Origin of the sequence: Mycobacterium sp. DBP42 (assembly GCF_005924235.1) — a bacterium.
In the GTDB taxonomy this organism is placed as follows: Bacteria; Actinomycetota; Actinomycetes; order Mycobacteriales; family Mycobacteriaceae; genus Mycobacterium; species Mycobacterium syngnathidarum.
This window is the reverse complement of sequence record NZ_VCMY01000039.1, coordinates 1-56,695: the sequence shown is the minus strand read 5'-3', so window position 1 is coordinate 56,695 and position 56,695 is coordinate 1. Positions and strand designations below refer to the sequence as shown.

50 protein-coding genes and 1 tRNA gene are annotated in these 56,695 nt (G+C 67.5%); 35 read left to right on the top strand and 16 right to left on the bottom strand.

Annotation, left to right across the window (positions count from 1 at the left end; genetic code table 11):
• Positions 1-152 precede the first annotated feature (152 nt).
• Together coaE and E0T84_RS25495 are read left to right on the top strand one after the other, a co-directional pair.
• Positions 153-1,316 (top strand): dephospho-CoA kinase, encoded by a 1,164-nt coding sequence (gene coaE, locus E0T84_RS25500; protein WP_070946445.1) that lies wholly within the window; start codon positions 153-155, stop codon positions 1,314-1,316.
• Between the two features lie 106 nt (positions 1,317-1,422).
• The gene (locus E0T84_RS25495) at positions 1,423-2,157 is read left to right on the top strand and encodes a FadR/GntR family transcriptional regulator (protein ID WP_070187140.1); all 735 of its coding nucleotides are present in this window, start codon (positions 1,423-1,425) and stop codon (positions 2,155-2,157) included.
• A 1-nt stretch (position 2,158) separates the two neighbouring features.
• Here E0T84_RS25495 and E0T84_RS25490 read toward each other — a convergent pair whose 3' ends face one another.
• Positions 2,159-2,734, bottom strand: a complete 576-nt coding sequence (locus tag E0T84_RS25490; RefSeq protein ID WP_138745875.1) for a hypothetical protein — start codon at positions 2,732-2,734, stop codon at positions 2,159-2,161.
• An 11-nt stretch (positions 2,735-2,745) separates the two neighbouring features.
• A complete protein-coding gene (locus E0T84_RS25485) occupies positions 2,746-3,252 on the bottom strand; it encodes a DUF402 domain-containing protein (RefSeq protein ID WP_171055172.1) in 507 nt (168 codons plus the stop codon).
• Positions 3,253-3,319: 67 nt separating this feature from the next.
• Here E0T84_RS25485 and uvrB point away from each other — a divergent pair, with 67 nt between their 5' ends.
• The 5 genes from uvrB to E0T84_RS25460 all read left to right on the top strand — a co-directional run bounded on the left by uvrB (position 3,320) and on the right by E0T84_RS25460 (position 8,802).
• The gene (uvrB, locus tag E0T84_RS25480) at positions 3,320-5,479 is read left to right on the top strand and encodes an excinuclease ABC subunit UvrB (RefSeq protein WP_138745873.1); all 2,160 of its coding nucleotides are present in this window, start codon (positions 3,320-3,322) and stop codon (positions 5,477-5,479) included.
• 46 nt (positions 5,480-5,525) lie between these two features.
• A complete protein-coding gene (locus tag E0T84_RS25475) occupies positions 5,526-6,917 on the top strand; it encodes an MFS transporter (protein WP_138745872.1) in 1,392 nt (463 codons plus the stop codon).
• A 79-nt stretch (positions 6,918-6,996) separates the two neighbouring features.
• Entirely contained in the window at positions 6,997-7,764 is a 768-nt protein-coding gene (locus tag E0T84_RS25470) for a DUF899 domain-containing protein (protein ID WP_138745871.1), read from the top strand.
• A 61-nt stretch (positions 7,765-7,825) separates the two neighbouring features.
• Positions 7,826-7,896, top strand: a tRNA-Cys gene (locus E0T84_RS25465).
• Between the two features lie 57 nt (positions 7,897-7,953).
• Entirely contained in the window at positions 7,954-8,802 is an 849-nt protein-coding gene (locus E0T84_RS25460; RefSeq protein ID WP_138745882.1) for an acyl-CoA thioesterase II, read from the top strand.
• A 1-nt stretch (position 8,803) separates the two neighbouring features.
• Here the strand turns inward: E0T84_RS25460 and E0T84_RS25455 are convergent, their stop codons facing one another.
• The gene (locus tag E0T84_RS25455; protein ID WP_138745870.1) at positions 8,804-10,342 is read right to left on the bottom strand and encodes a glycosyltransferase family 39 protein; all 1,539 of its coding nucleotides are present in this window, start codon (positions 10,340-10,342) and stop codon (positions 8,804-8,806) included.
• Positions 10,343-10,691: 349 nt separating this feature from the next.
• Between E0T84_RS25455 and E0T84_RS25450 the strand changes: the two genes are divergently transcribed.
• Complete coding sequence (locus E0T84_RS25450; protein ID WP_138745869.1) at positions 10,692-11,135, top strand: universal stress protein; 444 nt, start codon at positions 10,692-10,694, stop codon at positions 11,133-11,135.
• Positions 11,136-11,153: 18 nt separating this feature from the next.
• Here the strand turns inward: E0T84_RS25450 and E0T84_RS25445 are convergent, their stop codons facing one another.
• Entirely contained in the window at positions 11,154-11,837 is a 684-nt protein-coding gene (locus E0T84_RS25445) for an MBL fold metallo-hydrolase (protein ID WP_110765052.1), read from the bottom strand.
• A gap of 73 nt (positions 11,838-11,910) precedes the next feature.
• On the opposite strand from E0T84_RS25445, the gene uvrA reads away from it, so the two are divergent.
• Positions 11,911-14,805, top strand: a complete 2,895-nt coding sequence (gene uvrA, locus E0T84_RS25440) for an excinuclease ABC subunit UvrA (RefSeq protein ID WP_070187159.1) — start codon at positions 11,911-11,913, stop codon at positions 14,803-14,805.
• A 2-nt stretch (positions 14,806-14,807) separates the two neighbouring features.
• On the opposite strand, the gene E0T84_RS25435 is transcribed toward uvrA, so the two are convergent.
• Entirely contained in the window at positions 14,808-15,968 is a 1,161-nt protein-coding gene (locus tag E0T84_RS25435; RefSeq protein ID WP_138745868.1) for a winged helix DNA-binding domain-containing protein, read from the bottom strand.
• A 3-nt stretch (positions 15,969-15,971) separates the two neighbouring features.
• Positions 15,972-16,331 (bottom strand): hypothetical protein, encoded by a 360-nt coding sequence (locus tag E0T84_RS25430; RefSeq protein WP_138745867.1) that lies wholly within the window; start codon positions 16,329-16,331, stop codon positions 15,972-15,974.
• Positions 16,332-16,422: 91 nt separating this feature from the next.
• Between E0T84_RS25430 and E0T84_RS25425 the strand changes: the two genes are divergently transcribed.
• The 3 genes from E0T84_RS25425 to E0T84_RS25415 all read left to right on the top strand — a co-directional run bounded on the left by E0T84_RS25425 (position 16,423) and on the right by E0T84_RS25415 (position 19,939).
• Positions 16,423-16,926: a lipoprotein LpqH gene (locus E0T84_RS25425; protein ID WP_171055169.1), complete on the top strand. Its 504-nt coding sequence runs from the start codon at positions 16,423-16,425 to the stop codon at positions 16,924-16,926.
• A gap of 71 nt (positions 16,927-16,997) precedes the next feature.
• Complete coding sequence (locus E0T84_RS25420; RefSeq protein WP_070187161.1) at positions 16,998-18,746, top strand: tetratricopeptide repeat protein; 1,749 nt, start codon at positions 16,998-17,000, stop codon at positions 18,744-18,746.
• The gene (locus E0T84_RS25415; protein ID WP_138745866.1) at positions 18,728-19,939 is read left to right on the top strand and encodes a CHAT domain-containing protein; all 1,212 of its coding nucleotides are present in this window, start codon (positions 18,728-18,730) and stop codon (positions 19,937-19,939) included. The genes E0T84_RS25420 and E0T84_RS25415 overlap by 19 nt, the downstream gene beginning before the upstream one ends.
• Position 19,940: 1 nt before the next feature.
• Here E0T84_RS25415 and E0T84_RS25410 read toward each other — a convergent pair whose 3' ends face one another.
• Positions 19,941-20,384 carry a hypothetical protein gene (locus E0T84_RS25410; RefSeq protein WP_070187163.1) on the bottom strand — a complete coding sequence of 148 codons (444 nt, stop codon included), beginning with the start codon at positions 20,382-20,384 and terminating at the stop codon, positions 19,941-19,943.
• Positions 20,385-20,536: 152 nt separating this feature from the next.
• Between E0T84_RS25410 and E0T84_RS25405 the strand changes: the two genes are divergently transcribed.
• Both E0T84_RS25405 and E0T84_RS25400 read left to right on the top strand, forming a co-directional pair.
• A complete protein-coding gene (locus E0T84_RS25405; RefSeq protein ID WP_138745880.1) occupies positions 20,537-21,799 on the top strand; it encodes a hypothetical protein in 1,263 nt (420 codons plus the stop codon).
• Positions 21,796-22,887, top strand: coding sequence for a hypothetical protein (locus E0T84_RS25400; protein ID WP_138745865.1), 1,092 nt, complete (start codon positions 21,796-21,798; stop codon positions 22,885-22,887). The genes E0T84_RS25405 and E0T84_RS25400 overlap by 4 nt, the downstream gene beginning before the upstream one ends.
• 3 nt (positions 22,888-22,890) lie before the next feature.
• Here E0T84_RS25400 and E0T84_RS25395 read toward each other — a convergent pair whose 3' ends face one another.
• The 3 genes from E0T84_RS25395 to E0T84_RS25385 all read right to left on the bottom strand — a co-directional run bounded on the left by E0T84_RS25395 (position 22,891) and on the right by E0T84_RS25385 (position 28,077).
• Positions 22,891-24,225 (bottom strand): alpha/beta hydrolase family protein, encoded by a 1,335-nt coding sequence (locus tag E0T84_RS25395; RefSeq protein ID WP_171055168.1) that lies wholly within the window; start codon positions 24,223-24,225, stop codon positions 22,891-22,893.
• 74 nt (positions 24,226-24,299) lie between these two features.
• Complete coding sequence (gene lysX / locus E0T84_RS25390) at positions 24,300-27,623, bottom strand: bifunctional lysylphosphatidylglycerol synthetase/lysine--tRNA ligase LysX (protein WP_171055165.1); 3,324 nt, start codon at positions 27,621-27,623, stop codon at positions 24,300-24,302.
• 67 nt (positions 27,624-27,690) lie between these two features.
• Positions 27,691-28,077 (bottom strand): DUF1844 domain-containing protein, encoded by a 387-nt coding sequence (locus E0T84_RS25385; RefSeq protein ID WP_138745863.1) that lies wholly within the window; start codon positions 28,075-28,077, stop codon positions 27,691-27,693.
• A gap of 263 nt (positions 28,078-28,340) precedes the next feature.
• Here E0T84_RS25385 and infC point away from each other — a divergent pair, with 263 nt between their 5' ends.
• From infC to E0T84_RS25360, 5 genes are all read left to right on the top strand, one after another.
• Complete coding sequence (gene infC, locus E0T84_RS25380) at positions 28,341-28,940, top strand: translation initiation factor IF-3 (RefSeq protein WP_171055167.1); 600 nt, start codon at positions 28,341-28,343, stop codon at positions 28,938-28,940.
• Positions 28,941-28,963: 23 nt separating this feature from the next.
• Positions 28,964-29,158, top strand: coding sequence for a 50S ribosomal protein L35 (gene rpmI / locus E0T84_RS25375; RefSeq protein WP_070187168.1), 195 nt, complete (start codon positions 28,964-28,966; stop codon positions 29,156-29,158).
• Between the two features lie 40 nt (positions 29,159-29,198).
• Positions 29,199-29,588, top strand: a complete 390-nt coding sequence (rplT, locus tag E0T84_RS25370) for a 50S ribosomal protein L20 (protein WP_070187169.1) — start codon at positions 29,199-29,201, stop codon at positions 29,586-29,588.
• A gap of 23 nt (positions 29,589-29,611) precedes the next feature.
• Complete coding sequence (locus E0T84_RS25365; RefSeq protein ID WP_138745861.1) at positions 29,612-30,358, top strand: RNA methyltransferase; 747 nt, start codon at positions 29,612-29,614, stop codon at positions 30,356-30,358.
• Positions 30,359-30,479: 121 nt separating this feature from the next.
• On the top strand, positions 30,480-30,929 hold the full coding sequence (locus E0T84_RS25360; RefSeq protein WP_138745860.1) for a hemerythrin domain-containing protein: 450 nt from the start codon (positions 30,480-30,482) through the stop codon (positions 30,927-30,929).
• Here E0T84_RS25360 and E0T84_RS25355 read toward each other — a convergent pair.
• Both E0T84_RS25355 and E0T84_RS25350 read right to left on the bottom strand, forming a co-directional pair.
• Positions 30,926-32,176, bottom strand: coding sequence for an acyl-CoA dehydrogenase family protein (locus tag E0T84_RS25355; RefSeq protein WP_138745859.1), 1,251 nt, complete (start codon positions 32,174-32,176; stop codon positions 30,926-30,928). The genes E0T84_RS25360 and E0T84_RS25355 overlap by 4 nt on opposite strands.
• Positions 32,177-32,203: 27 nt before the next feature.
• Complete coding sequence (locus E0T84_RS25350) at positions 32,204-33,226, bottom strand: oxygenase MpaB family protein (RefSeq protein ID WP_138745858.1); 1,023 nt, start codon at positions 33,224-33,226, stop codon at positions 32,204-32,206.
• Positions 33,227-33,454: 228 nt separating this feature from the next.
• Here E0T84_RS25350 and E0T84_RS25345 point away from each other — a divergent pair, with 228 nt between their 5' ends.
• The 11 genes from E0T84_RS25345 to argH all read left to right on the top strand — a co-directional run bounded on the left by E0T84_RS25345 (position 33,455) and on the right by argH (position 46,426).
• On the top strand, positions 33,455-34,342 hold the full coding sequence (locus tag E0T84_RS25345) for an adenylate/guanylate cyclase domain-containing protein (RefSeq protein WP_171055164.1): 888 nt from the start codon (positions 33,455-33,457) through the stop codon (positions 34,340-34,342).
• A gap of 48 nt (positions 34,343-34,390) precedes the next feature.
• Positions 34,391-35,434 carry a phenylalanine--tRNA ligase subunit alpha gene (gene pheS / locus E0T84_RS25340; protein WP_138745857.1) on the top strand — a complete coding sequence of 348 codons (1,044 nt, stop codon included), beginning with the start codon at positions 34,391-34,393 and terminating at the stop codon, positions 35,432-35,434.
• The gene (pheT, locus tag E0T84_RS25335) at positions 35,434-37,923 is read left to right on the top strand and encodes a phenylalanine--tRNA ligase subunit beta (RefSeq protein ID WP_138745856.1); all 2,490 of its coding nucleotides are present in this window, start codon (positions 35,434-35,436) and stop codon (positions 37,921-37,923) included. Before pheS ends, pheT begins: the two co-directional genes overlap by 1 nt.
• 132 nt (positions 37,924-38,055) lie before the next feature.
• Positions 38,056-39,090 carry an N-acetyl-gamma-glutamyl-phosphate reductase gene (gene argC / locus E0T84_RS25330; protein ID WP_138745855.1) on the top strand — a complete coding sequence of 345 codons (1,035 nt, stop codon included), beginning with the start codon at positions 38,056-38,058 and terminating at the stop codon, positions 39,088-39,090.
• Complete coding sequence (argJ, locus tag E0T84_RS25325) at positions 39,087-40,313, top strand: bifunctional glutamate N-acetyltransferase/amino-acid acetyltransferase ArgJ (RefSeq protein WP_138745854.1); 1,227 nt, start codon at positions 39,087-39,089, stop codon at positions 40,311-40,313. The genes argC and argJ overlap by 4 nt, the downstream gene beginning before the upstream one ends.
• The gene (argB, locus tag E0T84_RS25320; RefSeq protein WP_138745853.1) at positions 40,310-41,188 is read left to right on the top strand and encodes an acetylglutamate kinase; all 879 of its coding nucleotides are present in this window, start codon (positions 40,310-40,312) and stop codon (positions 41,186-41,188) included. The genes argJ and argB overlap by 4 nt, the downstream gene beginning before the upstream one ends.
• 26 nt (positions 41,189-41,214) lie before the next feature.
• Positions 41,215-42,360, top strand: a complete 1,146-nt coding sequence (locus E0T84_RS25315; protein WP_249383751.1) for an acetylornithine transaminase — start codon at positions 41,215-41,217, stop codon at positions 42,358-42,360.
• The gene (argF, locus tag E0T84_RS25310) at positions 42,357-43,283 is read left to right on the top strand and encodes an ornithine carbamoyltransferase (protein ID WP_138745851.1); all 927 of its coding nucleotides are present in this window, start codon (positions 42,357-42,359) and stop codon (positions 43,281-43,283) included. Before E0T84_RS25315 ends, argF begins: the two co-directional genes overlap by 4 nt.
• 1 nt (position 43,284) lies before the next feature.
• A complete protein-coding gene (locus tag E0T84_RS25305; RefSeq protein ID WP_070185664.1) occupies positions 43,285-43,761 on the top strand; it encodes an arginine repressor in 477 nt (158 codons plus the stop codon).
• A 23-nt stretch (positions 43,762-43,784) separates the two neighbouring features.
• A complete protein-coding gene (locus E0T84_RS25300; RefSeq protein WP_070185665.1) occupies positions 43,785-44,984 on the top strand; it encodes an argininosuccinate synthase in 1,200 nt (399 codons plus the stop codon).
• A 5-nt stretch (positions 44,985-44,989) separates the two neighbouring features.
• Complete coding sequence (gene argH, locus E0T84_RS25295) at positions 44,990-46,426, top strand: argininosuccinate lyase (protein WP_138745850.1); 1,437 nt, start codon at positions 44,990-44,992, stop codon at positions 46,424-46,426.
• 2 nt (positions 46,427-46,428) lie between these two features.
• Here argH and E0T84_RS25290 read toward each other — a convergent pair whose 3' ends face one another.
• Complete coding sequence (locus tag E0T84_RS25290; RefSeq protein ID WP_138745849.1) at positions 46,429-48,219, bottom strand: ABC-F family ATP-binding cassette domain-containing protein; 1,791 nt, start codon at positions 48,217-48,219, stop codon at positions 46,429-46,431.
• Positions 48,220-48,370: 151 nt separating this feature from the next.
• Here E0T84_RS25290 and E0T84_RS25285 point away from each other — a divergent pair, with 151 nt between their 5' ends.
• From E0T84_RS25285 to E0T84_RS25275, 3 genes are all read left to right on the top strand, one after another.
• Positions 48,371-51,367 (top strand): acyl-CoA synthetase, encoded by a 2,997-nt coding sequence (locus E0T84_RS25285; RefSeq protein WP_171055166.1) that lies wholly within the window; start codon positions 48,371-48,373, stop codon positions 51,365-51,367.
• A 75-nt stretch (positions 51,368-51,442) separates the two neighbouring features.
• Entirely contained in the window at positions 51,443-51,955 is a 513-nt protein-coding gene (locus E0T84_RS25280) for a hypothetical protein (RefSeq protein ID WP_138745847.1), read from the top strand.
• A gap of 9 nt (positions 51,956-51,964) precedes the next feature.
• Positions 51,965-52,183 (top strand): Trm112 family protein, encoded by a 219-nt coding sequence (locus E0T84_RS25275; protein ID WP_138745846.1) that lies wholly within the window; start codon positions 51,965-51,967, stop codon positions 52,181-52,183.
• On the opposite strand, the gene E0T84_RS25270 is transcribed toward E0T84_RS25275, so the two are convergent.
• Genes E0T84_RS25270 through E0T84_RS25260 form a run of 3 tightly spaced genes read right to left on the bottom strand, consistent with a single transcriptional unit; the run spans position 52,166 to position 54,336 of the window.
• A complete protein-coding gene (locus E0T84_RS25270; protein WP_070185669.1) occupies positions 52,166-52,792 on the bottom strand; it encodes a TetR/AcrR family transcriptional regulator in 627 nt (208 codons plus the stop codon). The genes E0T84_RS25275 and E0T84_RS25270 overlap by 18 nt on opposite strands.
• A 6-nt stretch (positions 52,793-52,798) precedes the next feature.
• Positions 52,799-53,626, bottom strand: a complete 828-nt coding sequence (locus E0T84_RS25265) for an ABC transporter permease (RefSeq protein ID WP_249383750.1) — start codon at positions 53,624-53,626, stop codon at positions 52,799-52,801.
• Positions 53,551-54,336 carry an ABC transporter ATP-binding protein gene (locus E0T84_RS25260; protein WP_138745845.1) on the bottom strand — a complete coding sequence of 262 codons (786 nt, stop codon included), beginning with the start codon at positions 54,334-54,336 and terminating at the stop codon, positions 53,551-53,553. The genes E0T84_RS25265 and E0T84_RS25260 overlap by 76 nt, the downstream gene beginning before the upstream one ends.
• An 81-nt stretch (positions 54,337-54,417) precedes the next feature.
• Here E0T84_RS25260 and E0T84_RS25255 point away from each other — a divergent pair, with 81 nt between their 5' ends.
• Together E0T84_RS25255 and tyrS are read left to right on the top strand one after the other, a co-directional pair.
• The gene (locus E0T84_RS25255; protein ID WP_138745876.1) at positions 54,418-55,029 is read left to right on the top strand and encodes a DNA-3-methyladenine glycosylase; all 612 of its coding nucleotides are present in this window, start codon (positions 54,418-54,420) and stop codon (positions 55,027-55,029) included.
• Positions 55,030-55,056: 27 nt separating this feature from the next.
• The gene (gene tyrS / locus E0T84_RS25250; RefSeq protein ID WP_171055162.1) at positions 55,057-56,343 is read left to right on the top strand and encodes a tyrosine--tRNA ligase; all 1,287 of its coding nucleotides are present in this window, start codon (positions 55,057-55,059) and stop codon (positions 56,341-56,343) included.
• The last annotated feature ends 352 nt before the right edge of the window (positions 56,344-56,695 follow it).

Sequence of the window (56,695 nt, the reverse complement as noted above, 5' to 3'; positions counted from 1 at the left end):
AACTGGGCCTGATCTTCTTTCACCACGCCTGGACTCGATTCCAAGCGACCTAACGAACCGCCGGATGCGAGGCCCGCACGTCCGGTGGTGTGAGAGGGGGCCGGTCAACCCGGCCCCCTACTCGATTCCGGGGGCCTGACACACTGTGGGGCGTGCTTCGCATCGGGTTAACCGGCGGTATCGGCGCCGGGAAGTCAACAGTGTCGGCCACATTCAGCGATCTCGGCGGCATCGTCGTCGACGGCGACGTCATCGCCCGTGAGGTGGTCGAGCCCGGAACCGAGGGGCTGGCCAGGCTGGTCGAGGCATTCGGGGATGGCATCCTGCTGCCCGAGGGGGCGTTGAACCGTCCGGCTCTGGCGGCGGTCGCCTTCAGTGACGACGAGAAGCGCGCCACACTGAACGGCATCGTGCATCCGCTGGTGGCACATCGGCGGTCGGAGCTCATTGCCGCGGCCCACGAAGATGCCGTCATCGTCGAGGACATTCCGCTTTTGGTGGAATCGCAGATGGCGCCGATGTTCCCGTTGGTCATCATCGTCAACGCCGACGCCGAACTGCGCGTCAGGCGACTCATCGAGTATCGCGGATTCACCGAGGAGGACGCCCGCGCCCGCATCGCTGCGCAGGCCACCGAGGAGCAACGCCGGGCTGTCGCCGATGTGTGGCTGGACAATTCGGGCAGTCCGGGCGCCGTCGTGGAGCAGGCTCGCGCACTCTGGCACGAGCGGATCCTGCCCTTCGCGCACAACCTCAAGGTTCGCCGCCCGGCCCGTCGCGATCCCGCCGTGGTGCCCTACGACGCGGCTTGGCCGGATCAGGCGCGCCGGATCTTGGCCCGGCTGAACACCGCTTGCGGGCACCGTGCGGTGCGTATCGACCACATCGGTTCGACCGCGGTGCCCGGGATGGACGCCAAGGACGTCATCGATGTGCAGGTGACGGTCGAGTCGCTGGACGTTGCCGACGAGCTCGCCGAGGCGTTGCTGACGGCCGGATATCCGGTGGTGCCGGGAATCACCGCAGACAACCCGCACGATGACGATCCGGCGCTCTGGCACAAGCGTTTCCACGCCTCGGCTGATCCGGGCCGGCCAACGAATGTGCACATCAGGGTGGACGGTTGGCCCAATCAGCGGTTCGCGCTGATGTTCGTCGATTGGCTGCGGGCCAACCCCGGTGTGCAGGCCGACTACCTGGCCGCCAAGCGTGCCGCTTTGGCCACACCCGACTACGCCGTGGCCAAAGAGCCGTGGTTCCTGGATGCCTACCGCCGCGCCCAGCAGTGGGCTGACGCCACAGACTGGCAGCCCTAGGCCGCTGGCCTGCACCAGGTTTCGCGCACAACCACCGGACGGCCAGATGTCTGGACCGCGGGGGTCGGCCGTGCGGTAGCGTTTGGGGCGTCCGAAGGGGGGACGCGTGTCAACAGCCAAGCCGACACTGGTACCGGTCCGCCAGATCGCGGCGCATGAGCTGGTGGTCGACCAAATGCGGCGGGCACTTGAACTCGGTCAGTTCCGGCCCGGTGACCGGCTGCCCACCGAACGCGAATTGTCCGACATGCTCGACGTTTCCCGGACCACGGTGCGCGCTGCCGTGGGAGTTCTGGAAGGCGAGGGACTGATCACGGTGCGACGCGGCCGTGGCGGTGGATTCACCGTGCAGGCGCCTCAGTACGACCCGGCCGAGATGCGCCGGGAGTTGCGCCGCAACAAACGGGCGATCCGCGATGCCTTCGACTACCGCGTCATCGTCGAAACCGGAGCTACCCGGCTGGCCGCGGAGCGACGCCGTGCCGGCGATGTGACCGAACTGCGCAGGCTGCTCAGAGGCATGGACGCGGCGCTGCAGGTCGGGATGGATGAGCCTTCGGCTCGGCACACCACGGATTTCCAGACCCTGGACTCGGCGTTCCACCTGGGCATCGCCCAGGCCGCGCAGAACGACCGGTTACTGGAGGCAGTGGCTGACGCCCGACGGCGGATGTGGTTACCGGTGGGCGCGATCTTCGGACATCTGGAGCCCAACGCCAATGACTATCACGAGGCGATCCTCGAAGCGATCGAGAGTCGTGATCCCGAGTTGGCCGCCGCGCAGATGGCTGCGCACATCGACGACACCCGGCACACGGTCGAGTCCTGGATGAAGCGCTGAGCTAGGTGGCCGGAGGCTCGGGTTCCGCGGGCGCCGGGGCCGCGGCGTCGACCGGCGCGGGCGCCGCGGGATCGGCGACCGACGGAACGGCGTCGGTGATGGTGCCCGGCACCGGATTGTTCAGCGTCGCCCCGCAGGGCAGGCTTCCGTAGTTCGGATCATCCTTGGGCCGGGTCAGCCGAGGACCGACGAAGGTGTCGGCCTGGGCGACGATCTGGTCGTCCACGAGGATCTCGCAGTGCAGGTTGGCCGAGTACGGCCAGTCGATGCGAACCGTCATCCCGGCCGCCTCCGGATTCGACACCACGCCGGTGGCTTCGAACACCCGTCCGGGCAGCATGGAGGGGTCGGCGGTGTTGATGTTGTCGTCGTCGATCTTGTAGGCGATCGTTGCATTGCGTGATACGCCGTCGATCCTCGCGCGGTAGGTGACGTTGTGGAGTTTCTGCTCGGGTAACGGCTCGACCTGAGGCGGTGCCTCCGGGTCAGCCTGTGCGGTGGCGGGTAGCAACAGTGCGCCGGTGAGCAATCCTGCCAGCGCGGGGAGGGCTCCCCAGGCGTACTTAGCTGAGCTCATGAATCCTGACCTTACGCGTCACGCCACGTGAGGGCCATTCCGTTGTCGGACATCCACTGGTCCAGCTGATAGCCGCAGCCGGCCAGACCCTCGATCGCGCCGGCGGCGGTCTGCACCGCCTGCTCGCCGACCTCTGGGCTCAGCAGACCGTGCCGCACCGCGGTCAGCAGTTCGTCGACATCGCACAACTCGACGCCGCGACCGGTGCGGATCACCAGGTCCAGGTAGTGATCTTCGGAATGCCAGGTGGTCGGGCCTGCGCTATAGCGGCCGATGTCGAGGTAGAAGTCCTGATCACGCTCGTGGCCGGGGTTGAAATGGAACACGCTGGCCCGCAGCCCGAGCGAAGGCAGGAGCCAGGATTCCAGGTAGTGGAACTGGGCCCGGCCCGGCGTCGGCCGGGCCATGTAGAGGCCCCAGGGCTCGACGGTATAGACGTCGACCGCCCGCACGATGCCTTTTGGATCGGTGTTCGTGCGGGCGACCAGGTCGAATGTCTCGTGTTTGGGCGGGTGGATGGGCCAAGCCTACGCGTGCAGCGAACGCGGGCGGAAGTTGTCGGTATGCAGTTCTACGCTGGTGAGCATGGCCTTCGCGACCGAACACCCCGTGCTGGCGCATTCGGAGTACCGGGCTGTCGATGAGATCGTCCGTACCGGCGCCCGGTTCGAGGTGGTCAGTGAGTATGACCCTGCCGGTGACCAGCCGGCCGCCATCGACGAACTGGAGCGCCGGATCAAAGCCGGCGAGCGCGACGTCGTGCTGTTGGGTGCCACCGGTACCGGTAAGTCGGCCACCACGGCGTGGCTGATCGAGCGGTTGCAGCGGCCCACCCTGGTCATGGCGCCGAACAAGACCCTGGCCGCACAGCTCGCCAACGAGTTGCGGGAGATGTTGCCGCACAACGCCGTCGAGTATTTCGTCTCGTACTACGACTATTACCAGCCCGAGGCGTACATCGCCCAGACTGACACCTACATCGAGAAGGACAGCTCGATCAACGACGATGTCGAGCGGTTGCGGCACTCGGCGACCTCGAGCCTGCTGTCGCGGCGTGACGTGGTCGTGGTGGCCTCGGTGTCGTGCATCTACGGTCTGGGCACGCCGCAGTCCTATCTCGATCGCTCGGTGGAGCTGGCCGTCGGCCAGGAGGTGCCGCGCGACGGCCTGCTGCGGTTGTTGGTGGATGTCCAGTACAACCGCAACGACATGGCGTTCACCCGGGGCACGTTCCGGGTGCGCGGTGACACCGTCGAGATCATCCCGTCCTACGAGGAGCTCGCGGTGCGGATCGAGTTCTTCGGCGACGAGATCGAGGCGTTGTACTACCTGCACCCGCTGACCGGTGACATCGTGCGGCAGGTCGACTCGCTGCGGATCTTCCCGGCCACCCACTATGTGGCAGGCCCGGAGCGGATGGCGCACGCCATTTCGACCATCGAGCAGGAACTCGAAGCGCGGCTGACCGAGCTGGAGGGGCAGGGCAAGCTGTTGGAGGCCCAGCGGCTGAGGATGCGCACCAACTACGACGTCGAGATGATGAAGCAGGTCGGGTTCTGTTCGGGCATCGAGAACTACTCGCGCCACATCGACGGCCGGCCTGCGGGTTCGGCACCGGCGACACTGCTGGACTACTTCCCCGAGGACTTCCTGCTCGTCATCGACGAGTCCCACGTCACGGTGCCGCAGATCGGCGGCATGTACGAGGGGGACATGTCCCGCAAGCGCAATCTGGTGGATTTCGGCTTCCGGCTGCCCTCGGCCGTGGACAACCGGCCGCTGACCTGGGAGGAGTTCGCCGACCGCATCGGGCAGACGGTGTACCTCTCGGCCACCCCGGGGGCCTACGAGATCAGCCAGGCCGGTGGCGAGTTCGTCGAGCAGGTCATCCGCCCGACCGGTCTGGTCGACCCGAAGGTGGTGGTGAAGCCGACGAAGGGTCAGATCGACGATCTGATCGGCGAGATCCGCTCCCGCACCGAGCGCGACGAGCGTGTCTTGGTCACCACGCTGACCAAGAAGATGGCCGAGGATCTCACCGACTACCTGCTGGAACTCGGCATCAAGGTCCGGTACCTGCACTCCGAGGTCGATACGTTGCGCCGCGTCGAGCTTCTGCGACAGCTGCGCCTCGGCGAGTACGACGTGCTGGTCGGTATCAACCTGCTCCGGGAGGGGCTGGACCTTCCCGAGGTGTCGCTGGTCGCGATTCTCGACGCCGACAAGGAGGGCTTCCTGCGCTCCACCCGCAGCCTCATCCAGACCATCGGTCGCGCGGCCCGCAACGTGTCCGGCGAAGTGCACATGTACGCCGACAAGATCACCGACTCGATGCGGGAGGCGATCGACGAGACCGAGCGTCGCCGGGCCAAGCAGATCGCCTTCAACGAGGCCAACGGGATCGATCCCAAGCCGCTGCGGAAGAAGATCGCCGACATTCTCGACCAGGTGTATCGCGAGGCCGACGACTCGGAGTCGGTCGAGGTGGGTGGCTCGGGACGCAACGCCTCCCGCGGCCGGCGGGCCCAGGGCGAGCCGGGCCGGGCGGTCAGCGCCGGGATCGTGGAAGGCCGCGATACCACGAACATGCCGCGCGCCGAATTGGCCGATCTCATCAAGGATCTGACCGAGCAGATGATGACGGCCGCCCGCGATCTGCAGTTCGAATTGGCGGCCCGGATCCGCGACGAGATCCAGGACCTCAAGAAGGAGTTGCGGGGGATGGATGCGGCCGGTCTGAAGTAAGCCGGTCGTTGACCTCAACAGCGGTTCAGCTTCTAGCGTCGTCGGTGTGACCGACACCGTGACGCCCGATACCGGGACCTGGCGGCAATTGTTGGGTGCCCGGTATCTGGGTGCGTCCACTGTCCTGGCCGGTGGCGTGCTGCTGTATGCCACCAACGAATTCCTCACCATCAGCCTGCTGCCTGACGCGGTGTCCGACATCGGCGGCCGGCGGTTCTACGCCTGGGTGACGACGGTGTACCTGGTTGCCTCGGTGATCGCGGCCACCACAGTCCATGCGTTGCTGATGAGGCTGGGGCCGCGGCGGGCGTATCTGTTGGGGCTCACGGTATTCGGTGCCGGAAGCCTGGGTTGTGCGCTTGCCCCGAGCATGGAGGTGCTGCTCGCCGGCCGGACCGTGCAGGGTTTCGCCGGGGGGATACTCGCCGGCCTGGGATACGCCGTGATCAACACCGCGTTGCCGAATGCGTTGTGGACCAAGGCTTCTGCGCTGGTATCGGCGATGTGGGGGGTCGGCACGGTGATCGGCCCGGCCTCGGGCGGCCTGTTCGCACAGTTCGGTCACTGGCGATGGGCCTTTGGTGTGCTGGTGGTACTGACGGGTGCGATGGCCGTGCTGGTTCCGGTCGCACTGCCGGCCCGCGGGAGGGTATCGGCACCGGCCCCCGGCATTCCGGTGCGGTCGCTGGCCGTGCTCGGTGCGGCGGCCATGGCAGTCAGTGTGGCCGGTATCCCGCACGATTGGCGGGCCACGGCCGCCCTCCTCGGCCTCGCGGTGGCGCTGGTGGTCGCGTTCCTGATCCTCGACCGCCGCGCCGGCGCATCGGTGTTGCCGCCCAGTACATTCGGACCCGGGCCCCTCAAATGGATCTACCTGAGTTTGGGCGTGCTGATGGCCGCCACCATGGTCGACATGTACGTGCCGCTGTTCGGCCAGCGGCTGGCACACCTGACACCGGTCATGGCCGGGTTCTTCGCGGCCGTGTTGTCGGTCGGCTGGACCGCCGGGGAGATCGTCAGTGCGTCCCTGCAGAACGGGCGCGTCATCGTGCGCACGGTCGCGTGCGCGCCGATTGTCATGGCGGCCGGGCTCGCGGCCGGTGCGGTGTTGATCCGGGATGGAATGGCGCCGTGGCTGGTCGTGGTGTGGGCGCTCGCGCTCGCGGTCACCGGGGCCGGTATCGGTGTCGCCTGGCCGCATTTGTCCGCATGGGCAATGCGAAGCGTGGACGATCCAGTCGAGGGGCCGGCCGCCGCGGCGGCGATCAACACCGTGCAACTGATCTGCGGCGCGTTCGGAGCGGGTTTGGCCGGCGTCGTGGTCAACCTTCGCGACACCGGGGATGCGGGTGCGGCACGCTGGCTGTTCGGAGTTTTCGCGGTCATGGCAGTGCTCGGAGCCTTCGCCTCGTTCCGGTCCGGCCGGCGGGCCGGGTAGCCCGGTCGCCTATGCGCACGATGAGTTTCGCCGACGGCGTGAGTCTCACCCGTATAAGACCACTACGAGGAGTGATTCGATGCCCCTGACACTGAATGCCTACCCAGATGTCGTCGATCGGGACGAGTGGCTGGAGGCGCGCAAGAAACTGCTGGCCGCCGAACGTGAGGTGACGCACCTGCGCGACGAGGTCAACGCCCAACGACGGCGGCTACCCATGGTGAGAGTGGAGAAGGACTACGCGTTCGAAGGGCCTGATGGTCAAGTGCGACTCGTCGACCTGTTCGAGGGTCGTAGCCAGCTCTACATCCATCACTTCATGTGGATCGACGCGATCGATCGGGGTTGCCCCAGCTGCACCGCCGCAGCCGACTTGACTTTCACCGCGCAGGACCGAGAGTTGTTGCACTGCAAGGACGTCACGTTCGCCTGCGTGTCCCGGGCGCCGTACGCCAGCATCGCCGCGTACCGGGACGAGCACGGTTGGACGTTCCCGTGGTACTCGTCGCGCGACAGCGACTTCACCTACGACTATCACGTGACGCTCGACCCGGCCCGCGCGCCGATCGAATACAACTACAAGTCCGCCGATGAACTGCGTGCCGACGGGTTCAGCGACGACGATCTACGGGGAGACTGGCCAGGGGCAAGCGTCTTCCTGCGCCGCGGTGACGAGGTTTTCCACACCTACTCGACCTTCGCGCGCGGGCTCGACCACTCCGCGGTCGGGTACCCGTTCCTCGATCTCACCCCCTACGGACGTCAGGAGCCGTGGGAGGACTCGCCGGCCGGCTGGCCCCAGGGTGGGGCAGCGGTCGGCAGGCCGGTGGGGGACGACGAGGGTTAGCGATCATCGCGATCGAAACCATTGGCGGGCACCTGCGCGGCGGGCACAGTAGCCAGTCGATGCGGGTGTGGCTGAGTGGTTAGGCACCGGCCTGCAAAGCCGTTTACACGGGTTCGAGTCCCGTCACTCGCTCGGAGGTGAGCCCCCGCCCGGTTGCGGGCGGGGGCCACGGATAATGCTGCGGTGCCCATGTTGCCCCTCGCCGAAGTCCTGTCCACGCTCGAGCTGACGGAGTCGGGTGACGGCACGTTCGTCGCCGAACAGCGGGACAACGCCAGCCATCACATCGTGGGTGGCCATATCGCCGCGCAGGCCCTGATGGCCGCCAGCCGCACCGTTCCGGGCCGGCTGCCGCACAGCCTGCACGTCTACCTGCTGCGGGCCGGTGACGCCCGGTATCCGGTGCAGATGGAGGTGACCAACCTGCGCGACGGCGGATCGCTGTCCACCCGCCGGGTGATCGGGCGCCAGGGCGGTGAAGTGTTGCTGGAAGCCCTCGTCTCATTCAGCGTCGCGATGGAGGCCGCGGATTATCAGCAACCCCGCCCCGAGGTGCCTGACCCCGAAACGCTGCCGCCGGTCGAGGAACAGCTGCAGGCGTTCGCCGACGAGGCCCACGGGTACTGGGTGCGCCCGCAGTGGATCGAGCGGCGTTACATCGATCCGCCGCCACGGCTGGCGATCGATCTGCCCGAACCGCCGGCGCGTACCCGGATGTGGTGGCGCCCTGCCGAACCTGTCACCGACGATCCCGTCGTCAACAGCGCTCTGCTGACGTACTTTGCCGGAACCTCGTCGCTGGACTCCACGGTGTCGATGCGGCGAGCCACCCAGGTGACTGTGTTCTCCGCGTTGATCGACCTCGCGGTCTGGTTTCACCGGCCTGCGGATCTGACGGATTGGGTGTTGTCCGACCAGGTTTCACCCAGCGGCATCAACGGTCGCGGACTGACCAACGCCACCGTCTACAACCGGGCCGGACAGCTTGTGTGCTCGACGACTCAGGAGATGTACTTCGGCCGGGCGCGGCGCGACTGATTCACCGAGTCGACTTCACCACCTGGGCGAAGTTGAACTGCCAGCGTTCGACGATACGGAAGCCCATGCTCTCGGGCACCTGGTAAGCCGGCGCACGGTCGAGTCGCGGCCCTGGCGGAAGCCCTGAACCGCTCTGCCGGCTGGGCACCTTGGCGTCGCGTTCGGAGACGGTCCACAACACGGTGCACTTCCGTATCTCGTCGGCAACACCCCAGATCCCCAGGTGTGCATCCCACAACCGATTCCGCTGCCAGGCCGGCCTGCCCCGGCCGGGGTCGATGAGGTGCGCGTACGCGGCGGGACGGGCCGCGGTGATGGGGCGGATCGGGCCCGGCTTCCACGACGTGGTGTTGTCGAGGACGATGCAGTCACCGGGGGACGAGTGCGCCGTGATGACGTCTGCGACCTGGCTGAAGTCCATGCCCTCTTTGGCGTACGGGCCGCGCTGCCCCGTGATGTAGTTCGGTGTCGCGGCCAGGGCGAGCACCGCCAGGGCCGCGGTGATCCGTTCCCGGCTCCGGGCCAGGGCCACCACACACACGGCGAGCAGCAGCGCCATCGCCGGCGTGGTGAAACAGAGGTAGCGCGGGTAGTAAAGCGGTTGGGCGACAGCTGAATACACCACCAGCACTGCGGTGGGGCCCAGAACCCATACCCCGGCTATGGCCACGAGGCGCCGGGTGCTGTCATCGGTGGGCCGTAACCGGCGAACCAGCAACGGAGCACTCAGTGCCGCGCCTGCCAGTACCGCGAAGGCCACGCTGTGGTCGAAGTACTGCTCCAGCAGGATTTCCACGACCGTGTGCAGACCCGGCGGCGAGATCCAGCCGACCTGAAAGCTCTGCGAACGACACCACAAGACGAAGGGAACCACGATCAACACGGCAGCCGCGGTGGCTGCGGCCCATCTGGTTCGAGTACTCCGGCGGTCGCTGAGCAGCGCAACGGCAACGGCGTGCGGAACCACCATCAGTACCACGAAGACGTTCAGTACCGTCGAAAACATCAGCAGCGCACCGTATGCGGCCCACTGCGCGGCGCGGCCGCGCCGGATCGCCACCACGAGCAGAACCGTCAGCCACACCGCCGCCAGCGTCGACCACGCATAGGAACGGGCTTCGATGCCGGCCCAGGTGATCCTGGGTAGCATGGCGAAAATAATTGCGGCACAGACCGATAGCGTCCGGTTGCCGAACTGTCGGCCGAGTATCGCGACTCCACCGGCGGCGCCACCGACTGCCAGGCAGCTGGAGAAGCGGGACCAGAACTCGGTTGCCGGTAACACAGCGAACCAGCCGTGCATGCCGAGGTAGTAAAGCCCGTGTACGGCGTCGATATGACCGATCAGGTCCCACAGCTGAGGAACCGTGCGGGTCGCCGCCGATATGGTGGCCGCCTCGTCGAACCACAGCGACGGCCGGGCCGCCCCCAAGGCACACAGCACCATGGCGAATGCGGCCACCGCCAAGGCGTCGAATCGGGTTTCTCGATCGACCCGGCGGTCCGTGCCATCGGCACGGTCATTCAGCGATAGATCCACGTCAGCGACCGTGTCACCCCCCCCTCAACCGAGGCAAAGGTTAGCCTGGAGCGCTCGACTCGCTCTCTCCGACAGGGCGATTGCCGACCGTGGCAGGTAGATGAGCTGGATCACTACCGGTGGCGAATCGTCCTGACGGCAACCCTGATTCGGTGGACGTCGACTACGTCACGCTCGGCACCGAATTTGCGGTACCGAGAGTTAACATCAGTGCCGAATCGCCGTTTCGGGACGCCAGTATCGGGTCCAGTTGTCGGTTGTCCGTGTGGGTGTGGTGATTTGCGCCCCTGGCCAGCGACGACGGGTTACTGTCTCGGGTGGCGTTGCAACTGACAGTGGGAGGGTATTGATGAGCGCGTATCGAACCGTGGTGGTCGGCACGGACGGATCTGATTCGTCGTTGCGTGCGGTCGACCGCGCCGGTCAGATTGCCGCCGGCTCGAATGCCAAGCTGATCGTGGCAACCGCGTATTTCTCCCAGAGCGAAGACCAGCGCGCCGCCGATGTGCTCAAGGACGAGGGCTACAAGATGGCCGGCAATGCGCCGATCTACGCCATCCTGCGCGAGGCGACCGACCGGGCGAAGGCCGCCGGTGCGACCGACATCGAGGAGCGGCCGGTCGTGGGCGCCCCGGTCGATGCACTCGTGGAACTGGCCGAGGACGTCAAGGCGGATCTGCTGGTGGTCGGCAACGTGGGCCTGAGCACGATTGCCGGCCGGCTGCTGGGCTCGGTGCCCGCGAACGTGGCACGCCGGTCCAAGACCGACGTGCTCATCGTCCACACCAGCTGAGCCCGAGGGGCTGACCGACTACCAACCGCGCTCGCGCCACTCTCCGAGGTGGGGACGTTCGGCGCCGAGCGTGGTGTCGTCCCCGTGCCCGGGGTACACCACGGTGCGGTCGTCGTAGACGTCGAACACCTTGGCGCTCACGTCGCCCAATAGCCGCTCGAAGTCACCCGGCTGCCAGGTTTTGCCGACGCCGCCGGGAAACAGGCAGTCGCCGGTGAACAGGTGGGTCACCCCGTCGTCTGCTTTGAGCGCGAGCGCGACCGAACCCTCGGTGTGCCCTTGCAGGTGGATCACGTCGAAGGTGAGGTCCCCGACTCGTACGGTGTCGCCGTCGGCCAGGATCTGGTCCGGGGTGACCGGCAAAGGTTCGGCGTCCAGGGCGTGCGCGGCCGTCGGTGCACCGGTGGCCTCCGCCACAGTTTTCAGTGCCTGCCAGTGGTCGAAATGCTGGTGACTGGTGACGATCAGCGACAGTTTGGGTGTCTGCTGTCTGATGACGTCGAGGAGGACTTCGGCGTCGTTGGCGGCGTCGATGAGCAACGTTTCACCGGTGGAATTGCAGGTCACCAGGTAGGCGTTGTTGTCCATGGGGCCGACCGAGATCTTGATGACCGAGGCGTTGGGCAGGGTTCGGCGGGCGGCTGTGCCCGGCTCCTGGTGCCCGGTGTAGGTGTCGGTAACCGCGATGTTGGGGCTGGTCATAGCGCCACCGTAGCGGGCTTGTCGGTGGCCGCACATAGCATGGGCGTGAAGTCTGTCGTCGGAAAGGAAACGCGTGGCTGACCGCCTGATCGTGAAGGGTGCGCGCGAGCACAATCTGCGAGGAGTCGACCTCGATCTACCCCGTGATGCGCTGATTGTGTTCACCGGCCTGTCCGGGTCCGGCAAATCCTCGCTGGCCTTCGACACCATCTTCGCCGAGGGACAGCGCCGCTATGTCGAGTCGCTGTCGGCATACGCGCGCCAATTCCTGGGGCAGATGGACAAACCCGATGTCGACTTCATCGAGGGCCTGTCGCCCGCGGTGTCGATCGACCAGAAATCGACCAACCGCAACCCGAGGTCAACCGTCGGCACCATCACCGAGGTCTACGACTATCTGCGTCTGCTGTACGCCCGCGCAGGCACCCCGCACTGCCCGGTGTGTGGTGAGCGCATCGCCCGGCAGACTCCGCAGCAGATCGTGGACCAGGTGCTGGCCATGGACGAGGGGCTGCGTTTCCAGGTGCTGGCCCCGGTGGTCCGCACCCGTAAGGGTGAGTTCGTCGACTTGTTCGAGAAGCTCAACACCCAGGGGTACAGCCGGGTGCGGGTGGACGGCGTGGTGCATCCGCTGACCGATCCGCCCAAGCTCAAGAAGCAGGAAAAACACGACATCGAGGTGGTGGTCGACCGGCTGACGGTCAAGGCCAGTTCCAAGCAGCGGCTCACCGACTCGATCGAGACCGCGCTGAACCTGGCCGACGGCATCGTGGTGCTGGAGTTCGTGGACCGTGAGGACGACCATCCGCACCGCGAGCAACGCTTCTCCGAGAAGCTGGCCTGCCCCAACGGCCACCCGCTGGCCGTGGATGATCTTGAACCCCGGTCGTTCTCGTTCAACTCGCCGTATGGCGCCTGTCCGGAGTGCACCGGTCTGGGCATCCGCAAAGAGGTCGACCCCGAACTGGTGGTGCCGGACCCGGAACTGACCCTGGCCGGCGGGGCGATCGCGCCGTGGGCCGTGGGGCAGAGCGCCGAGTACTTCACCCGGATGTTGTCCGGGCTGGGCGATGCGCTCGGGTTCGACATCGATACCCCCTGGAAGAAGCTGCCCGCCAAGGCGCGCAAGGCGATCCTGGAAGGCTCTGATCACCAGGTCCACGTCCGGTACAAGAACCGTTACGGCCGCACCCGCTCCTACTACGCCGATTTCGAAGGCGTGATGGCGTTCCTGCAGCGCCGCATGGAGCAGACCGACTCGGAGCAGATGAAAGAACGCTACGAGGGTTTCATGCGCGACATCCCGTGCCCCGAATGCAACGGCACGCGGCTCAAGCCCGAGATTCTCGCGGTGACGATGTCCGCGGGGGAGTTCGGCGCGAAGTCCATCGCCGAGGTCGCCGAGCTGTCGATTGCCGACTGCGCGGAGTTCTTGAATGCGCTGACCCTGGGGATGCGCGAGCAGGCGATCGCCGGGCAGGTGCTCAAGGAGATCCAGTCGCGGTTGGGGTTCCTGCTCGATGTCGGGCTCGACTATCTGTCGCTGTCCCGGGCGGCCGCCACCCTGTCCGGCGGCGAGGCGCAACGCATCCGGCTGGCCACCCAGATCGGCTCCGGGCTGGTCGGCGTGCTCTACGTGCTCGACGAGCCGTCCATCGGTCTGCACCAGCGCGACAACCGCAGGCTGATCGACACCCTGGTGCGCCTGCGCGACCTGGGCAACACGCTGATCGTCGTCGAACACGACCTGGACACCATCGCTCACGCCGACTGGGTCGTCGACATCGGCCCGGCCGCCGGTGAGCACGGCGGCCGCATCGTGCACAGCGGCACGTACCAGGATCTGCTGACCAACCCCGAATCCATCACCGGCGCTTACCTTTCCGGCAAGGAGAGTATCGAGGTCCCGGCCATCCGGCGGCCCACCGACAAGCGCCGTCAGGTCACCGTGGTCGGCGCACGGGAGAACAATCTCAAGGAGATCGACGTCGCCTTCCCGCTCGGCGTGCTCACCTCGGTCACCGGTGTGTCCGGCTCGGGCAAATCGACTCTGGTCAACGACATCCTGGCCTCGGTGATGGCCAACAAGCTCAACGGCGCCCGTCAGGTGCCAGGCAGGCACACTCGGGTCAACGGGCTCGACCAGCTGGACAAGCTGGTGCGCGTCGACCAGTCACCCATCGGCCGCACGCCGCGGTCGAACCCGGCCACCTACACCGGGGTGTTCGACAAGATCCGGTCGTTGTTCGCCGCCACCACCGAGGCCAAGGTCCGGGGCTATCAGCCCGGCCGGTTCTCCTTCAACGTCAAGGGCGGTCGGTGTGAGGCCTGCTCGGGTGACGGCACCATCAAGATCGAGATGAACTTCCTGCCCGACGTGTATGTGCCCTGTGAGGTGTGCCAAGGCGCCCGGTACAACCGGGAAACCCTTGAGGTGCACTACAAGGGCAAGACCATCGCCGAGGTGCTGGATATGTCCATCGAGGAGGCCGCCGAGTTCTTCGAGCCGATCAGCTCGATCCACCGGTACCTCAAGACCCTGGTGGATGTCGGCCTGGGCTACGTGCGCCTCGGTCAGCCGGCACCGACTCTGTCCGGCGGCGAGGCCCAGCGCGTGAAGCTGGCCGCCGAGCTGCAGAAGCGATCCACCGGGCGCACCGTCTATATCCTCGACGAGCCCACCACCGGTCTGCACTTCGAGGACATCCGCAAGCTGCTCAAGGTGATCAACGGCCTTGTCGACAAGGGCAATACGGTGATCGTCATCGAACACAACCTCGACGTGATCAAGACCTCGGACTGGATCGTGGACATGGGTCCCGAAGGGGGAGCCGGCGGCGGCACCGTTGTCGCACAGGGCACGCCCGAGGATGTGGCGGCCAACCCGGACAGCTATACCGGGCAGTTCCTGGCCGAGCTGGTGGAGGCGCCTGCACCGAAACCCAAGCGGCGCAAGGTCAGCGCCTAGGCTCAGCGCTTGGACAGCGGCGAGGGGAACCTCGGGTTGGCGCGGCCGCCGGCCAGCCAGCCGGTGAGGGCGTCCGCGCGCTGCTGCAGCGCGCGGGTGCCGTGGCGACCGATCTCTTCGAGCAGATGCAGCTGGACGCGGCCGTCGGCGTCCTGACCCCAGCCGCCCACGATTCGGCCGTTCCACCAGGCCGTCGGCCCGCCGTTGCCGTTGGTGTCGAACACCTGGGGACGATGGTCGCCGAGATACCAGTCGCGGTCGAACCACCCCATCGTGGTGACGTCCAGGCCGGGCAGGAGCGCCGCCCATGGTTCAGGTTCCGGCTCGATTTCAAGATCGTCGGCCAGCGCGTAGCCGGCCGTGCCGTGCAGATCGACCTCGACCGCACCGATGTCGCGCAATGCCTGACGTGCCCAGGTCAAGGTGTTGCCGAACCACCATTTGATGTCGGTGACCGTGGCCGGGCCGAACGTGCGCAACCAGGTGCGCACCAGCTCGGCGCGGGCATGGTCCGGTTCGGCCGTCGGCACCGGCGCCCCCAGCCAGTCGGAGGTGACCGTCCACCGCGGTCGTGAGTTGGTCCAGCCGCTGTCGTTGGGGCCGCGGATGATCTCGCCGCGCACCCCGAGCACTGTCAAAACCCTTGGGGCCAGCGGAGTCTGACCGCCCCAGGTCTTTCCGGGCGCCGGGTCGTAACTGCCGGCGAGTTCGGGCAGCGCGGTGCGCAGCTGCGCCGCAGGCGTTGGTCCGTGCTCGCGCAGGTGCGCCAGCACCGCCCGGCATGCGGTCGCCAGCCACTGGGCTCCGTCCCCGGCCACACCGGCTTTCTCCACATCGCCGATGAGTTTGCGCTGCTCGGCGCCGGCCACCCGGTCACTTGCCCCGGCCTGCACCAGCGGAAGGTCTTGCGCGCGCACGATCCACAGCGTGCGACGCATCGCGAGGTGTTTGAGCAGGGTGCGCCGCGCGTACAGCTCGCTGTCCAGATCGTCGACGGTGAAGCCCGGCAGGCGCGCCCACAGGGACAAGTAGGGAGTCGAGGGATCAGTGGCGTGCAGGCCCACCACGGCGCCCGTGGCGTCGGCGACAGAGGTCGCCGGTTGGCTCAGGAAGTGACGACGGGCCAGCCGAGCGCGACGCTCGGCCACGGTGAAAGAGCGCATGGATCAGGTGTCGTCCTTGTGCATGGACTCCCGGATCTGCTGCAAGCGCTCGGCAGCCGCCTGCTGGCGCTTCTCGTACTCCTCCTCGATGGATCGACCCTCGGGTGTCTCGGCGGCCAGTTCGGACGCCCCGAGCGCGGTGCCGTACCGGGTCTCGATCTTCTCCCGGACCGCGTCGAATGTCGGCACCCCGGCCGCGGTGTAGCCGGCGTCAGGCGTTTCGACCGGCCCGGGCGAGCCGGTGGCCGAAGCCGGGGGGACGATCTCGCCCTCCACGGCAGCGGGCTCCTGGGCTTCCTCGGGTTGATCCGGCTGCTCTGGGTCCTTCGTCACCAGGCCCACGTTACCTGCGGGAACCGACATTTCTTGGGATCGGTAGCGGTTGGGTCCGCCTTGACTTGGGGCACGACGGAGCCATCGGGGCAACGCGGAACGAAGGGAAGACGCAATGACCATCAATCGAGTTATCGCGGGTGCCATGGGACTGCTCGCAACCGGCGCGGTGGTGGTGGGCTGCTCGAACGACACCTCCGCAGACAAGCCGGCGGACAAGCCCGCCGCGTCGGCGGCCGATACCGCCGATGCCAAGGTCAGCTCGGGCACCAACGCCCAGGTCAAAGTCGACGGATCCGATCTGGCCGGGCTGGACCTGAACTCGGTCACCTGCGTCAAGCAGGGCGGCAAGATCAACGTCGGCAGCGCCGCGATCGGAGGCCAGCAGGGCCTCGGCGTGGTGATGACCGACGAGGCCACCCCGAAGGTCGAGTCCCTCGGCCTGGTCTACGACGGCAGCGCTCTGGCGGTCAGCGAAGCGATGGGCGTCAAGGTCGGTTCGGCCGAGGTCAAGGTCGACGGGGACACCTACACCATCACCGGTGAAGCATCGGGCGCCGACATGAAGAACCCGATGGCCGGGATGATCAACAAGCCGTTCACCATCACGGTGTCCTGCAGCTGATCTCCCGACATGGCGGGCGTGCCTGGCAGACCCATTGCCGGGCACGCCCGCCCCTTTTATATGGTGCGAAGGTGACCATCGCCGGCGATCTCGACCGCGCTCGTCACCTGGCGCTGGCCGCCGACGAAGAGGCCGCCCATGATCTGCTGGTCTCGTTGCTACCGCGGATCGAGCAGGCCGACCGCGACGACTATGCGTTTGAGGTGTTCGCCCAGCTCGGGGAGATCTTCCTGGTTCGCACCGCGTACGACGGTGTGGTGGAGAGCATTTCCCGGACGCGTGACACCCTGGCGATCTATGCTGCGATCCGCTCGGGACAGCGGCCCGACCTCGCCGCGGAGACCACGATGCCCGACGCCGAGATCGATCACATGATCTGTCGCTACACCAGGCGAGTGGAGTTCCTCGAAGCCGGGTTGGCCGCCGCCCGTGGCGATCATGACGGCGCCGCAGCGCATCTGAAGGCCCTGATCGAAACCTCGGGCGAATTCGACGATCTGGCCGCCGAACATCGTAACCTGATCTGCCGCACCAGAATTCTGATCGCGACCGCCCTGTGCGACGACGATCTGTACGCCGCATCGGTACCGGTGTGGGCCGAGGCGCTCGACGACCTGCAGAATACGGGGCCCGGCGCTGACGCCGAGACCGATCACCTGTTCGTCACCGGGGCGCTCGGCTACGGCCGGTTCTGCGTCGAGTCCGGCCGCCTCGACGAGGCCGAACCGTGGCTCCGCCGGGCCGGTGCCCGCGCCGAGGCGCGGGGCTGGAAACTTGCCACTGCCCGCGCCCAACTGGAGCGCGCCGCGGCATCCTGGTCGGGCGCGCAGTACGCCGAGACCCAGGATTTGGTGACCGAAGCCTATCCGGTGATCGCCGAGCATGCCCGGGCCCACGACGTCTCGCGAAGCTGGCTGTATTTCGGTTTGATTCGGTTGGGGCTCGGCAGACTGCGCGAGGCCGATGAATGCTGGGCGCACGCCGAGCGGCATTGGCGTGAGATAGAGCGACCCCTGCATGTTCACCGGATCCTTTTGCAGCGCAGTTGGATAGCTCTCTTTCGCGGCATGTTCGACGAGGCGATCGCGATGGTGGAAGAGGCCAGGGCGCTGCTGGATGCCTCGCCGCGGCACAGTTGGCTGCAGTACGCCCGCCTGGATGCCCACCTCGGCAACATCTGGCGCGCTGACGCACTTGCGGGGATGGGCTTCGACGGCCTGGGCAAACCGGGCCAGAGCTGGGAGCAGGTCGAGGCGCGACATGCGGCCGGGACCGGTTGGTACAACTGCCGACCGGGGAGCCGCAAATACCGCCGTGGCATGGTGAAGATGCAACGGGCGGTGGATCTGAAGGTGCCCGCAGCTCTGGCCGTGGATTCGGTGCGCTACACGATCCCCGACGCCGGAGCCCGGGCCCGGTGGGCGGCTACGGTTTCCGCGCCGCTGTTGGCGGGTGCGTTTGCGGTGGCGTGGGAATCGGACAACACTGAGTTGCTCTGCGAACTCGTCGAATATCACAGTGCACGAGGAACTTTCAGCACTGATCCCATCGATGACCCCGGCTCCTTGGCGGCCGCCGACTGGGCGGAGACGGCCACAGCCGCGATGCCGATCGAAGCGGAACTCGCGCCACAACTGGCCGTCGCCGCTGCGGCCGGGCCGGTGGAGGGTCACGGCGGGCTGACCCGGCTCGGACCGCTGCCGCCGCTGCGGATGGACCCAACCGCCGGACCGATCATGAGCCGTTATCGCGAAATGGCACTTCAGCGGTACGGCCGCGACGTCACTGCGCCCGGCGGGGAATGGACGACCTGGCCGTGACCGAGACCCTGGTAATGCGATTCGCCGACGTCGGCATCGCCACCTACGCGAGCCTGCGGGTGGTCGGTGCGCCGGAGCGTTCGGTCACCTGGGTGCTGGAGGAACCGCACCTGGACGCGATCGCGTCCGCGCTCGCTCCGTCGCTGCCGGACCCCGTCGGCACCGAGTCGCCTGCGCAGGCGATCGAAAGGGCCATGACAACAGGAGGATTCGCCTCCACGAAGGCCGAGCTGGAGCTTGCCCGACTGCTGGGTTCACATCTGATCGGAATCGACGGCTGGCAGCTGCTGGCCGACTGCGTGGCGGCACCGCGACCGGTGCTGTTCATCACGCCGAGCCCCCGCCTGGGCCGGGTCCCGTGGGGACAACTGGCCATGCAGGGCCGAGACGGGTTCCGGTTGATGGAGCTGGCCGACGTGTTGATGGCGGTGCCGCCCAACATCGTTCACGCGCCACGCCGCCACAGTTCATGGCAGGACCGGGCCGATCGGCCTTCGGTGTTGCTGCTCGATCCACGTATCCCGGGACAGCGGCCCGATTCGGCCCTGGGTTCAGTGCTGGGCCGACCTTCGGCGGAGACGACGCTGTCGCGTCACTTCGGTGGTCTGGTCGCCGAAGGCGCTGTGCTTCCCACCGTCACCGAGCCCGTCGAACTGTTCCGGCGCACCGAAACCGACCGGCGCTGGCTGGCCGACGCGTGTGCGCAGGGCCCGAGCCGCCTCGTTTACGTCGGGCATGCCAGCGCCGCCGACGGTGATGCCGGGTACGCCGACCGGGCTGCACTGCACCTCGCCGAGGAACGACCGCTGACCGCGGGGGAGATGATCGCGGCGCAGCTTCCGATCCCACCGCGGGTGGCGCTGCTGGCCTGCGCGTCCGGCGGTGACTACCGGTTCGACGAGGCCGCCGGTCTGGTGGCCGCGATGATTCTCGGTGGTGCGCAACTGGTCACCGCGACCTTGTGGTCACTACCGACGACCGCGGGCTTCCGGCAGTTCGGCGGTGCCCCCGCCGCCGATCCCATGGCCGACACCATCGTCGGGGTCGATCTCGCCCACCGGGAAGACGAGGCGGGCCTGGCGGTGAATCGCTGGCAGCGCGCCACGATGCGCCGCTGGCGCGACGGTGACACCACGGCCAGCCCGCTGTACTGGGCCGCGATGGCCACGTTCACCGTCGATGGCGCCCGCTGAATCAGCCCGGGGCCACACACACCGCGACGGTGCTCTCGTCACCCGGCCGGTAATAGGTGTCGATCACATTGCCCGGTGACACTTTCGCCAGTGCCGTGGCAGGGATCATCGCGCGCTGGCACACCGGGAACTGACCTCCGCCATACCGGCTGACCATCAGATCGAGTTCGACCTCGCGGTAGTCCTCGCGGATCGCCCCGGTGGCCCGCACCCCGGTGACGATCCCACGCGAGCGGGTTCCGGTACGGATCAGCGCAACCTGCGCTCCGGTCAGCAATCCCTTGCGGACCAGCATGTGATCGAACTCGGCCACCAGCTCGCGCAGCGTGACCAGCCGCTCGTCGGCCTCGTCGTTCGGGCGGGCACACCGCGCGCGACGCGCCGCGGCGAGTGCGGCGCCGGTGCCCAGCAGGCACAGGACGGTGAGGAGTGCGGCGTCGGTCATGATGCCAAGGGTCCGGCCGGGGGAGTGCTACCGAACCCAACTTCGGCTTTATCCTGGTGCCGGTGAGCATCGGGTCCGATACAGCTGGGGCGCAGGCCGGCCCCACGCCGGGCGCGAATTCGGCGCCGCATTCGGCACAGCCGCGCCGCGCCGTGATCGATCGGGCCTGGCGTGCACTCGGCCCGGGCGTCGAGGTGTTCAGCGGCGCCGACGGCGGCCCACTGCGGCGGACCGTCAAACGCATCATTGATCCCCTGGTGCTCAGGCTGCGCAGCAACACCCACTTCTCGGCGCCCGTCCTGGCTCCCGAGGTGGCGGCCGAACTGCACGAGCAGATGGTGCGCAGCGGGCCACATCTGCGTGCCGCCGCGGCTTGGTTCGCCGAGCTCAAACAGCAGCGCCGGCGGCTGCGTATCACCACCGGCAATGCCCAGGAGCTGTACTTCCCGGCTTGTTTCGAACTGGCGGTGACCCGGGGCGCCCCGGCCTCCGACCGTGCGCAGGTGGCGACCGAGGTGCTGGCCGAGCTGCACGAGGGCCGGGATCGTACGGCGATCGAGGCGCTCAACACCTACGTGGCCGAGCCACAGGTCGTCGACCGGTTGCATCGCCAGCTCGAACGCAGCTGGGACGACGTCGTCGCCTCCGACGCCATCACCGGTCCGTTCTTTGCCGGGCTCGCCACCGTGCTCGGCCCGGCCGACAGTCATCGCGGTGAGGCGGCTCGACAGCGAGTCTGGTCGGCGTTGGTGGCCGATGCCACGCCCTACAACCTGGGTGCCGGGGCCCGCTGTGCCGAGGCAGAACTACCGTGGTCGATCGTCGACATCGGACTGAGTTCATCCTTGCCGCAACGGCTTCCGCCGATCATCGAGCCGGGGGCGGGGGACCGCCCGCTGGACCGCAGCGTGGTGGACCGGGTGCGGGCGACCTTGCGCCGCGCCCTGGACCGCGACGAGTTGCCCGATCTCCCGCTGCTGTGCGCCGAGGAGGTGGACCGGGCGTGCGCGCCGTGGGGTCTGCTCGCCGAGGACAGGCAGGCCGCGCTTCTCGCCGGCATCGAGGTGGCCACCGACCTGCGCCCGCTCGATGGTTCGGCGCAGGCGCGGCACCAGCTGTCGGCCCGTATTCAGGCCCGGCTGGCCAAGGAGGCCTACGTGCTGCGGGCTCGGCGCTACCTGGCGGCCGGTACGGCGGTCCACCCGCGGCAGCGGCAGGTCATCGACGAACTCGCCGTCTTCGCCCGCCCCTACCTGAGCCGGCTGTGGGCGCGTCTGCACGGCCGCGACGTGTGGCAGGAGTCCTGCGCAGATGTCGACGACCTTCGGTCCCTGCTCGAAGGAGTGGCCCGGTCGGTCAGTCTCGACCATCGGCAGCGGATCAAGGCGATGCTGGAAGTGCAGGTGGCAGAGTGAGATTGGACGCTGACGCCAGCCTGTGGAGTACCGGCAGGCTGGACGACGCTGTGCCGCTGGTCGCGGTCCTCGAGGTCAGCGGTGCGGTGCTGTCGTGGGCCGTGGATGGAGGAGCCGGCGAACCACCTTCCATCACGTTCACCGACCCCGAGCGCGCGGATTGGCTGTGGCGCGTGCTCGGAGAGTCCGGCCACGTCGCAGTCCTGGATATGGTGCGCCACCGGGAGCCGGGGCAATCGTTCAATCTGCCCGGCGTGCAGATCCGGCCTGGCCCGGTGGACGCATTGCGGCGTTTGGCAATCGGACACTGGTTGCGGCGGTGGTGGCCCGCCAGCGATCGCGACGGTATCGCGGCACTCGAACGTCCCGTCCTCGACGCCGAGCTCGCGCTGCTGACGGTGGCCGCCGAGGACTTCTTCACCGACGAAACCCTCGATTCAGACGTGGTGGAACTGCTCGAGCCACACACGTCCACACTGAATTTCCTGACCGGACAAGGTGATCTGAGGATTGACGAGCTGGTCGGGAAATGTCGTGAGCTGGCCGGCGACGTCGGGCTGGATTGGTCTGACACCGTCACGGCGGCCAATTCGCGCGAGGACTACGCGCTGGCGGCAGGAGCCGGCGACGGGCCGGGACGGACGGGCGTGATCGCGCGAGGGCTGGCGACCGTGGTCTGGTCGGTGGTGCCGCCCGGGGTGTTCGATGCCGCCGAGGACACCATCGAGTGGTCGGTGACCGCAGCTGGTGAGCGGGCCGACGCGACAGTGCAGGTAGCGGTCACGGGCCCGGACTCGGCGGCGGGCATCAGCGTGCAGCTCCGTGGTAGCGGCTGCGTCGGGTCCGGTGTTCTCGACGCCGCCGGTCGTGCCGTACTGGCGCTACGTGGCCCAGATGGTCAGCGGCTCAGCGAAACCCAGGCCTGGAACCTGGACTGGTCGCACACATCGGTCCGGGTCGGGGTTGCCGGCGTCGACGAATCGCCGTCCGACCGCGAGCGCGTGCGGGCGTTCGCACGCTCCCGGCTGGCTCGGCCGGGTTTCGATGCCTTCCTGGCCGAGTTGCGCGCGGCCGAATCGGATTACTGACTCCTATTTGGCGGCGGTCTGGATGAACGCCGGTGAGGTCGAGGACTGCGGCAGCCCGATCGCGGGCACCTGAGGGGTGCCGATGGCACCGGCAAGCCAGGGCAGGGCAGCGGAGAACGCGTGGCTGGCGAACGGCCAGTCGTGCGTGCCCTGCTGAGTCACCACCGCGCACGCGATGCCGTGCTTGGAGCCGAGCGCGCACAGGGCGCTGGCCGCCTTGGCCTGATCGTTGGCACGGCCCGCGGGCCTGCCCGCCGTGGATGCGTCGTTGACGTCGAACCAACCGGCCATCTGCTGGTACTGGCCGTGCCGGTTGATCGCTGTGCTCGGGTCGAACGTGTCCCAGGCCGCGACGTTCCCGCCGAACAGCCGGTCGATGGTCTGAGCCTTGGTGCCCGAATTCGGACCGATGTCGCCTGCGATGTCGACGAACGCACTGAACAACTCGGGGTGCATGACGGCCAGGTCCACCGCGCAGGTGCCGCCCATCGACCAGCCGACGATACCCCAGCCGGCCGCGCCCGGATTGACCCCGTAGTGGTTGTTCAGGTACGGCACAACGTCTTTGGTGAGATGGTCGGCAGAGTTTCCGCGCTTGCCGTTGACACATTCTGTGTCGTTGTTGAAGGTGCCGCCAGGGTCGGCGAACACCAGCACCGGCGCGTACCCGTGGTGGGCGGCGGCGAACTCGTCCATCGTCTTGATCACGTTGCCGGCCCGCATCCAGTCGGCGGGGGTGTTGAACTCACCGCCGATCATCATCACCGTCGGCAACTGCGGTGCGGGATTGGCGGCGAACCAGGCCGGCGGAAGATACACGTATTCACCGCGGTGCCGGAAACCCGATGCGGTGTTGGGGATCTCGACCGGGATCACGCTGCCCTTCGCCGGAATCGTGCCTTGACGTTGCATCGCGGCCACCGTGACCTGATCGGTCTGATCGGGCAGGGGGCCGGCCGTCAGTTGGTTCCAGGCGGTCTGCACCCAGGGGAAGTAGCCCACCCAGAGGTTCAGCGCCAGGGCCGTGCACAGCAGGCTCATCGGCACCGCCATCACCGCGGTACCGCGTCGCCACCACCGGCTCCCGCGCCACCCGGCCAGCAGTACCACCACCGCCACGCCCGTCAGCGCGATCCACACCCACAGCGACCGCGGCGCAGGGTTGCCCGCCAGCCCCTCGGACTCGATGTACCAGCGGGTGCCGGCAACCAGGACGCCGCCCACCGCGGCCGCCAGCGGCAACCAGATGAGCGCCCACCGACGAGTACGCCAGCCGACAGCGGCGCTCAGCACCCCGGCGGTGATGACTTGGATGCTGGTCGGCACCCAGCCGTGCATCAAGGACAGGTGGTGGGTGAACGTCACGTCAGTATCGTCGCCGCCCAATCTTGGGATCGGCTGTGAGCCACCTGTTAACGGGGTTTGGCGAGGGGGAACGGCAATGTGTCGCGGATGCTGCGACCGGTGATCAGCATGACCACACGGTCCACTCCCATGCCGAGACCGCCCGTCGGCGGCATGGCGTACTCCATGGCCTGCAGGAAATCCTCGTCCAGTTCCATGGCCTCGGGGTCGCCGCCGGCGGCCAGCAACGACTGTTCCTGTAGCCGGCGCCGCTGTTCGACCGGGTCGGTGAGTTCGCTGTATGCGGTACCCAGCTCGACGCCCCAGGCCACCAGATCCCAGCGTTCGGCAACCCCGGCAATGCTGCGGTGCGGGCGGGTCAGCGGCGAAACAGAGGTCGGGAAATCCTTGTAGAACGTTGGGGCTTCGGTGCGGTCCTCGACGAGGTGCTCGTACATCTCCAGCACCACGGCCCCGGCATCCCAATGGGTCAGGTAGGGAATGTGCGCGGCGTCGCACAGCCGGCGCAGCGTGGCCAGGTCCGTCTCGACCGTGACATGCTCGCCGAGGGCCTCCGACACCGCGTCGTGCACGGTCTTGACGGCCCACTGACCTGAGATGTCGACCGGCTCGAGGGTCCCGTCGGCACGCGGCCGTTGGAAGACCTGGGCTCCGTTGGCGGCCTGGGCGGCATTCTGGATCAGCTCGCGGCAGCCGTCGATCCAGACGTTGTAGTCGGCGTGGGCCTGGTAGGCCTCCAACAGCGTGAACTCCGGGTTGTGGCTGAAGTCCACGCCTTCGTTGCGGAATGCGCGGCCCAGTTCGAACACCCGCTCCACACCGCCGACACACAACCGCTTGAGGTAGAGCTCGGGAGCGATCCGCAGATACAGGTCCAGGTCATAGGCGTTGATGTGGGTCAGGAACGGCCGGGCGTTGGCGCCACCGTGGATCTGTTGCAGAATCGGGGTCTCCACCTCCAGGAAACCCTTGGCGTACAACGTTTCCCGGATCGCATGCAAGGCACCGCTGCGGGCCCGGATCAGATCCCGCGCCTCGGTGTTGACGGCCAGGTCCACGTAGCGGGCCCGTACCCGGGCCTCCTGGTCGGTCAGGCCTTTCCACTTGTCCGGCAGCGGGCGCAGGCATTTGCCGATCAGCCGCCAACTGTCGACCAGCAGGGACTGGGTGCCGTTGCGGCTGTGCCCCATCGAACCGGTGACCTCGATCAGATCGCCGAGATCGATGGTCGCGGTGAAGTCGGCGGCGCGGGCCTGTGTCAGTCGGGCGTTGTCGAGCAACAGCTGAACTTCGCCCGACCAATCGCGTAGTTGCGCGAACAGCACCCCGCCGTAATCCCGGACCCGCAGGACCCGCCCGGCCACGCTCACCGTGTCACCGTCGGCGGATCCCAGTGCGGCCGCGACGGTATGGCTGGGCGCGTCACCCACGGGATAGGCGTCCACACCGTCGGCCTGCAACTGGCGCAGCTTCGCCATCCGCACCCGGACCTGCTCGGGCAGCCGTTGCGGATCGTCGTCGGCCAGGTCGTCCCGCAGCCCGTTGAGGTCCGGGGCACTCCCGTCGGGGTGCAGCCGCCCCGAGTCCACCAGATCGGCCGGGGCCGCGACGTGTTCACCGGTGTGCTGCTTGTTCCGCCGGGAGAACGGCAGCACCAGGAATCCCTCGGCGATCACCGAGGCCACTCCGACCCGCGGGATCAGCCGGGCGTCCTCGTAGCAGGCGTACCGGGGCACCCACTCGGGCTGGTACTTCATGTTCGATCGGTACAGCGTCTCCAGCTGCCACCATCGGGAGAAGAACACCAGCATGGCCCGCCACAGCCGGGCCACCGGGCCGGCGCCCAGCTGTGAACCCTGTTGAAACGCCGACCGGAACATCGCGAAGTTCAGCGAGATGCGGCTGATCCCAATGCCTTCGGACTGCAGGCACAGTTCGCTGACCATCAGCTCGATGGTGCCGTTGGGGGATTGCGGGGAGCGGCGCATGACGTCGAGCGAGACGCCGTTGGTGCCCCACGGCACCAACGACAGCAACGCGACCACCTCAGGTTCGGAACTGCCCGGGCGCTGCTGTACCGCCTCGACCAGCAGGCAGTCCCCGTCGGCCGGATCACCGAGCCGGCCGAGCGCCATCGAGAAGCCTCTCTCGGTCTCGGTGTCCCGCCAGGCGTCGGCACGTTTGATCATCTCGGCCATCTCGGCCGGTTCCAGCTCGCGGTGGCGCCGCATGCGCACCGAGGTCCCGGCCCGCCGGGCCCGGGTGACCGCCTGGCGTACCGCACGCATGTCGGGCCCGGACAGCCGGAAATGATCCGGATACAGGATGGCCTCATCACCGAGTTGCAGCGCATTGAGCCCGGCGACCCGAAACGCCTCGGCCGCCGCCGAACTGGCGCCCATCACGCCCGGCGCCCAACCGTAGGTCTGGCACAACTGCAGCCAGGCCGCGATCGCCTGCGGCCAGGCCTTGGGGTCACCGACCGGGTCGCCACCGGCCAGGCACACACCCACCTCCACGCGGTAGGCGATCGCCGCCCGGCCATTCGGGGCGAACACCACCGACTTGTCGCGCCGGGTGGCGAAATACCCCAGTGAATCGTTCTTGCCGTAGACCTCCAGCAGGCCGCGGATCGCCGACTCGTCCTCACCGGTCAGGGCATTCGATGCCCGTTGCGACTGGAAAAGCACGATCGCGGCCACCATCAGCGCCAACGCGCCGAACAAGCCGAAGATCGCGTTGAGGAACGGATGGGAATAGCCCTCGAAGACCTCGGTCGGCACGGTCGCGAACCCGCTGACCCGGTTGACGGCGTACAGCAGCCGCCATTCCGGGTCCAGGGTGCCGGGGAACAGCTCGAGCAGTGCCCACGCGGCGAGGATGCCGAGCGCCATGCCCGCGACCAGGACGACAGCGGATTTGAGCAGCGCGCCGCGGCGCACCTTGGCCCAGAACTGGTTGCGGGCCAGAACCAGACACACGATCGAGACCACATGGAACGCCAGGCCGATGACCTCGCCGATGTCCTCGGCCAGCGGGTCGCCACCGGTGACGAGATCGCCGACGTTCCAGCCGATGGCGCCCACCATGTAGAGCACCAGGATCCACCAGGCGATGCGTTTACGGGCGGCCAGCGCCGCGGCCAGCAGGGCCAGTACGAACGCCCACGAGAAGCTGGTGTCGGGAAAGTTGAAGATGTAGTCGTTGACGAACTCGCGCGGCACCTGGATCAGCCAGCGCACGGTGTCGGAAATGCTGGCGATCAGCGACAGCGTGGCGATGACTCCGACGGTCCAGCCGGCTGCTGCGGGAACCCAGGAATACCTGGACGTGGGCTGGGCCCCGGCGCGGCCGCGGCTCATGACGGTCATACGCCCGGAGAATAGGCGGTCAAACCGTCAATTTGGCCGAAGCCGCGCACAGACACCACCCAGGTGGTTACCAGACCGGGCCGGTGTACTTCTCGCCCGGACCTTTGCCCGGCTCGTCGGGGTGCGCACTGGCTTCCCGGAAGGCCAGTTGCAGGCTCTTGAGCCCGTCGCGTACCGGACCCGCGTGCGGTCCCAGGTATTCGGCCGATGCCGTCACGAGCCCGGCCAGCCCGGTGATGAGCCGGCGGGCTTCGTCAAGATCCCGGTGCGGGCTATCGTCGGGTTCTTCGGACGACAGCCCGATCTTCTCGGCCGCGGCGCTCATCAACATGACCGCCGCCCGGGTGATCACTTCGACCGCCGGGATGTCGGCCAGTTCTCGAACGGCTGAGCCGTCGAGATCGGCTGGGACCTGCGGCGTCGCATCGTCGGGCGTTTCGGTCGGATCGGTCATGCCTGCTAGACTGTCATGCGCGACCGTCCCGGCTCATGTCAGGGACAGCAAGTGGAGTCCCACTCCCACCGTTGGCCACAAGGTACAACGGTCCGGTCGCCGGTGTCCTCGGGCACCGGTTCTGCGCTCCAGAATTGGAGGTGCAGACGGCGTGAGCCGTGATCGGTCGGCATTGGGCCCTGCTTTGAGCAGGGCTTTTCTGTTCCTCGGGGCAGAGTTGTCAGGTGGGCGGGTCTCCTCAGCAGACCAAACTAGGAGGCCCCATCAGCACTGAGACCCGCATCAACGAGCGCATCCGCGTACCTGAAGTCCGCCTGATCGGACCGAACGGCGAGCAGGTAGGCATTGTCCGCATCGAAGATGCTCTCCGCGTCGCCGCGGATGCCGATCTCGACCTCGTCGAAGTTGCACCAGCCGCAAAACCCCCGGTCTGCAAGATCATGGATTACGGCAAGTTCAAGTACGAGACGGCACTCAAGGAGCGCGAGTCTCGCAAGAACCAGCAGCAGACCGTCGTCAAGGAACAGAAGCTGCGTCCCAAGATCGACGATCACGACTACGAGACGAAGAAGGGCCATGTGGTCCGCTTCCTCGAAGCCGGGTCCAAGGTCAAGGTGACCATCATGTTCCGCGGACGCGAGCAGTCCCGGCCCGAACTCGGGTACCGGTTGTTGCAGCGGTTGGGCGCAGACGTGGCCGAGTACGGCTTCGTCGAGACCTCAGCCAAGCAGGACGGCCGCAACATGACGATGGTGCTGGCACCGCACCGCGGCGCGAAGACTCGCGCCAAGGCGGCGGAGCAGGCCGAGCGCCCCGGCGGGCAGCAGGCCGCATCAGAAGAACCAGACGTTACGCAGAACTAGTTTCAACACAGAACTGAGGATTCATGCCCAAGGCGAAGACCCACAGCGGTGCCTCCAAGCGGTTCCGCCGCACCGGTACCGGAAAGATCGTGCGGCAGAAGGCGAACCGTCGCCACTTGCTGGAGCACAAGCCCAGCAAGCGCACCCGCCGGCTTGACGGCCGCACCGTGGTTGCAGCCAACGACACCAAGCGTGTCAACAAGTTGCTCAACGGCTAGATCTGCCGCTCCCCGTACCGAACGAGAATAGGAACATCCCATGGCACGCGTGAAGCGCGCACTCAACGCCCAGAAGAAGCGGCGTACCGTACTCAAGGCCTCGAAGGGTTACCGCGGCCAGCGGTCCCGCCTGTACCGCAAGGCCAAGGAACAGCAGCTGCATTCGCTGACCTACGCCTACCGGGACCGCCGTGCCCGCAAGGGTGAGTTCCGCAAGCTGTGGATCTCGCGTATCAACGCCGCGGCCCGCGCCAACGACATCACCTACAACCGTCTGATCCAGGGCCTCAAGGCCGCTGGCGTCGAGGTTGACCGCAAGAACCTGGCCGAGATCGCCGTGAGCGACGCCGCCGCGTTCACCGCGCTGGTCGAGGTCGCCAAGGCCGCCCTGCCGGCTGATGTGAACGCTCCTTCCGGAGAAGCCGCCTGACGCTCACCGAGCGTTCTGCCCGGGTGGCCGCTGCGGTCAAACTGCAGCGCCACATCGGGCGCCGCCGCGCCGCACGCTTCCTTGCCGAGGGTCCCAACCTCGTCGAGGCCGCGTTGCGGCGCGGTCTTGTTTCCGAGGTGTTCGCGACCGACGCCGCACTGGACCGCTTCGGCGGCATCCTGGCCGACGCTCCGGTGCAGTTGGTCACCGAGCGTGCGGCGAAAGCGTTGTCGGACACCGTGACTCCGGTCGGTTTGGTGGCGGTCTGTCGCCTGCCGGACGTATTGCTCGATGAGGTCCTGTCCGCCGCGCCCCGGCTGGTCGCGGTGGCCGTACAGATCTCGGAACCGGGCAACGCCGGCACGCTGATCCGCGCCGCCGACGCGATGGGCGCCGATGCGGTGGTGCTGGCCGGCAACAGCGTCGACCCCTACAACAGCAAGTGCCTGCGAGCGTCGGCGGGCAGCATCTTCTCGCTGCCGGTGATCAGCGAGCCCGACGAGGCCGCCACTGTGGCACGTTTGCAGGCCGCCGGCCTGCAAGTGCTGGGAACCACGATCGACGGCGAGGTCAGCCTCGACGAAGTCGATTTGACCGGGCCCACCGCCTGGCTGTTCGGCCCCGAAGCACACGGCCTGCCAACCGAATTGGCTGCCGCGGCCGACCACCGGGTGCACATTCCGATGCCCGGTCAGTCCGAGAGCCTCAACATCTCATCTGCGGCGTCGATCTGCCTGTATCAGAGCGCCCGCGCCCACCGCGGTGGCTAGCCTGTCGCCTGCGTAGCACTGTGGCGATTTTCGGCCCGGTTTTCCGCCGCAGCGCTTCACACGTGGAGTCACGCGGCCGGTCTAAGGTCGAGCCATGTGCCAGTACTGCGGATGCCGGGACATGCCTCTGCTGCGGGATTACATCGCCGAGCATGAGCGGGCCGTAGACCACGGCCGCGAAGCGGTGCGCGCCATGGACCGCGGCGAGCTCGACGAGGCCGGTCAGCGCCTGGCGGCGATGTTCGAGGAACTGCGTTCCCACTGGCAGGGTGAGGAGAACGGGCTGTTCGCGGTGATGCACCGCGACGAGCTCTACGCCGAGCACATCGACCCGTTGGTGGCCGAACACCGAGAGCTGGCCGCCTTCCTCGAGGTGGTCGACCTGAGCGATCCCGGCGATCGGCAACGGGTGCGCCACGAGATCGAGGAACTCTACGTGCACATCGCCAAGGAAGAGGACGGGCTCTTCCCGGCCTCGCTCACCGCACTCGACGGCGCCGACTGGGATGCCGCGATGGCCGGGTGGTATGAGGCGCACCCGGGTCGCGACATGATCCAGGGGGAGCGCTAGCTGAGCAATCCCCGTGCCACGTGGGTGATCTGGACTTCGTTGCTGCCGGCATAGATCATCAGCGACTTGGCATCGCGGGCCAACTGCTCCACCCGGTACTCGGTCATGTAACCGTTGCCGCCGAACAGCTGCACGGCCTCCATCGCCACGTCGGTGGCGGCCTGCGAGCAGTACCACTTGATGGCCGAGGCCTCGGCCAGCGAGATGGGCGCACCCTTCTCGGCGGACTCGATGACGCGGAAGAGCATGTTGCGCACGTTCATCCGGGCCACTTCCATGTTGGCCAGCTTGAGCTGGATCAGCTGGAACTGGCTGATCTCCTGACCCCACAGGGTGCGGGTCTTGGCGTAGTCGACGCTCAACCGCAGGCATTCCTCGATCACGCCGAGGGCCATCGCGGCCACGCCGATACGTTCGGCCGAGAAGTTGGAGCGGGCGCTGGCCCGGCCTTCGTCGGCCCCTTCGTCGGACCCTTCGGTCTCGCCCAGCAGGCGGTCGCGGCCCAGACGCACGTTGTTGAAGAACAGCTCGCCGGTGCGCGATGAGTGAATGCCCATCTTGCGGAACGGCTTCGACTGCACGAAGCCTTCCATGCCGCGGTCGAGGACGAAGGTCAGCACCTTGCGGTTGCGCGGATCTGAAGCGGAATCACCCGCCGTGTTCTCAGCGAGCTTCGCGTAGACCACCACGACGTCGGCGTCCGGGCCGTTGGTGATGAAGGTCTTCTGGCCGTTGAGGATGTAGTCGTCGCCGTCCCGGGTGACATAGGACTTCATGCCGCCGAAGGCGTCCGAGCCGGAATCGGGTTCGGTGATCGCCCAGGCACCGACCTTCTCGTAGGTCACCAGGCCGGGCAGCCAGCGTTCCTGCTGGGCCAGGGTGCCGCGGCTCTGGATGGTCGAGACCGTCAGGCCCAGGCTGACGCCCAAACCGGTGACCAGGCCCATCGACACCCGGCACAGTTCGCTGATCAGGACGAACCCCATGCCAGGCGATCCGCTGCCGCCGAACATCCCGCCTCGGGCGCCTGAGGGCTTGGTGTCGCCGCTGCGCAGCTTCTCCAGCCGCTTGTCCAGCGACTCCTTGGCCATGGTGTCGATACCGAACGTGGCGAACAACTTGCGCACGATCGGGTACGGCTCCATGTCGCCGCTCTCGAGTTCGTCGAGATGGGGGCGGATCTCCTTGTCCACGAACTCGCGCACTGCGTCCCGGACAGCGATGTCTACATCAGACCAATCAAGCATCTCGACAGCTTAGACACGTGTCAAAAATCAAGCGGCGGGGCGGCGGGCCGGCCGCCGCAGCGCCGGCAGCGAGAACGTCGTGTGCACCAGCGCCCCGGCCCGGTCCAGCAGGGTCTTGTGGCGCGGCAAGTAGTGCATCGGCAGCCCCCGCCGGTCGCGGGGAGGGGCCATGAAACCGGGCGCTTCCACCAGCGGCCCGTCGGCCGGTAGCTTCCCGGCCGCGCGGCGGTACGCCGACAATGCGCGTGGGTGCAGCCTGATCTCGTCGGGCACGGCGATGAACGCCAGTTCGACCGCCTTGCCGAAGATTCGCAGCAGCACCTCGTCACCGGGCGTCCATCGCATGCCGGCCTTTTCCCGGACGGCCGGGTCGAAAACGCCTGCCGCGATCCAGCGCTGTGCTCCGACAAGAGGTTTGAACAGCTGGTCCCAGACTGCCGTCGGCATCAGCACGAACCACGGCTTGGGGATCCGGATGGTGAAGATGTCGAGGGTGGCCCGGTTGATCTCGAGCTCGTCGCGGCACTTGGCGTCCCAGTACTCCTGAAATTCTTCCCAGCTGTCGGGGACCGGCCGCATGCTCATGCCGTACATGCGATACCACTGCACATGTTCGTCGAACAGTTGTTGTTTCTCGGCCTCGGTGAGGCCGCCGCAGAAGTACTCGGCGGTCTTGATGATCAACATGAAGAACGTGGCGTGTGCCCAGTAGAACGTCTCCGGGTTGAGCGCGTGGTAGCGGCGCCCCTGGCCGTCGGTGCCTTTGATCGTGGTGTGGAAACCCTTGATCTGTGCGCCGGTGTCGGCCGCCCGGTCGCCGTCGTAGACCACCCCCATGATCGGGTACACCGACCGGGCCACCCGCTGGAGGGGTTCGCGGAGCAGGATCGAATGTTCCTCGACGCCGGCGCCGAGTTCCGGATACATGTTCTGGATCGCGCCGATCCACACACCCAGCATTCCGGTGCGGAGGTCACCGAAGTATTTCCAGGTCAGAGAATCGGGCCCGAGCGGGTCGTGCTCGGCGGTGAAGGTGGTTCGTGTGGTCATTGCGTCCTCGTTGACTCGTCATGACATGAATCACAGCTGGAACCAACGATAGTAGTGACAACGCATGTTGTCTACGATCCCGCGGCGCGTCGGCGCGCACTGTTATGCGGGGGCTATCGTCGCGCCACAGCGCTGTGACCAGCCAGGTTCACTGCCGGCGGGGGAGTGTGGGCAAACCCGCTCCTGGCGTGATTGCCGCCCGGTCCGCGGGCCACTTACTCTTGCGCTGTGGATGGCGAGCCGTTCGATGACCCGTCCGGCCGAGTCGGGGATGTCGAGCAAGCGCCGCAACAGCGCCCAGTGCCGGCACCCGGGTTGCCGGGCCCTCTGGGATGGCTGCAGAGCGCCAACCGCAGCCCGGCCGTCGTCGATCTGGTCCGTCGGGTACGTCGGTCACTTCCCGGGGATCCGGACTTCGGTGACCGGCTCTCGGTGTCGGGTGAGGGCGGTCCCCGGGCGGCGGCGCGCGTGGCCGACCGGCTCCTGGATCGCGACGCCGCCTCGCGCGAGGTGAGTCTGGGCGCGTTGCAGGTGTGGCAGGCGTTGACCGAGCGTGTCTCGGGAAGTCCGGCCAATCCCGAGGTGACACTGGCGTTCACCGATCTCGTCGGGTTCTCGTCGTGGTCGCTGCGCTCCGGCGACGACGCCACATTGCGCTTGCTGCGCCACGTGGCACAAGTGATCGAGCCGCCGGTGCTGGAAGCCGGCGGTCACATCGTCAAACGCATGGGCGACGGCATGATGGCGGTGTTCTCCGACCCCGGTACCGCCCTGGCGGCGATGCTGGTGGCGCTGGAAGGGGTGAAGGGCATCGACATGGACGGCTACGTACCGCGTATGCGGGTCGGTATCCACACCGGACGTCCGCAGCGCATCGGGTCGGACTGGCTCGGCGTAGATGTCAACATCGCGGCCCGGGTGATGGAGCGGGCCAACAGTGGCGGCCTGGTGGTGTCGCACACCACGCTGGAGGGCATCACCGAAGACGAACTGGCAGACCTCGGGGTCAGTGTCAAACGTCAACGCCGGCAGATGTTCTCGACCAAGCCGGAAGGCGTGCCCGACGATCTGGTGATGTACCGGGTGAAAACGTCCGGCCAGTTGCCGGCTTCCTGAGGACAAACGCGTTCGAAGGGCAATTCGCCGATCGCCTATGATCGCCGGGTGGCTCAGCAGCCCAGTGATCTCTCAGAAGAAGCCCTGACCAAAGCCGTCAGCGCGGCCCGGCATGCCTTTGAGCTGGCCGGTGACCTCGACGCGCTCGCGCGTGCCAAGACCGAGCACCTCGGTGATCGTGCCCCGATCGCCTTGGCTCGCCAGGCGTTGGCCACGCTGCCGAAGGCCGACCGCGCCGATGCGGGCAAACGCGTCAACGTCGCGCGTGGCGAGGCCCAGCGTGCGTACGACGAGCGACTGGCCGCGCTTCGCGCCGAGCGCGACGCTGCGGTGCTGGTCGCCGAACGCATCGACGTGACGCTGCCCTCGACGCGGCAGCCCGTCGGCGCCCGGCACCCGATCACCATCCTGGCCGAGAACGTCGCCGACACCTTCGTGGCGATGGGGTGGGAACTGGCCGAGGGGCCCGAGGTCGAGACCGAGCAGTTCAACTTCGACGCGCTGAACTTCCCGCCGGATCATCCGGCCCGTAGCGAGCAGGACACCTTCCAGGTCGCACCCGACGGGTCGCGACAGGTGCTGCGCACCCACACTTCGCCGGTGCAGATCCGGGCGCTGCTGGAGCGCGAGCTGCCGGTCTACATCGTCTCGATCGGGCGGACCTTCCGCACCGACGAACTCGACTCCACGCACACCCCGGTGTTCCACCAGGTGGAGGGCCTGGCGGTGGACAAAGGCCTGACCATGGCGCATCTGCGCGGCACGCTGGATGCGTTCGCGCGGGCCCAGTTCGGTCCGGAGGGGCGCACCCGGTTCCGTCCGCACTTCTTCCCGTTCACCGAGCCGTCGGCCGAGGTGGACATCTGGTTCCCCGGCAAGAAGGGTGGCGCCGGCTGGGTCGAATGGGGCGGCTGCGGCATGGTCAACCCGAATGTGTTGCGCGCCTGCGGAATCGACCCCGACATCTACTCCGGCTTTGCCTTCGGTATGGGATTGGAGCGAACTCTGCAGTTCCGCAACGGAATTCCTGACATGCGCGACATGGTCGAGGGCGATGTCCGGTTCTCGCTGCCCTTCGGGGTCGGTGCCTGATGCGGATTCCCTTCAGCTGGTTGCGTGAAGCGGTCCGCGCCGGGGCCCCGGGCTGGGACGTGTCGGTCGAGGAACTCGAGCAGACGTTCATCCGGATCGGACACGAGGTCGAGGAGATCATTCCGGTCGGTCCGGTGAGCGGCCCGCTGACCATCGGCCGGGTTGCCGAGATCGAGGAACTCACCGAGTTCAAGAAGCCCATCCGGGCCTGCAAGGTCGACGTCGGTGAACCAGAGTTACGCGACATTGTCTGCGGAGCCACGAATTTCGCAGTGGGCGACCTCGTTGTCGTGGCGCTGCCGGGCACCGTGCTGCCGGGTGACTTCACCATCGCCACCCGCAAGACCTACGGCCGGGTCTCCGACGGCATGATCTGCTCGGCGTCGGAGATGAACCTGGGCGTCGAGGGCGCCGGCATCCTGATCCTGCCGGAGGGCACCGCCGAACCGGGCACCCCGGCCGCCGACGTGCTGGGCCTGGACGACGTGGTGTTCCACCTGGCGATCACGCCAGACCGCGGCTACTGCCTGTCGGTCCGTGGCCTGGCGCGCGAAATCGCGTGCGCGCACGATCTGAACTTTGTCGATCTGGCCGACGTCGCACCGCTCCCTGCAGAGGGTGAGGCCTGGCCGCTGACAGTCGAACCCGGAACCGGTGTGCAGCGCTTCGGGTTACGGCCCGTCACCGGCATCGATCCGGCCGCCGTTTCACCGTGGTGGCTGCAGCGCCGGCTGATGCTGAGCGGCATCCGTGCCATCTCGCCGGCCGTCGACGTGACCAACTACGTCATGCTCGAAATCGGCCACCCGATGCATGCCCACGACAGCAGCCTGATCACCGGTGGTTTCGGGGTGCGGTTCGCCCGTGACGGTGAGAAGGTCGTCACGCTCGACGATGTCGAGCGCACGTTGAACTCGGCCGACGTGCTGATCGTCGACGACGTCGCGACAGCCGCCATCGGCGGTGTGATGGGCGCGGGCACCACCGAGGTGCGCGGTACCACCACCGATGTGCTGCTGGAAGCCGCGGTGTGGGATCCGGCCGCGGTGTCACGTACCCAGCGTCGCCTGCATCTGGCCAGTGAGGCCGGCCGTCGCTACGAGCGGTCGGTGGATCCGGCCATCTCGGTTGCGGCCCTTGACCGTTGCGCGTCTCTGCTGGCCGAGATCGCCGGTGGAACCGTCGAACCGAAACTCACCGACTGGCGCGCGGGCGGGCGCACCGACTGGGCTCATCCGGCCATCGAGATTCCGGCCGACCTGCCGGACCGCACGGCGGGAGTCGAATACGCCGTGGGCACCACGGCTCGTCGGCTCACTCAGATCGGTGCCGTCGTCGCTGAAGCCGCCGGTGCCGCTTCTCTGACCGTCACCCCGCCGAGCTGGCGGCCGGACCTGCGTCAGCGTGCCGACCTCGTCGAAGAGGTGCTGCGCCTGGAGGGGCTGGAGTCCATTCCGTCGGTGCTGCCGACCGCGCCGGCCGGGCGCGGGCTGACCGCGGTGCAGAAGCGGCGCCGGGCCATCGGAAAGTCGCTGGCACTGACCGGATTCGTCGAGGTCCTGCCCACGCCGTTCCTGCCTGCGGGCGTGTTCGACGCGTGGGGTCTGGCCACCGAGGATCCGCGCCGCAACGCCACCAAGGTGCTCAACCCGCTCGAGGCCGACCGGCCGCAGCTGGCCACCACGTTGCTCCCGGGGCTGCTGGAAGCCCTGGGCCGCAACGTATCCCGTGGCGCTGCTGATGTCGCCTTGTTCGCGATCCAGCAGGTGGTACATCCCACGGACGAGACGAGGGCCGTCGAGCGGATCCCGAACGATCGCAGGCCCACCGACGACGAGATCGCCGGGCTGGACGCCTCGCTGCCGCGTCAGCCCCAGCATGTGGCCGCGGTGCTCGCCGGGCTGCGGGAACCGGCCGGCCCGTGGGGCCCGGGACGTGCGGTGGAGGCTGCCGACGCGTTCGAGGCGGTGCGGGTGATCGGCCGGGCAGCCGGGGTGGAGTTCACTTTGCGTGCCGCCCAGGAGCTTCCGTGGCATCCGGGTCGCTGTGCCGAGGTGCTCGTCGGCGACACCACCGTCGGCTATGCGGGTCAGCTGCATCCCGCAGTCATCGAACGGACGGGCCTGTCGAAGGGCGCTTGTGCCGTGGAACTCGACCTCGATGCGGTGCCGATCGTCGAGACCCTGCCGGCGCCGAGGGTGTCCCCGTTCCCGGCGGTGTTCCAGGACATCAGCGTCGTGGTCGGTGACGAGGTCGCCGCGGCTGCCGTCGTGGACGCCGTCCGCGACGGGGCCGGTGAACTGCTGGAGGACGTCCGGCTGTTCGACGTCTACACCGGTCCGCAGATCGGGGAGGGCCGCAAATCGCTCACCCTGGCGCTGCGGTTCCGGGCTGCCGACCGCACCCTGACCGAGGACGAGGCCAGCGCCGCCCGCGACGCCGCCGTGGCGGTGGCCGGCGAGCGCGTCGGCGCCGTCCTGCGCGGCTGAGTTTCTCCGCGAGCAGACAGAGAATCGCATTACCGAGCACTCCTTGATGCGATTCTGCGTCTGCTCGGCAGGGAAAACGGTCGCCGAATTAATGAGTTTGCATCTGCATGCATAACAATGCAGAATTGCCGGATGACTTCGATAGCGGTGGCCGGCGCCAGCGGCTACGCCGGCGGAGAGATCCTGCGATTGCTGCTCGGGCATCCGGCCTACGCTGACGGCCGGCTGACCATCGGGGCGTTGACCGCGGCCTCCAGTGCCGGCACCACCATGGCCGAACATCACCCGCACTTGCTGCCACTGGCCGCTCGCGTTCTGGAACCCACCGATGCGGCGGTGCTGGCCGGCCATGACGTGGTGTTCCTGGGCTTGCCGCACGGTCATTCCGCGGAGCTGGCCGAACAGCTGGGTCCCGACACCCTGATCATCGATTGTGGTGCCGACTTCCGGCTGACCGACGCCGCAGACTGGGAGAGGTTCTACGGTTCGGCACACGCCGGCAGCTGGCCCTACGGGCTGCCTGAACTGCCCGGCGGCCGGGACCGGCTCAAGGGCGCCAAGCGTGTCGCCGTCCCGGGCTGCTATCCGACCGCAGCCCTGCTGGCACTGCTGCCTGCGGTTGCTGCCGACCTCGTCGAGCCGGCTGTCACGGTGGTGGCGGTCAGCGGCACTTCCGGCGCAGGCAAGTCTGCCAAGGTGGACCTGCTGGGCGCGGAGGTGATCGGTTCGGCCCGCGCCTACAACATCGCGGGCAAGCACCGGCACACCCCGGAGATCGCGCAGGGGCTGCGGTCGGTGACCGACAAGGATGTCACCGTCTCGTTCACCCCCGTGTTGATCCCGACGGCTCGCGGCATCCTGGCCACCTGCACCGCACACACCGAGGCGTCGGCGGCCGAGGTGCGGGCGGCCTACGAAAAGGCTTACGACGCCGAGCCGTTCATTCACCTGCTGCCCGAAGGGCAACTGCCCAAGACTGGTTCGGTGATCGGTAGCAATGCCGCGCAGCTTGCCGTCGCGGTGGACGAACAGGCGAAGACACTGGTGGCGATCGCCGCCATAGACAACCTCACCAAGGGCACCGGGGGAGCCGCGGTGCAGTCGATGAACCTGGCGCTGGGCTGGCCGGAAACCGAAGGACTTTCGATCGTGGGAGTGGCACCGTGACCGAAGCGGCACAGACCGCCAAGCTGGTCCGCACACAGGGCGTCACCGCCCCGGCCGGCTTCCGGGCCGCCGGAATCGCGGCCGGTATCAAGGAATCTGGCGCCCCAGACCTGGCCCTGGTGTTCAACGAGGGGCCGGATTACGCCGCCGCGGGCGTGTTCACCCGCAACAAGATCAAGGCCGCGCCCGTGCAGTGGTCGCAGCAGGTGCTGGCCACGGGCAGGCTGCGTGCGGTGGTCCTGAACTCCGGTGGCGCCAATGCGTGCACCGGCCCGCTGGGCTTCCAGGACACCCACGCCACCGCCGAGGCCGTGGCCGGCGCGCTGAGCGACTGGGGCACCGAGACCGGCGCCATCGAGGTTGCGGTGTGCTCGACGGGCCTGATCGGTGACCGGCTGCCGATGGACAAGGTGCTGGCCGGGGTCACCGAGATCGTGCACGAGATCGCCGGCGGTCTGACCGGCGGCGACGATGCCGCGCGGGCCATCATGACCACCGACACCGTGCCGAAACAGGTTGCGCTGCACCATTCGGTGGAGTCCGGGGAGAACTGGACCCTGGGCGGGATGGCCAAGGGCGCGGGCATGCTGGCGCCGTCGCTGGCCACCATGCTGGTGGTGCTGACCACCGACGCCGTCGCTGACGCGGCCGCCCTGGAAATCGCGCTCAAGCGGGCCGCGAAGCTGACCTTCGACCGCCTCGACGTCGACGGCAGCTGCTCGACGAACGACACCGTGCTGCTGCTCGCGTCCGGCGCCAGCGAAATCGCCCCGAGCCAGGACGATCTCAACGAAGCCGTGCTGAGGGTCTGCGACGATCTGTGCGCGCAGCTGCAGGCCGATGCCGAAGGTGTCACCAAGCGGGTGGTCATCACCGTCGCCGGCGCCGAGACCGAGGACGACGCGCTGATCGCCGCGCGGGTGATCGCCCGCGACAGCCTGGTCAAGACCGCACTGTTCGGCTCCGACCCGAACTGGGGCCGGGTGCTGGCCGCCGTCGGCATCGCGCCGGTGAAGCTCGATCCGGAGCGGATCAGCGTGTCGTTCAACGGGTCTCCGGTCTGCATCGACGGCGCCGGCGCGCCCGGAGCGCGCGACGTCGACCTGTCGGGTGAGGACATCGTCGTGGTCGTGAACTTGGGCGTGGGTCCGCACGAGGCATCGATCAGGACCACCGACCTGTCGCACGCCTACGTCGAAGAGAACTCGGCGTACAGCTCATGAGCCAAGCGATCGAGCGCGGCGTCAAGGCCCAGGTGCTGGCTTCGGCTCTGCCGTGGCTCAAGCAGCTGCACGGCAAGATCGTCGTCGTCAAGTACGGCGGCAACGCCATGACCGATGACACCCTCAAGGCCGCTTTCGCCGCCGACATGGTGTTCCTGCGCAACTGCGGTATCCATCCCGTGGTGGTGCACGGTGGCGGTCCGCAGATCAGCGCGATGCTCAAGAAGCTCGGCATCGCAGGCGATTTCAAAGGTGGCTTCCGGGTGACCACCCCGGAGGTCCTCGATGTGGCGCGCATGGTGCTGTTCGGTCAGGTGGGCCGCGAACTGGTCAATCTGATCAACGCCCACGGCCCGTACGCGGTCGGCCTCACCGGTGAGGACGCGCACCTGTTCACCGCGGTGCGACGCAGCGTCACCGTGGACGGGGTGGCCACCGACATCGGGCTGGTCGGCGACGTCGAGCAGGTCAACGCCGACTCATTGCTGGATCTCATTGCCGCGGGCCGTATTCCGGTGGTCTCGACCATCGGACCCGATGTCGACGGTGTGGTGCACAACATCAATGCCGACACCGCCGCCGCGGCCCTGGCCGAAGCCCTGGGTGCCGAGAAACTGATCATGCTCACCGATGTGGAGGGTCTCTACACCGATTGGCCTGACCGCTCGTCGCTGGTCACCGAGATCGACACCGCGGCCCTGACCCAACTGCTCCCGTCACTCGAATCGGGCATGGTGCCCAAGATCGAGGCCTGCCTGCGGGCAGTGGAAGGCGGCGTGCCGAGCGCTCACGTGATCGACGGTCGCGTCGAACATTGCGTGCTCGTCGAACTTTTCACCGATGAGGGAACCGGAACCAAGGTGGTAAAACCGTGAGCCTGCAGGACCGCTGGGAAGCGGTGATGATGAACAACTACGGCACCCCGCCGTTGGCGCTGGCCAGCGGCGACGGCGTCGTGGTCACCGACACCGACGGAAAGTCCTATCTGGACCTGCTCGGCGGTATCGCGGTCAACCTGCTCGGCCACCGCCACCCCGCGGTCATCGAGGCCGTCACCACTCAGCTCGACACACTGGGCCACACCTCCAATCTGTATGCCACCGAACCGGGCATCGCGCTGGCCGAGGCGCTGGTCGGGCATCTGGGGGCTCAGGCACGGGTGTTCTTCTGCAACTCGGGCACCGAGGCCAACGAGGTCGCCTTCAAGATCACCCGGCTCACCGGCAAGACGAACATCGTTGCCGCCCAAGGCGCATTCCACGGCCGCACGATGGGGTCGCTGGCGCTGACCGGCCAGCCCGCCAAGCAGGCACCGTTCGAGCCCTTGCCGGGCAACGTCACCCACGTGCCGTACGGCGACGTGAATGCCCTTGCCGCGGTAGTAGACGACACCACTGCGGCAGTGTTCCTCGAACCGATCATGGGGGAGGGCGGCGTCGTCGTCCCGCCCGCCGGATACCTGGCAGCTGCGCGCGACATCACCACGAAGAACGGCGCGCTGCTCGTCCTCGACGAGGTGCAGACCGGCGTCGGGCGTACCGGCGCGTTCTACGCCCATCAGCACGACGGCATCACCCCCGACGTGGTCACCTTGGCCAAGGGCCTGGGCGGCGGGCTGCCGATCGGTGCCTGCCTGGCCATCGGCGCGGCGGGTGACCTGCTCACCCCGGGTCTGCACGGCAGCACCTTCGGCGGCAACCCGGTATGCACCGCCGCCGCGCTGGCGGTGCTCAAAGCACTGGCCGACGGTGACCTGATCGCGCGGGCCGGCGTCCTCGGCAAGACCCTGAGCCACGGCATCGAAGAGCTCGGTCATCCGCTCGTCGGCCACGTGCGCGGCAAGGGCTTGCTGCAAGGCGTGGTGCTGACCGCCCCCAGTGCCAAGGCCGTGGAGGCAGCGGCCCGCGACGCCGGTTTCCTCGTCAACGCCGCGGCCGCCGACGTCATCCGGCTGGCACCGCCCCTGATCATCACCGAGGGCCAGATCGAGACTTTCCTGTCCGCTCTGCCCGCCGTTCTCGACACCGCTGTGGAGGCTTCTGCATGACCATCCGGCATTTCCTGCGTGACGACGACCTGTCGCCCGACGAGCAGGCCGAGGTGCTCGCCTTGGCCGCCGAACTGAAGAAGGCACCGTTCTCCCGGCGCCCGCTGGAAGGCCCGCGCGGCGTCGCGGTGATCTTCGAGAAGAACTCGACCCGCACCCGGTTTTCGTTTGAGATGGGCATCGCCCAGCTCGGCGGCCACGCCGTGGTGGTCGACGGCCGCAGCACCCAGCTGGGGCGTGAGGAGACCCTCGAAGACACCGGTGCGGTGCTGTCCCGCTACGTCGATGCCATTGTGTGGCGGACCTTCGCCCAGGAGCGGCTCACTGCCATGGCAACCGGTGCTTCCGTCCCGATTGTCAATGCCCTGTCCGACGAGTTCCACCCCTGCCAGGTGCTGGCCGACCTGCAGACGCTGGCCGAGCGCCGGGGCGACCTCAACGGCCTGCGGATGACATACCTGGGCGACGGTGCCAACAACATGGCGCACTCGCTGATGCTGGGCGGGGTCACCGCGGGCATCCACGTCACCATCGCCGCGCCCGCCGGTTTCGAACCGGACCCGCACTTCGTCGACGCCGCCAAACGCCGCGCCGCCGAGACCGGCGCGACCGTCACCCTCACCGACGACGCGCAGGCCGGCGCCGACGGGGCCGACGTGCTCGTCACCGACACCTGGACCTCGATGGGCCAGGAGAACGACGGGCTGGACCGGGTGCGGCCGTTCCGGCCGTTCCAGGTCAACGCCGAACTGCTCAACCGGGCTGACCCGGAAGCCGTTGTGCTGCACTGCCTTCCGGCGCATCGCGGCCATGAGATCACCGACGAGGTGATCGACGGGCCCCAAAGTGCGGTGTTCGACGAGGCCGAGAACCGGCTCCACGCCCAGAAGGCCATGCTGGTGTGGCTGCTGGAGCGAGTCTGAGGTGAGCGCACCCACCCGCGCCGGCCGTCAGGCCCGCATCATCGCCCTGCTGTCGTCGCGGCAGGTGAGCAGCCAGACCGAGCTGGCCGCGCTGCTGGGCCAGGAGGGCATCGAGGTCACCCAGGCCACGCTGTCGCGGGACCTGGAGGAACTCGGCGCGGTGAAACTGCGCGGTGTTGAAGGTGGAGCCGGGGCGTACGTCATCCCCGAGGACGGGAGCCCGGTGCGGGGGGTGTCCGGTGGCACCGAACGTCTGACCCGCTTGTTGGGGGAGTTGCTGGTCTCGACCGACGCCAGCGCTAACCTTGCCGTGCTGCGCACCCCGCCCGGGGCGGCGCATTACCTGGCCAGCGCGCTCGATCGCGCCGCCCTGCCGTATGTGGTCGGCACCGTCGCCGGTGACGACACCATCCTGGTGGTGGCGCGCGACCCGATGACCGGGGCCGAACTTGTCAAAACCATCGAGAACTTGAAGTAGAGCCAAAAACAAGGAGATTGCTCATGTCCGAACGCGTCATCCTGGCGTACTCCGGAGGTCTGGACACCTCGGTCGCGATCAGCTGGATCGGCAAGGAGACCGGCAAAGAGGTCGTCGCCGTCGCCATCGATCTCGGCCAGGGCGGCGAGGACATGGACGTCGTACGCCAGCGCGCCCTGGACTGCGGTGCGGTCGAGGCGGTCGTGGTCGACGCCCGTGACGAGTTCGCCGACGAGTACTGCCTGCCGACCATCAAGGCGAATGCGCTCTACATGGACCGCTACCCGCTGGTGTCGGCCATCAGCCGGCCCCTGATCGTCAAGCATCTGGTCGACGCCGCGCGCAGCCACGGCGGCACCGTCGTCGCGCACGGCTGCACCGGCAAGGGCAATGACCAGGTGCGGTTCGAGGTCGGGTTCGCCTCCCTGGCGCCCGAACTGGACGTCATCGCGCCGGTTCGCGACTACGCCTGGACCCGCGAGAAGGCCATCGCGTTCGCCGAGGAGAACGCCATCCCGATCAACGTCACCAAGCGTTCGCCGTTCTCGATCGACCAGAACGTGTGGGGCCGCGCGGTGGAGACCGGGTTCCTCGAGGACCTGTGGAACGCCCCGACCAAGGACGTCTACGACTACACCCAGGATCCGACGGTCAACTTCAACGCTCCTGACGAGCTGATCATCAGCTTCGACAAGGGCCGCCCGGTGGCCATCGACGGTCGCCCGCTCAGCGTGCTGGAGATCATCCAGGAGCTCAACACCCGGGCCGGCGCCCAGGGCGTGGGCCGGCTCGATGTGGTCGAGGACCGGCTGGTCGGCATCAAGAGCCGGGAGATCTACGAGGCGCCGGGCGCGATGGTGCTGATCACGGCGCACACCGAGCTCGAGCACGTGACGCTGGAGCGCGAGCTGGGCCGGTACAAGCGCGGCGTGGACCAGAAGTGGGGCGAGCTGGCCTACGACGGCCTGTGGTTCAGCCCGCTGAAGCGCTCACTGGAGGCGTTCGTCGAGCACACCCAGCAGCACGTTTCCGGCGATATCCGGCTGGTCCTGCACGCCGGGGCGATCATCGTCAACGGCCGTCGTTCCGGTGAGTCGTTGTACGACTTCAACCTCGCCACCTACGACGAGGGCGACAGCTTCGACCAGAGCGCGGCCAAGGGCTTCGTGCAGCTGCACGGCCTGAGCTCCAAGATCTCGGCCAAGCGCGACCTGGGCCTGTAAGTGACATGAGCACCAACGACGGAAGCACCAACGAGGGATCGCTGTGGGGCGGCCGGTTCGCCGACGGTCCCTCGGCCGCCCTTGCCGCCCTGAGCAAGTCGACGCATTTCGACTGGGTGCTGGCGCCCTATGACATCACGGCCTCCAAGGCTCACGCCCGGGTGTTGCACCGGGCCGGGCTGCTCACCGATGAACAGCGCGACGGGTTGCTAGCGGGCCTGGACAGCCTGGGTTCCGACGTCGCCGACGGCAGTTTCGAGCCGCTGGTCACCGACGAGGACGTGCACGGTGCGCTGGAACGCGGCTTGATCGACCGGGTCGGACCCGATCTGGGCGGCAGGTTGCGCGCCGGTCGCTCCCGCAACGACCAGGTGGCCACGCTGTTCCGGATGTGGCTGCGCGACGCCGTCCGCCGGGTGGCCGACGGCGTGCTGGAAGTGGTCAACGCGCTGGCCACGCAGGCCGCTGCGCATCCGACGGCGATCATGCCCGGCAAGACCCACTTGCAGGCCGCCCAGCCGATCCTGCTCGCGCATCATCTGCTGGCCCACGCGCATCCGTTGCTGCGCAACGTCGACCGGCTCGCCGATTTCGACGATCGCACCGCGGTCTCGCCCTACGGTTCGGGAGCGCTGGCCGGCTCGTCGCTCGGCCTGGATCCCGACGCCATCGCCGAGGACCTCGGATTCGCCTCGGCGGCAGACAATTCCGTCGACGCCACCGCGGCGCGGGACTTCGCCGCCGAGGCGGCGTTCATCTTCGCCCAGATCGGGGTGGATCTGTCCCGGCTCGCCGAGGACATCATCCTGTGGAGCACCACCGAATTCGGCTATGTCACGCTGCACGACGCCTGGTCGACAGGCAGCTCGATCATGCCGCAGAAGAAGAACCCGGACATCGCCGAACTGGCCCGCGGCAAGTCCGGGCGGCTGATCGGCAACCTCACCGGTCTGCTGGCCACGCTCAAGGCGCAGCCACTGGCGTACAACCGGGACCTGCAGGAGGACAAGGAGCCGGTCTTCGATTCGGTGGCCCAGCTGGAGCTGCTGCTGCCGGCGATGGCCGGTCTGGTCGGCACGCTGACCTTCGACGAGGCCCGGATGGCCGCGCTGGCACCCGCCGGTTACACACTTGCCACCGATATCGCCGAATGGCTGGTCCGTCAGGGTGTTCCGTTCCGGGTTGCCCACGAGGCGGCGGGGGAGGCCGTGCGAGTCGCCGAGGCCCGCGGCGTCGGCCTCGACGAGCTCACCGACGACGAGTTCACCGCGATCAACCCCGCGCTGACCGCCCAGGTGCGCGAGGTCCTGACGGTCGAGGGTTCGGTGGACGCGCGCAGCGCACGTGGGGGCACCGCGCCGGTGCAGGTCGCCAAGCAGCTCGGCGTGGTGCGCGAGACCGCCGACCGGTTGCGCCACCGGCTGCGGCGAGTCCTCGGATAGACCTATTCGACGTGTTCGGACAGCTCCATCCAGCGGGCTTCGAACTCGGCGACCTGCGATTCCAGCTCGCGCAGTTCGCCGGTGAGCTTCCCCAGACCCACATGGTCGGACTGGTCGTGGGCGGCGAGTTCGTCGTGCTTGGTGGAGATCCGGTCGGCCAGCTTGGCCAGCGACCGGTCGATCGAGGCCATCTCCTTTTCGACGTTGCGCAGTTCGGCGCCGGACAATCCTTGCGCGGGAGGGGCTTCGGTGCGTGACACCGGTCCACTCGGCGCGCCGGTGGCCCGCTGCTCGGACAGCTTCAGATATTCGTCGACCCCGCCGGGCAGATGACGCAGCCGGCCGTCCAGGATGGCGTACTGCTGATCGGTGACGCGCTCAAGCAGATACCGATCGTGCGACACCACGATCAGTGTGCCCGGCCAGGAATCGAGCAGATCCTCGGTGGCGGTCAGCATGTCGGTGTCCACATCGTTGGTGGGCTCGTCGAGCACCAGCACGTTCGGCTCCGAGAGCACCACCAGCATGAGCTGCAGCCGGCGGCGTTGGCCACCGGACAGTTCGCCGACGCGGGTCGACAGTTGGTCGCGCGCGAAGCCGAGCCGCTCCAGCAGTTGGGCCGGGGTCAGGTCCTTACCGTCGATCTGATAGCTGGTCTGCAGCCGCCCGACCACTTCGCGGACCATGTCCCCGGCGACCGCATCGAGCTCGCTGGATTGCTGGTCGAGGATTGAAAGGCGCACGGTCTTACCGCGTTTGACCCGGCCGGAGGTCGGCGTCACGGTCCCCGCGATCAGGCCGAGCAGGGTGGATTTGCCGGCACCGTTCGCACCGACGATGCCGGTGCGCTCGCCCGGTCCGATGCGCCATTCGATATCGCGCAACACTTCTTGCTCAGAGCCCGGGTAGGCCACCGACACGTCGAGCAGGTCGATCACGTCCTTGCCCAGCCGCGCGGTCGCCAGCCGGGACAACTCCACGGTGTTGCGCAGCGGCGGTACATCGGAGATCAGGGCATTGGCCGCGTCGATCCGGAACTTGGGTTTGGAGGTGCGGGCCGGTGCGCCCCGACGCAACCAGGCCAGCTCCTTGCGCATCAGGTTCTGCCGCTTCGCTTCGATCGAGGCGGCCTGCCGATCGCGTTCCACGCGCTGCAGCACGTACGCCGCGTAGCCGCCCTCGAACGGCTCCACGATGCGGTCGTGCACCTCCCAGGTGGTGGTGGCGACCTCGTCGAGGAACCAGCGGTCGTGGGTGATCAGCAACAGTCCACCGGCGCCACGTGCCCACCGCTGCTTGATATGTCCCGCCAGCCACGTGATGCCCTGGATATCGAGATGGTTGGTCGGCTCGTCGAGCGCGATCACGTCCCAGTTGTCGATCAGCAGCGCGGCCAGTTGCACGCGTCGGCGCTGGCCGCCGGACAACGTCGACACGGGAGCGTCGAACGGGATGTCGGCAACCAGACCACCGATCACGTCACGGATCCGGGCGTCGCCGGCCCATTCGTGTTCGGGGCGGTCTCCGACCAGCGACCAGCCGACGGTGTGGTCGGGGTCGAGAGTGTCGGTCTGGTCCAGCGACCCCACTCGCAGGCCGCTGCGCCGGGTCACGCGGCCGCCGTGCGGGGCGATGCGCCCGGTGAGCATGCCCAGCAGGGTGGACTTTCCGTCGCCGTTGCGGCCGACGATGCCGATCCGGTCGCCTTCGCTGACGCCGACGGTGACCGCGTCGAACACCACCCCGGTGGGGTACTCCAGATGCAGGGTTTCGCCCCCGAGCAGGTGTGCCATCGCCGCCGACCCTATCGTTCGGCGGCCCCGGGACCGGCACCGCATCGGGCCACACTCGGCCTGTCGACGATCGAGTCGGTGATCGGTTGCTGTTGTGCCATGATGACCTCGTCAATCGGGGGTCGGGGTGATTTGCGATGTGGGGAGCAAGCTGGTGGATTTCTCGGCAGTGACCAAACCGGTCGAGCGGTTGCTGGCGACCGCGCAGAACGGTCTGGAGGTGCTGCGCTACGGGGGCCTGGAGACCGGTTCGGTCCCATCGCCCTTCCAGATCATCCAGAGCGTGCCGATGTACCGGCTGCGGCGGTATTTCCCACCCGACGCCCGCCCGGGTGCCCAGAATCCGCGCCCGCCGGTGCTGATGGTGCATCCGATGATGATGTCGGCCGACATGTGGGACGTGACGCGCGACGACGGGGCGGTCGGCATCCTGCACGCCGCGGGCATCGACCCGTGGGTCATCGACTTCGGCTCGCCCGACAAGGTCGAGGGCGGGATGCAACGAAACCTGGCCGACCACGTGGTGGCGTTGTCGGAGGCCATCGACATCGTCAAGGAGGTCACCGGGTGCGACGTGCATCTGGCCGGCTACTCGCAGGGCGGGATGTTCGCCTACCAGGCCGCGGCCTACCGGCGGTCCAAGGATCTGGCGAGCATCATCGCCTTCGGCTCACCGGTGGACACCCTGGCCGCACTGCCGATGAACCTTCCGGCCGGGGTCGCTGCGGGCGCCGCGGACTTCATGGCCGACCACGTCTTCAGCCGCATCGACATCCCGGGCTGGTTGGCGCGCACCGGATTCCAGATGCTCGACCCGATCAAGACGGCCCAGTCACGCTTCGAGTTTCTGCGTCAGCTCCACGACCGGGAGGCCTTGCTGCCACGCGAACAACAGCGCCGCTTCCTGTCATCGGAGGGGTGGATCGCCTGGTCCGGGCCGGCGATCTCCGAACTGCTCAAGCAGTTCATCGCACACAACCGCATGATCACCGGCGGCTTCTCCATCCACGGTGACCTCGTCACGCTGTCCGACATCAATTGCCCGATTCTGGCTGTGATCGGTGAGGTCGATGACATCGGCCAACCGGCTGCCGTGCGCGGCATCAAGCGTGCCTCGCCGGACGCTGACGTCTACGAATATCTGATCAGGGCAGGACATTTCGGTCTGGTGGTGGGATCGAAGGCCTCCACCCAGACCTGGCCGACGGTGGCGCAATGGGTGAAATGGCTTGGCGGAGAACAGATGCCCGAAGGTGTCGTTCCGATGGGATCGCAGCCGGCAGATCACCCCGAAGGCGGCGTGTCGTTCTCGACCCGTGTCACCCACGGAGCCACCGCAGCCACCGAGATGGCCTTCGGGGTGGCCCGCTCGGCCGCCGATGCGCTGGTGACGGCGAACAAGAACGCCCGGACCCTGGTCATCGAGACGGCTCGCACCTTGCCGCGCCTGGCCCGGTTGGGACAGGTCAACGATCACACCCGGATCTCGCTCGGCCGGATCATGAGCGAGCAGGCGCGCAGCGCGCCCAACGGTGAGGCGTTGCTTTTCGACGGTCGCGTGCACACCTACGAGGCGGTGGACCGCCGCATCAACAATGTGGTGCACGGTCTGATCGACGTCGGGGTTCGCCAGGGTGCCCGGGTCGGTGTCCTGATGGACACCCGGCCCAGCGCGCTGGTCGCGATCGCGGCGCTGTCCCGGTTGGGTGCGGTGGCCGTGCTGCTGCCCGAAGCCGATCTGGCCGAGGCGGCCCGCCTCGGCGGGGTGGCCGAGATCATCGCCGATCCCAGCCACCTCGAGGTGGCCCGCAAGCTCGACACGCGGGTGCTGGTCCTCGGTGGTGGCGAGAGCCGTGATCTGCACCTGGACAAATACGATGCCGACGGCGCGTCGGTTGTCGACATGGAGAAGATCAACCCCGACGTCGTCGAGCTGCCCGGCTGGTATCGGCCCAACCCGGGCTTGGCCCGCGACCTGGCGTTCGTGGCGTTCAGCGAGGTCGGCGGCGAACTGGTGGCCCGTCAGATCACGAACTTCCGGTGGGCGCTGTCGGCGTTCGGCACCGCGTCGGCCGCCAATCTGGGCCGCGGTGACACGGTCTACTGCTTGACCCCGCTGCATCACCAGTCGGGCCTGCTGGTCAGCCTTGGTGGCGCGGTGGTCGGTGGCTCGCGCATCGCGCTGTCCCGTGGACTGCAACCCGACCGGTTCCTTCAGGAGATCCGGCAGTACGGCGTCACGGTCGTGTCCTACACCTGGGCCATGCTGCGCGAGGTCATCGACGATCCGTCGTTCTCGCTGACCGGCAGTCATCCGGTCCGGTTGTTCATCGGCTCCGGTATGCCGGCCGGGCTGTGGAAGCGCGTGGTCGATGTGTTCGAACCGGCCCAGGTGGTGGAGTTCTTCGCCACCACCGACGGACAGGCCGTGCTGGCCAATGTCTCGGGCGCCAAGATCGGCAGCAAGGGTCGTCCGCTGCCGGGCAGCGGCACCGTCGAACTCGCTGCCTACGATGCCGACGACGACCTGATCCTGGAGGACGAGCAAGGCTTTGTCCGCAAGGCCGAGGCCAACGAAGTGGGTGTGCTCCTGGCTCACCCGCGTGGCCCGGTGGATCCGACCGCCGTGGTCAAACGGGGTGTGTTCGCGCCGGCCGATACCTGGGTGTCCACCGAATTCCTGTTCCGTCGTGACGAGGACGGTGACTACTGGCTGGTGGACAACCGTGGTGCGGTGATCCGCACCGCGCGTGGGCCGGTGTTCGCGACGAGCGTCAACGACGCGGTCGGGCGCCTCGACGCGGTCGACATGTCGGTGACGTACGGCGTCGAGGAATCGGGCCGTCAGTTGGCGGTGACGGCCCTGGCACTGCGGCCCGGCGGTAGCGTCCCGACGGCCGATCTCACCCACGCCCTGGACGATCTGGCCGCGGGTTGTCCGCCGGACGTGGTGCACGTGGTGGCCGACATGGAGCTCGGAGCCTCATACCGCCCGGTGATCGGTCCGCTGCGGGCCGCGGGCATCCCGAAACCGGGTCGGCGTAACTGCTGGTACTTCGATGCCGATACAGGTACGTACAAGAAATTGACTGCGGCCAGCCGGGCCGAACTCATCGCGGGTGGCGACGACGAACCGGAGACCGACTAGGCCGGTTTGTCGGCGGCGTGCCGGGGCGGCAACGCGCTGTTACGCTCCGGCAGACGGCGAACGACTGGAGGATCGATGGCTTCGGGATCGGGTGTGCACAGCTGGCGTCGGGTGGTCGGCGTCGCGGTGACGGGTGGTGCGCTGGTCGTGGGGCTGGGTGCGCCGACGGCCGCGGCGGATCCCGCCGAGCCCACATCTCAGGCGGATGCGCCGGCGCCGCAGATGACGGCCGACGAAGCGTTGTCCATCGTCGCCAAGGACTATGACACCGGTGAGGGTGGTGGACAGATCTCGACGCTGATCCACGACATCTTGAAGCTGCGTCAGCAGGGCTACAAGCCGTCGAACGCCAACCGTGAGGCCATCACCGAAGCGCTCGACAAGCGCCCCAATCAGGTGCCGCTGATCAAAGCGCTCAAGAGCACATTGGCCTACCAGCGCAAGCTGCAGGCCCAGTCGAACGCGCAGATTTCGCGAGGCGGTGTCAATCCCGGTGTCGGGCAGTTCCCGGGTGGCATCGCGCCGATTCCGGGTGGCGCGGGGGCCCAGCCCGGACCTAGTGGCGGCATCCAAATTCCGCTGGGCTAGCTTCACGTGGTGGTCGACGACAAGCTTCTGAGCATCCTGGTCTGCCCGCAGGATCGCGGGCCGCTGCTGCTCGCGGGAACGGACTGGCTCTACAACCCACGGCTGCGGCGCGCCTACCGGATCGAGGACGGTATCCCGGTGCTCTTGGTCGACGAGGCAGTGGCCATCGATGACGACGCCGAGCATCAGCGCCTGCTGGAACTGGCCGGGTCAGGGGAGTCCGGGTAGGTCACCGGTCAAGTAGCGCTGCAGGGTCGGAGCGATGGTTTCGACGATCTGCTCCACCGGCAGCGTCGCGAAAGGCTCCAGCTCCAGGATGTAGCGCGCCATCGCGACCCCGACCAGTTGCGAGGCGACGAACTGGATGCGCACGCGGGAGCTACCGGGCGGGTCGTCGACGCGCGGCCCGATTTCTCCGATGATCACCTCCTGCAGGAACGACCGCACGAGCGATACGTCGTTGCCTGCCAGGATGGAACGCAAAGTCGCCACGAACCCTTTGCCGATCTCGGAATCCCACAGCGGCAACAAGATTGACGGCAGCGTGTGGCCGATTTGTTCGACCGGAACCTCGTTGAGCCGTCCGATGACGGTCATGGGATCGATCGGAATGTGAATCGCGGCGGCGAACAGTTGGGTTTTCGTGCCGAAGTAGTGATGCACCAGGGCGGCGTCAACCCCGGCGTCGGCCGCGATGGCGCGAATCGATGTCTTGTCGATTCCGTTGCGGGCGAACAATTCCCGCGCACTGGCCAAGATGCGCTCACGTCGGTCCGACGGCCCCGAGGGACGGCCCCGGCGTTTGCGTTCCTGGCCGGAATCGATGTCGGTGCTCATGGTTTCCTAAGGTGTTCGGCGACGCAGGGTGGCCGCAGCCAGACACAATGCCACGACGGCGAACCCTACGACGATCGCGATGTCGCGGGCGGCGATCGCGGTCAGCTCAGGATGGGCGCCAACCTGCTGCAGTGCTTCGAGCGCATAGCTGGCGGGAAGCACGTTGCTGATCCACTGCAGCCATTCCGGCAGCGCGGCGCGCGGCACGATGATGCCGCACAACAGCAGCTGCGGGGCGATCACCACGGGCATGAACTGCACTGCCTGGAACTCGGTGCGGGCGAACGCGCTGCACAGCAGGCCCAGACCCACGCCCAGCACGGCGTTGATGATCGCGATGAGAAACACCAGGGCGGGGCTGCCGGCGGTGTCGAATCCGAGGAGCCAGAACGAGACGATGCAGGCCAGGGTGGCTTGGGCGGCGGCAGCGATCGAGAAGGCGGTGCCGTAGGCGGCCAGCAGATCGAAGCGGCGAAGGGGCGTGGTCAGGATGCGCTCAAGGGTTCCCGACACGCGTTCGCGCTGCATGGTGATCGAGGTGATCAGGAACATCACGATCAGGGGGAAGACGCCGAGCATGATCAGGCAGGCGTTGTTGAACGGCGACGGATGTCCCGGTGCCTGCGGCGCGTTCTGGAACATGAAGTACATCAGGGTGATGATGAGGCTGGGCACCACCAGGATCATTGCCACGCTGCGGTGGTCGGCGGCCAGTTGCCGCAGGATCCGGCCGGTGGTGGCCAGGTATGCCGCCGGGCTCAGCCGGCCGGGTTGGCCGCGCCTGGGTCGCTGCGCCGGATGACGGTGAGAAACGCTTCCTCCAGAGACGTGCATGAGGTGTCCTTCCGTAGCCGGTCGGGAGTGGTGTGGGCGAGCAGTCGACCTTCACGCATGAGCAGCAGGTCGCCGCAGTGATCGGCCTCGTCCATGACATGGCTGGAGACCAGCAGCGTGGTGCCGCGCCGCGACAGATCGTTGAACTGTTCCCAAAGGTCCACCCGCAGCACCGGGTCCAGGCCGACGGTGGGTTCGTCCAGCACCAGCAGTTCGGGTTCGGCCACCAGCGCGCAGGCGAGAGAGGCCCGGGTCCGTTGGCCACCGGAGAGATTGCCGCAATATGCGGTGCGGTGATCCTCGAGGCCGACCGAGCGGATCGCGGCGGCCACCGAGGCCGCTGACGTTCCGTACAGCGCGGCGAAGTACCGCACATTGTCGATCACCCGCAGGTCGTCGTAGATGGTCGGATCCTGCGTGACGTATCCGACGCGATGGCGCAGCGGCGCCGAACCGGCCGGGTGCCCGAGCACCGTGACGGTACCGGCCGCGACGATCTGTGTCCCGACGATGCAGCGCATGAGGGTGGATTTGCCGCAGCCCGACGGGCCGAGAAGGCCGGTGATGGTGCCGCCGGCGATCTGGACGGTGAGGTCGCGGATCGCGGGCCGGCCACCCCGGCTGACCTGCAGTCCGGCGATGTCGATGGCCGGGGGAGCACCCCCGGTAGGGGAATCCACGGAGAATTCATCAACCGATGAAGTCATCATGTGATGAATAATGCGCCCGGGATCTGGCCGGTGTCAACGGTGGTTTTTGCGAAGTGCAGAATCGCTCGGGTGGGCTTGCAGATGGGCGCCGAGCTGTTGACTGGTGACCCCTTGCTCGCGGCCCGTCGTCTGTTGGGGGCCGAGCTGATCGGTCGCGGAGTCAGCGCCGTCATCGTGGAGGTCGAGGCTTACGGCGGCCCACCCGACGGACCTTGGCCCGATGCCGCATCGCATTCGTTCCGGGGCGCCGGCGGTCGCAATCTCGTGATGTTCGGACCGCCCGGGCATCTGTACACCTACCGCAGCCATGGCATTCATGTCTGCGCGAACGTGGTCTGTGGATTCGACGGCGTCGCCGGTGCGGTGCTGCTGCGAGCCGCTGCGGTGTATGCGGGCGCCGACGTCGCAAACCGTCGCCGTGGACCGGCCATCCTGCCGGCCGCGCTGGCGCGAGGCCCGGGGAACCTGTGCTCTGCCCTGGGAATCACCATGGACGACAACGGAATTGACCTTTTCGATGTCGACAGTCCGGTGCAGTTGGCGCTAACTGATCCGGTTACGGCGGTCGCCGGACCCCGGGTCGGCGTGAGCAAGGCTGCCGACCGTAGGTGGCGGTTGTGGCTGGCCGACAGGGCAGAGGTGTCGGCGTATCGGCGCAGTCCACGTGCCCCGGCGCCCGGCTCCAGTGACTGATGTCGGCCATGCGGCATGATCGTCGTCATGAGCATGGGAATCCTCGATGAGCTGGACTGGCGTGGGCTGATCGCGCAGTCGACCGACCGCGACGCGCTGGCGAATGACCTGGCCAAGGGACCCATGACCGTCTACTCGGGTTTCGACCCGACGGCGCCCAGCCTGCACGCGGGGCACTTGGTCCCGCTGCTCACGCTGCGGCGGTTCCAGCGTGCCGGCCACCGGCCGATCGTGCTCGCCGGCGGCGCCACCGGGATGATCGGCGACCCTCGCGATACCGGCGAACGCACGCTGAACACCGCTGACACGGTCGCGGACTGGGCCGGCCGGATCCGCGGGCAGCTCGAACGGTTCGTCGAATTCGACGACACCCCGACCGGCGCCATCGTGGAGAACAACCTGAACTGGACCGGCCAGCTCTCGGCCATCGAGTTCCTGCGTGACCTGGGCAAATACTTCTCGGTGAACGTGATGCTGGACCGGGAGACCGTCCGGCGCCGGCTGGAGGGCGAAGGCATCTCCTACACCGAATTCAGTTACATGCTGCTTCAGGCAAATGACTTCGTAGAACTGCATCAGCGGCATGGCTGCGCGTTGCAGATCGGTGGTTCCGATCAGTGGGGCAACATCGTGGCCGGCGCGCGCCTGGTGCGTCAGAAGCTGGGCGCCACCGTGCATGCCATGACAACTCCGCTGGTCACCGACTCCGAGGGCAAGAAGTTCGGCAAGTCGACCGGCGGCGGCAACCTCTGGCTCGATCCCGAGATGACCAGCCCGTACGCCTGGTACCAGTACTTCGTGAACACCGCCGATGCCGACGTCATCGGGTACCTGCGGTGGTTCACCTTCCTGACCTCGGATGAGATCGTCGATCTCGAGGACGCCACCCAGAATCGTGCCCATGAGCGCGCCGCGCAGAGGCGGCTGGCCAGGGAACTCACCACGTTGGTACACGGGGAAGGCGCGACGACGGCAGTCGAGCTGGCCAGCCAGGCGTTGTTCGGCCGGGCCGAGTTGACCGACCTCGACGAACCCACCCTCGGCGCCGCGTTGCGTGAAGCCAGTAGTGGACAGGTCGCCGAGCTGAAGCCGGGAGGCCCGGATTCGATCGTCGATCTGTTGGTCGGCACGGGGTTGGCGGCCAGCAAGGGCGCCGCCCGCCGCAACGTTGCCGAGGGCGGCGTCTACGTGAACAACAAGCGGATTGAAAGCGACGAGTGGATACCACAGCATTCCGATTTTCTGCATGAGCGCTGGCTCGTGTTGCGACGTGGCAAGCGGCACATTGCAGGGGTCGAGCGCGTGGGCGCCTAGGCCGATCGTCGACCCGGCTCTGACCTGGGGAAACATCGGAGCCACCAGGCGATTTGACTCGCTGTTGGTGCTCACGTAACTTATTCCAGGTCAGAGCGACACGGACAAGCGCCGGAGAGCGAAGACAAAATCCGAGAGAGACACCCATTACGGTGGGTCTTCTCACTGCCCGCAGCAAGTTCAGCGGCTTTTAGCCGCGGGATTTCTGCGCGGCAAACTCGGGCGTGTTGTTTGAGAACTCAATAGTGTGTTTGGTGGTTTTTGTTTGTTGTTTTTTGCCATTCATCTTGGGGGACTCCCCGTCTTCCGTTCTTGGTGGGTGGTTTTGTTTTTTTGATGCCAGTTTGTTTGG

What these genes read in the sequence shown, in the direction of transcription:
- E0T84_RS25490 (WP_138745875.1), bottom strand. Translation starts at nt 2,734, where the DNA reads ATGAGCTCAGCTAAGTACGCCTGGGGAGCCCTCCCCGCGCTGGCAGGA.
- uvrB (WP_138745873.1), top strand. Translation starts at nt 3,320, where the DNA reads ATGGCCTTCGCGACCGAACACCCCGTGCTGGCGCATTCGGAGTACCGG.
- E0T84_RS25470 (WP_138745871.1), top strand. Translation starts at nt 6,997, where the DNA reads ATGCCCCTGACACTGAATGCCTACCCAGATGTCGTCGATCGGGACGAG.
- E0T84_RS25460 (WP_138745882.1), top strand. Translation starts at nt 7,954, where the DNA reads ATGTTGCCCCTCGCCGAAGTCCTGTCCACGCTCGAGCTGACGGAGTCG.
- E0T84_RS25450 (WP_138745869.1), top strand. Translation starts at nt 10,692, where the DNA reads ATGAGCGCGTATCGAACCGTGGTGGTCGGCACGGACGGATCTGATTCG.
- E0T84_RS25445 (WP_110765052.1), bottom strand. Translation starts at nt 11,837, where the DNA reads ATGACCAGCCCCAACATCGCGGTTACCGACACCTACACCGGGCACCAG.
- E0T84_RS25435 (WP_138745868.1), bottom strand. Translation starts at nt 15,968, where the DNA reads ATGCGCTCTTTCACCGTGGCCGAGCGTCGCGCTCGGCTGGCCCGTCGT.
- E0T84_RS25430 (WP_138745867.1), bottom strand. Translation starts at nt 16,331, where the DNA reads ATGTCGGTTCCCGCAGGTAACGTGGGCCTGGTGACGAAGGACCCAGAG.
- E0T84_RS25415 (WP_138745866.1), top strand. Translation starts at nt 18,728, where the DNA reads ATGGACGACCTGGCCGTGACCGAGACCCTGGTAATGCGATTCGCCGAC.
- E0T84_RS25410 (WP_070187163.1), bottom strand. Translation starts at nt 20,384, where the DNA reads ATGACCGACGCCGCACTCCTCACCGTCCTGTGCCTGCTGGGCACCGGC.
- E0T84_RS25395 (WP_171055168.1), bottom strand. Translation starts at nt 24,225, where the DNA reads ATGCACGGCTGGGTGCCGACCAGCATCCAAGTCATCACCGCCGGGGTG.
- lysX (WP_171055165.1), bottom strand. Translation starts at nt 27,623, where the DNA reads ATGACCGTCATGAGCCGCGGCCGCGCCGGGGCCCAGCCCACGTCCAGG.
- E0T84_RS25385 (WP_138745863.1), bottom strand. Translation starts at nt 28,077, where the DNA reads ATGACCGATCCGACCGAAACGCCCGACGATGCGACGCCGCAGGTCCCA.
- rpmI (WP_070187168.1), top strand. Translation starts at nt 28,964, where the DNA reads ATGCCCAAGGCGAAGACCCACAGCGGTGCCTCCAAGCGGTTCCGCCGC.
- rplT (WP_070187169.1), top strand. Translation starts at nt 29,199, where the DNA reads ATGGCACGCGTGAAGCGCGCACTCAACGCCCAGAAGAAGCGGCGTACC.
- E0T84_RS25360 (WP_138745860.1), top strand. Translation starts at nt 30,480, where the DNA reads ATGCCTCTGCTGCGGGATTACATCGCCGAGCATGAGCGGGCCGTAGAC.
- E0T84_RS25355 (WP_138745859.1), bottom strand. Translation starts at nt 32,176, where the DNA reads ATGCTTGATTGGTCTGATGTAGACATCGCTGTCCGGGACGCAGTGCGC.
- E0T84_RS25350 (WP_138745858.1), bottom strand. Translation starts at nt 33,226, where the DNA reads ATGACCACACGAACCACCTTCACCGCCGAGCACGACCCGCTCGGGCCC.
- pheT (WP_138745856.1), top strand. Translation starts at nt 35,434, where the DNA reads ATGCGGATTCCCTTCAGCTGGTTGCGTGAAGCGGTCCGCGCCGGGGCC.
- argC (WP_138745855.1), top strand. Translation starts at nt 38,056, where the DNA reads ATGACTTCGATAGCGGTGGCCGGCGCCAGCGGCTACGCCGGCGGAGAG.
- argB (WP_138745853.1), top strand. Translation starts at nt 40,310, where the DNA reads ATGAGCCAAGCGATCGAGCGCGGCGTCAAGGCCCAGGTGCTGGCTTCG.
- E0T84_RS25315 (WP_249383751.1), top strand. Translation starts at nt 41,215, where the DNA reads ATGATGAACAACTACGGCACCCCGCCGTTGGCGCTGGCCAGCGGCGAC.
- argF (WP_138745851.1), top strand. Translation starts at nt 42,357, where the DNA reads ATGACCATCCGGCATTTCCTGCGTGACGACGACCTGTCGCCCGACGAG.
- E0T84_RS25300 (WP_070185665.1), top strand. Translation starts at nt 43,785, where the DNA reads ATGTCCGAACGCGTCATCCTGGCGTACTCCGGAGGTCTGGACACCTCG.
- argH (WP_138745850.1), top strand. Translation starts at nt 44,990, where the DNA reads ATGAGCACCAACGACGGAAGCACCAACGAGGGATCGCTGTGGGGCGGC.
- E0T84_RS25290 (WP_138745849.1), bottom strand. Translation starts at nt 48,219, where the DNA reads ATGGCACACCTGCTCGGGGGCGAAACCCTGCATCTGGAGTACCCCACC.
- E0T84_RS25280 (WP_138745847.1), top strand. Translation starts at nt 51,443, where the DNA reads ATGGCTTCGGGATCGGGTGTGCACAGCTGGCGTCGGGTGGTCGGCGTC.
- E0T84_RS25270 (WP_070185669.1), bottom strand. Translation starts at nt 52,792, where the DNA reads ATGAGCACCGACATCGATTCCGGCCAGGAACGCAAACGCCGGGGCCGT.
- E0T84_RS25265 (WP_249383750.1), bottom strand. Translation starts at nt 53,626, where the DNA reads ATGCACGTCTCTGGAGGAAGCGTTTCTCACCGTCATCCGGCGCAGCGA.
- E0T84_RS25260 (WP_138745845.1), bottom strand. Translation starts at nt 54,336, where the DNA reads ATGATGACTTCATCGGTTGATGAATTCTCCGTGGATTCCCCTACCGGG.
- E0T84_RS25255 (WP_138745876.1), top strand. Translation starts at nt 54,418, where the DNA reads ATGGGCGCCGAGCTGTTGACTGGTGACCCCTTGCTCGCGGCCCGTCGT.
- tyrS (WP_171055162.1), top strand. Translation starts at nt 55,057, where the DNA reads ATGAGCATGGGAATCCTCGATGAGCTGGACTGGCGTGGGCTGATCGCG.